At 68.7% G+C, this 55971-nt stretch carries 57 protein-coding genes and 1 pseudogene (1 of these 58 only partly in view); 43 read left to right on the forward strand and 15 right to left on the reverse strand.

What is annotated here, in order from left to right; all coding sequences use genetic code 11:
* From AB4Y80_RS11370 to AB4Y80_RS11380, 3 genes and pseudogenes are all read right to left on the reverse strand, one after another.
* Positions 1-240 (reverse strand): annotated as a pseudogene (locus AB4Y80_RS11370) (hypothetical protein); the annotation flags it as partial.
* A gap of 6 nt (positions 241-246) precedes the next feature.
* Positions 247-1257 (reverse strand): glycosyltransferase, encoded by a 1011-nt coding sequence (locus AB4Y80_RS11375; protein WP_442214253.1) that lies wholly within the window; start codon positions 1255-1257, stop codon positions 247-249.
* Between the two features lie 2 nt (positions 1258-1259).
* Positions 1260-2159 (reverse strand): glycosyltransferase family 2 protein, encoded by a 900-nt coding sequence (locus AB4Y80_RS11380; RefSeq protein WP_442214255.1) that lies wholly within the window; start codon positions 2157-2159, stop codon positions 1260-1262.
* A 275-nt stretch (positions 2160-2434) separates the two neighbouring features.
* On the opposite strand from AB4Y80_RS11380, the gene AB4Y80_RS11385 reads away from it, so the two are divergent.
* The 15 genes from AB4Y80_RS11385 to AB4Y80_RS11455 all read left to right on the forward strand — a co-directional run bounded on the left by AB4Y80_RS11385 (position 2435) and on the right by AB4Y80_RS11455 (position 17958).
* Positions 2435-4225, forward strand: a complete 1791-nt coding sequence (locus tag AB4Y80_RS11385; RefSeq protein ID WP_442214256.1) for a polysaccharide biosynthesis protein — start codon at positions 2435-2437, stop codon at positions 4223-4225.
* Entirely contained in the window at positions 4225-5271 is a 1047-nt protein-coding gene (locus AB4Y80_RS11390) for an MraY family glycosyltransferase (protein WP_442214257.1), read from the forward strand. Before AB4Y80_RS11385 ends, AB4Y80_RS11390 begins: the two co-directional genes overlap by 1 nt.
* A 167-nt stretch (positions 5272-5438) precedes the next feature.
* Complete coding sequence (locus tag AB4Y80_RS11395) at positions 5439-5909, forward strand: hypothetical protein (protein WP_442214259.1); 471 nt, start codon at positions 5439-5441, stop codon at positions 5907-5909.
* Positions 5906-6214 carry a hypothetical protein gene (locus tag AB4Y80_RS11400; RefSeq protein WP_442214260.1) on the forward strand — a complete coding sequence of 103 codons (309 nt, stop codon included), beginning with the start codon at positions 5906-5908 and terminating at the stop codon, positions 6212-6214. Before AB4Y80_RS11395 ends, AB4Y80_RS11400 begins: the two co-directional genes overlap by 4 nt.
* A gap of 97 nt (positions 6215-6311) precedes the next feature.
* Positions 6312-7106 carry a F0F1 ATP synthase subunit A gene (atpB, locus tag AB4Y80_RS11405; protein WP_442214261.1) on the forward strand — a complete coding sequence of 265 codons (795 nt, stop codon included), beginning with the start codon at positions 6312-6314 and terminating at the stop codon, positions 7104-7106.
* 73 nt (positions 7107-7179) lie between these two features.
* Positions 7180-7398 (forward strand): ATP synthase F0 subunit C, encoded by a 219-nt coding sequence (gene atpE, locus AB4Y80_RS11410; protein WP_054011807.1) that lies wholly within the window; start codon positions 7180-7182, stop codon positions 7396-7398.
* 47 nt (positions 7399-7445) lie between these two features.
* Positions 7446-8003 (forward strand): F0F1 ATP synthase subunit B, encoded by a 558-nt coding sequence (locus AB4Y80_RS11415; protein ID WP_442214262.1) that lies wholly within the window; start codon positions 7446-7448, stop codon positions 8001-8003.
* Positions 8003-8845, forward strand: a complete 843-nt coding sequence (locus tag AB4Y80_RS11420; protein ID WP_442214263.1) for a F0F1 ATP synthase subunit delta — start codon at positions 8003-8005, stop codon at positions 8843-8845. Before AB4Y80_RS11415 ends, AB4Y80_RS11420 begins: the two co-directional genes overlap by 1 nt.
* Before the next feature lie 114 nt (positions 8846-8959).
* The gene (atpA, locus tag AB4Y80_RS11425) at positions 8960-10597 is read left to right on the forward strand and encodes a F0F1 ATP synthase subunit alpha (protein ID WP_442214321.1); all 1638 of its coding nucleotides are present in this window, start codon (positions 8960-8962) and stop codon (positions 10595-10597) included.
* Between the two features lie 98 nt (positions 10598-10695).
* Positions 10696-11589, forward strand: coding sequence for a F0F1 ATP synthase subunit gamma (locus tag AB4Y80_RS11430; RefSeq protein ID WP_442214264.1), 894 nt, complete (start codon positions 10696-10698; stop codon positions 11587-11589).
* A gap of 87 nt (positions 11590-11676) precedes the next feature.
* Entirely contained in the window at positions 11677-13131 is a 1455-nt protein-coding gene (gene atpD / locus AB4Y80_RS11435; protein WP_442214265.1) for a F0F1 ATP synthase subunit beta, read from the forward strand.
* A gap of 2 nt (positions 13132-13133) precedes the next feature.
* On the forward strand, positions 13134-13424 hold the full coding sequence (locus tag AB4Y80_RS11440; protein WP_442214266.1) for a F0F1 ATP synthase subunit epsilon: 291 nt from the start codon (positions 13134-13136) through the stop codon (positions 13422-13424).
* Between the two features lie 11 nt (positions 13425-13435).
* A complete protein-coding gene (locus AB4Y80_RS11445; protein WP_442214322.1) occupies positions 13436-13867 on the forward strand; it encodes a DUF2550 domain-containing protein in 432 nt (143 codons plus the stop codon).
* Positions 13868-13957: 90 nt separating this feature from the next.
* Positions 13958-15337: an alpha/beta hydrolase gene (locus AB4Y80_RS11450; RefSeq protein WP_442214267.1), complete on the forward strand. Its 1380-nt coding sequence runs from the start codon at positions 13958-13960 to the stop codon at positions 15335-15337.
* Positions 15337-17958, forward strand: a complete 2622-nt coding sequence (locus tag AB4Y80_RS11455) for a bifunctional lysylphosphatidylglycerol flippase/synthetase MprF (protein WP_442214268.1) — start codon at positions 15337-15339, stop codon at positions 17956-17958. The genes AB4Y80_RS11450 and AB4Y80_RS11455 overlap by 1 nt, the downstream gene beginning before the upstream one ends.
* 96 nt (positions 17959-18054) lie before the next feature.
* Here the strand turns inward: AB4Y80_RS11455 and AB4Y80_RS11460 are convergent, their stop codons facing one another.
* From AB4Y80_RS11460 to nucS, 3 genes are all read right to left on the reverse strand, one after another.
* On the reverse strand, positions 18055-18258 hold the full coding sequence (locus tag AB4Y80_RS11460) for a cold-shock protein (RefSeq protein WP_442214270.1): 204 nt from the start codon (positions 18256-18258) through the stop codon (positions 18055-18057).
* Positions 18259-18350: 92 nt separating this feature from the next.
* Positions 18351-19601, reverse strand: a complete 1251-nt coding sequence (locus AB4Y80_RS11465; RefSeq protein ID WP_442214271.1) for an N-acetylglucosamine-6-phosphate deacetylase — start codon at positions 19599-19601, stop codon at positions 18351-18353.
* A gap of 60 nt (positions 19602-19661) precedes the next feature.
* Entirely contained in the window at positions 19662-20357 is a 696-nt protein-coding gene (gene nucS, locus AB4Y80_RS11470) for an endonuclease NucS (protein WP_442214273.1), read from the reverse strand.
* 108 nt (positions 20358-20465) lie between these two features.
* Here nucS and AB4Y80_RS11475 point away from each other — a divergent pair, with 108 nt between their 5' ends.
* The gene (locus tag AB4Y80_RS11475; protein ID WP_442214275.1) at positions 20466-20801 is read left to right on the forward strand and encodes an ATP/GTP-binding protein; all 336 of its coding nucleotides are present in this window, start codon (positions 20466-20468) and stop codon (positions 20799-20801) included.
* Positions 20802-20811: 10 nt separating this feature from the next.
* The gene (locus AB4Y80_RS11480; RefSeq protein ID WP_442214276.1) at positions 20812-21597 is read left to right on the forward strand and encodes an alpha/beta hydrolase; all 786 of its coding nucleotides are present in this window, start codon (positions 20812-20814) and stop codon (positions 21595-21597) included.
* Positions 21598-21712: 115 nt separating this feature from the next.
* Here AB4Y80_RS11480 and AB4Y80_RS11485 read toward each other — a convergent pair whose 3' ends face one another.
* Complete coding sequence (locus tag AB4Y80_RS11485; RefSeq protein ID WP_442214323.1) at positions 21713-22867, reverse strand: AI-2E family transporter; 1155 nt, start codon at positions 22865-22867, stop codon at positions 21713-21715.
* Between the two features lie 444 nt (positions 22868-23311).
* Here AB4Y80_RS11485 and AB4Y80_RS11490 point away from each other — a divergent pair, with 444 nt between their 5' ends.
* The 7 genes from AB4Y80_RS11490 to AB4Y80_RS11520 all read left to right on the forward strand — a co-directional run bounded on the left by AB4Y80_RS11490 (position 23312) and on the right by AB4Y80_RS11520 (position 32139).
* A complete protein-coding gene (locus tag AB4Y80_RS11490; RefSeq protein WP_442214277.1) occupies positions 23312-25501 on the forward strand; it encodes a hypothetical protein in 2190 nt (729 codons plus the stop codon).
* A gap of 60 nt (positions 25502-25561) precedes the next feature.
* Positions 25562-26497 (forward strand): co-chaperone YbbN, encoded by a 936-nt coding sequence (locus AB4Y80_RS11495; RefSeq protein WP_442214278.1) that lies wholly within the window; start codon positions 25562-25564, stop codon positions 26495-26497.
* 73 nt (positions 26498-26570) lie between these two features.
* On the forward strand, positions 26571-27362 hold the full coding sequence (locus tag AB4Y80_RS11500) for an ABC transporter ATP-binding protein (RefSeq protein WP_442214279.1): 792 nt from the start codon (positions 26571-26573) through the stop codon (positions 27360-27362).
* A complete protein-coding gene (locus tag AB4Y80_RS11505; protein ID WP_442214280.1) occupies positions 27344-28930 on the forward strand; it encodes a transporter in 1587 nt (528 codons plus the stop codon). Before AB4Y80_RS11500 ends, AB4Y80_RS11505 begins: the two co-directional genes overlap by 19 nt.
* Positions 28931-29003: 73 nt before the next feature.
* A complete protein-coding gene (nagB, locus tag AB4Y80_RS11510) occupies positions 29004-29786 on the forward strand; it encodes a glucosamine-6-phosphate deaminase (protein WP_442214281.1) in 783 nt (260 codons plus the stop codon).
* 149 nt (positions 29787-29935) lie between these two features.
* Complete coding sequence (locus AB4Y80_RS11515) at positions 29936-30265, forward strand: DUF3039 domain-containing protein (RefSeq protein ID WP_442214282.1); 330 nt, start codon at positions 29936-29938, stop codon at positions 30263-30265.
* A gap of 104 nt (positions 30266-30369) precedes the next feature.
* Entirely contained in the window at positions 30370-32139 is a 1770-nt protein-coding gene (locus tag AB4Y80_RS11520; RefSeq protein ID WP_442214284.1) for a DEAD/DEAH box helicase, read from the forward strand.
* Positions 32140-32251: 112 nt separating this feature from the next.
* Here AB4Y80_RS11520 and AB4Y80_RS11525 read toward each other — a convergent pair whose 3' ends face one another.
* Both AB4Y80_RS11525 and AB4Y80_RS11530 read right to left on the reverse strand, forming a co-directional pair.
* Entirely contained in the window at positions 32252-32866 is a 615-nt protein-coding gene (locus AB4Y80_RS11525; protein ID WP_442214285.1) for an isochorismatase family protein, read from the reverse strand.
* Positions 32867-32877: 11 nt separating this feature from the next.
* Positions 32878-34221, reverse strand: a complete 1344-nt coding sequence (locus tag AB4Y80_RS11530; RefSeq protein WP_442214286.1) for a nicotinate phosphoribosyltransferase — start codon at positions 34219-34221, stop codon at positions 32878-32880.
* A 37-nt stretch (positions 34222-34258) separates the two neighbouring features.
* Here AB4Y80_RS11530 and clpS point away from each other — a divergent pair, with 37 nt between their 5' ends.
* The 8 genes from clpS to rdgB all read left to right on the forward strand — a co-directional run bounded on the left by clpS (position 34259) and on the right by rdgB (position 40074).
* Positions 34259-34564: an ATP-dependent Clp protease adapter ClpS gene (clpS, locus tag AB4Y80_RS11535; protein ID WP_442214287.1), complete on the forward strand. Its 306-nt coding sequence runs from the start codon at positions 34259-34261 to the stop codon at positions 34562-34564.
* Positions 34557-35123 carry a DUF2017 domain-containing protein gene (locus AB4Y80_RS11540; protein ID WP_442214288.1) on the forward strand — a complete coding sequence of 189 codons (567 nt, stop codon included), beginning with the start codon at positions 34557-34559 and terminating at the stop codon, positions 35121-35123. The genes clpS and AB4Y80_RS11540 overlap by 8 nt, the downstream gene beginning before the upstream one ends.
* A 168-nt stretch (positions 35124-35291) precedes the next feature.
* Complete coding sequence (gene murI, locus AB4Y80_RS11545; RefSeq protein ID WP_442214324.1) at positions 35292-36260, forward strand: glutamate racemase; 969 nt, start codon at positions 35292-35294, stop codon at positions 36258-36260.
* The gene (locus tag AB4Y80_RS11550) at positions 36257-37054 is read left to right on the forward strand and encodes an MBL fold metallo-hydrolase (RefSeq protein WP_442214289.1); all 798 of its coding nucleotides are present in this window, start codon (positions 36257-36259) and stop codon (positions 37052-37054) included. The genes murI and AB4Y80_RS11550 overlap by 4 nt, the downstream gene beginning before the upstream one ends.
* A gap of 145 nt (positions 37055-37199) precedes the next feature.
* Positions 37200-37832 carry a hypothetical protein gene (locus tag AB4Y80_RS11555; protein ID WP_442214290.1) on the forward strand — a complete coding sequence of 211 codons (633 nt, stop codon included), beginning with the start codon at positions 37200-37202 and terminating at the stop codon, positions 37830-37832.
* Positions 37833-38028: 196 nt separating this feature from the next.
* A complete protein-coding gene (locus AB4Y80_RS11560) occupies positions 38029-38562 on the forward strand; it encodes a hypothetical protein (RefSeq protein ID WP_442214291.1) in 534 nt (177 codons plus the stop codon).
* A gap of 142 nt (positions 38563-38704) precedes the next feature.
* The gene (gene rph, locus AB4Y80_RS11565; protein WP_442214292.1) at positions 38705-39451 is read left to right on the forward strand and encodes a ribonuclease PH; all 747 of its coding nucleotides are present in this window, start codon (positions 38705-38707) and stop codon (positions 39449-39451) included.
* A complete protein-coding gene (gene rdgB / locus AB4Y80_RS11570) occupies positions 39451-40074 on the forward strand; it encodes an RdgB/HAM1 family non-canonical purine NTP pyrophosphatase (RefSeq protein ID WP_442214293.1) in 624 nt (207 codons plus the stop codon). The genes rph and rdgB overlap by 1 nt, the downstream gene beginning before the upstream one ends.
* A gap of 16 nt (positions 40075-40090) precedes the next feature.
* Here rdgB and AB4Y80_RS11575 read toward each other — a convergent pair whose 3' ends face one another.
* Both AB4Y80_RS11575 and AB4Y80_RS11580 read right to left on the reverse strand, forming a co-directional pair.
* On the reverse strand, positions 40091-40762 hold the full coding sequence (locus tag AB4Y80_RS11575) for a hypothetical protein (RefSeq protein WP_442214294.1): 672 nt from the start codon (positions 40760-40762) through the stop codon (positions 40091-40093).
* 63 nt (positions 40763-40825) lie between these two features.
* A complete protein-coding gene (locus tag AB4Y80_RS11580; RefSeq protein WP_442214325.1) occupies positions 40826-41521 on the reverse strand; it encodes a VTT domain-containing protein in 696 nt (231 codons plus the stop codon).
* Positions 41522-41645: 124 nt separating this feature from the next.
* Here AB4Y80_RS11580 and AB4Y80_RS11585 point away from each other — a divergent pair, with 124 nt between their 5' ends.
* The 3 genes from AB4Y80_RS11585 to AB4Y80_RS11595 all read left to right on the forward strand — a co-directional run bounded on the left by AB4Y80_RS11585 (position 41646) and on the right by AB4Y80_RS11595 (position 43757).
* Complete coding sequence (locus AB4Y80_RS11585) at positions 41646-42638, forward strand: exonuclease domain-containing protein (RefSeq protein WP_442214295.1); 993 nt, start codon at positions 41646-41648, stop codon at positions 42636-42638.
* Between the two features lie 49 nt (positions 42639-42687).
* Entirely contained in the window at positions 42688-43095 is a 408-nt protein-coding gene (locus tag AB4Y80_RS11590) for an MmcQ/YjbR family DNA-binding protein (RefSeq protein WP_442214296.1), read from the forward strand.
* Between the two features lie 116 nt (positions 43096-43211).
* Complete coding sequence (locus tag AB4Y80_RS11595) at positions 43212-43757, forward strand: DUF4395 domain-containing protein (RefSeq protein WP_442214297.1); 546 nt, start codon at positions 43212-43214, stop codon at positions 43755-43757.
* Between the two features lie 70 nt (positions 43758-43827).
* On the opposite strand, the gene AB4Y80_RS11600 is transcribed toward AB4Y80_RS11595, so the two are convergent.
* The gene (locus AB4Y80_RS11600; RefSeq protein WP_442214298.1) at positions 43828-44940 is read right to left on the reverse strand and encodes an ADP-ribosylglycohydrolase family protein; all 1113 of its coding nucleotides are present in this window, start codon (positions 44938-44940) and stop codon (positions 43828-43830) included.
* An 83-nt stretch (positions 44941-45023) separates the two neighbouring features.
* On the opposite strand from AB4Y80_RS11600, the gene AB4Y80_RS11605 reads away from it, so the two are divergent.
* From AB4Y80_RS11605 to AB4Y80_RS11640, 8 genes are all read left to right on the forward strand, one after another.
* Positions 45024-45380, forward strand: coding sequence for a YidH family protein (locus tag AB4Y80_RS11605; protein ID WP_442214299.1), 357 nt, complete (start codon positions 45024-45026; stop codon positions 45378-45380).
* 6 nt (positions 45381-45386) lie between these two features.
* A complete protein-coding gene (locus AB4Y80_RS11610) occupies positions 45387-45782 on the forward strand; it encodes a DUF202 domain-containing protein (RefSeq protein ID WP_442214301.1) in 396 nt (131 codons plus the stop codon).
* A 53-nt stretch (positions 45783-45835) separates the two neighbouring features.
* Positions 45836-46744 (forward strand): aquaporin, encoded by a 909-nt coding sequence (locus tag AB4Y80_RS11615; protein WP_442214302.1) that lies wholly within the window; start codon positions 45836-45838, stop codon positions 46742-46744.
* A gap of 82 nt (positions 46745-46826) precedes the next feature.
* Positions 46827-47984 carry an exonuclease SbcCD subunit D gene (locus tag AB4Y80_RS11620; RefSeq protein ID WP_442214304.1) on the forward strand — a complete coding sequence of 386 codons (1158 nt, stop codon included), beginning with the start codon at positions 46827-46829 and terminating at the stop codon, positions 47982-47984.
* A complete protein-coding gene (locus tag AB4Y80_RS11625; protein ID WP_442214305.1) occupies positions 47981-51187 on the forward strand; it encodes an AAA family ATPase in 3207 nt (1068 codons plus the stop codon). Before AB4Y80_RS11620 ends, AB4Y80_RS11625 begins: the two co-directional genes overlap by 4 nt.
* A 73-nt stretch (positions 51188-51260) precedes the next feature.
* On the forward strand, positions 51261-52550 hold the full coding sequence (locus AB4Y80_RS11630) for an MFS transporter (RefSeq protein WP_442214306.1): 1290 nt from the start codon (positions 51261-51263) through the stop codon (positions 52548-52550).
* Between the two features lie 96 nt (positions 52551-52646).
* A complete protein-coding gene (locus AB4Y80_RS11635) occupies positions 52647-52919 on the forward strand; it encodes a hypothetical protein (protein ID WP_442214307.1) in 273 nt (90 codons plus the stop codon).
* Between the two features lie 45 nt (positions 52920-52964).
* Positions 52965-54080 (forward strand): hypothetical protein, encoded by a 1116-nt coding sequence (locus tag AB4Y80_RS11640; protein ID WP_442214309.1) that lies wholly within the window; start codon positions 52965-52967, stop codon positions 54078-54080.
* A 10-nt stretch (positions 54081-54090) separates the two neighbouring features.
* Here the strand turns inward: AB4Y80_RS11640 and AB4Y80_RS11645 are convergent, their stop codons facing one another.
* The 3 genes from AB4Y80_RS11645 to AB4Y80_RS11655 form a co-directional block, all read right to left on the reverse strand.
* The gene (locus AB4Y80_RS11645; RefSeq protein WP_442214310.1) at positions 54091-54768 is read right to left on the reverse strand and encodes a phosphoribosyltransferase; all 678 of its coding nucleotides are present in this window, start codon (positions 54766-54768) and stop codon (positions 54091-54093) included.
* Positions 54769-54830: 62 nt separating this feature from the next.
* Positions 54831-55643, reverse strand: a complete 813-nt coding sequence (locus tag AB4Y80_RS11650; protein WP_442214326.1) for an alpha/beta fold hydrolase — start codon at positions 55641-55643, stop codon at positions 54831-54833.
* A 158-nt stretch (positions 55644-55801) separates the two neighbouring features.
* Positions 55802-55971: the 3' portion of an amino acid permease gene (locus AB4Y80_RS11655; RefSeq protein ID WP_442214311.1), read on the reverse strand. 1228 nt of this gene lie beyond the right edge of the window; only the last 170 of its 1398 coding nucleotides appear in the window; its start codon lies off the right edge, out of view — the gene reads right to left on this strand; it ends in the stop codon at positions 55802-55804.

Raw genomic sequence — 55971 nt, forward strand, 5'->3', positions numbered from 1 at the left:
GTCGGCGCCGGCGGGCGCAACGGTGCCCGCCGGCCCGGCCGGGTTGTGGCCCGCCGCGGCCAGGGCGTCGGCCTGGGCGGCTACGCCCGGCGCGTCCGTGGCGAAGGAGACCAGCCGGGGTGCCGCGACCCCGACGGCGGGCAGCCCGCGGGCAGCAAGTTCGCCCATGATCGCCGTGCCCACGAAGCCGGACGCGCCAATGACCACCCAGGCCTGCCTGGGAGGGGTACCTCTGTGCACGCTTGCCTACTTCTGCTCGGGGTGGTGGGACGGCGGGGTGCCGGGGGTCAGCGGCGGCATGGGTTCCCACGCCGGGTCGGCCAGGATGGTCCGGGACTCCCGCCATCCTTTCCACAGCTCCGCGGTGCCGTGCACCGTTTTTTCAACGGCGGCCAGCCGGAAGAATTCCTTCGCGGCGGTCAGCAGCGTGCCCAGCGCGAAGCCCACCGGATTGAATGCGCCGTGGGCGCGCAGGTAGTGGGCCACGAGCCCGCGGTTGCGCATCACATAGAACCGGCTCAGGTCCGAGGAGTCGTTGAGGTGGCGGAACTTCAGGTCCAGGCTGCGCTGGCGGCGCACCTTGTGCAGCACAAATTCATTGACGTACATCACGGGCCGGGTCAAGGAGACCTGCCAGCCGTAGACGGCGTCGTCCCAGGTGATGAAGAAGCGCGGGTCCGGCAGCCCCACCGCCACGACCGCGTCGGCGTGCACCAGCATGCCCTCAAAGCAGCCCACATTGGTGGGAAATTCGTTGGTGTGCTTAAAGACGTCCCCGACCACCGGCAGGGGGAAGCCCAGAAACGTGCTGAAGCGGTGCTGCCAAAAGAACGGTTCCCCGTCGGCGTCGTAGCGGCGCCCCACCAGGGCGTCATATTTTTCCATCCACGGGCCAAAGGCGCCGATGGCCCCCGGAACCGCGGTGACGTCGTCGTCCATCAGCCACATCCAGGCGGCGCCCTCCTGCAGGGCCCGGGCGACGCCGGCGGAAAAGCCGCCCGCCCCGCCCACGTTGCGCTCCAACCGGTGGTGGATCACCGGCAGCGGCACCGGGAGTGCGGCACAGGCGTCCCGGGCGGCCGCGATGACGGACGCGGTGGCGTCGGTGCTGGCGTTGTCCACCACGACGACGCCGCGCGGGGCCGGACGCAGGGCCCGGATCGATTCCAGCAGCGCCTCCAGGTAGCCGGCCCGGTTGTAAGTGGTGATGACCACATAGACGTTGTCGCGGCGGCTGGGGTGCTCCGTACCTGCCACGCCTAAAACCCCTGGTCCTTGGGCGGGCCGAATTTTGCCCCCCGCACGCCCGCCAGGTAGGCGGACGCCCACTGGGCCAGGCCCTTGAGGTCGCCCTGGCGCAGGAAGAACACCGGGTAGCCGACGGCGTCGGCCACGAGCGAGCGCAAGCGCCGGTGCTTGCGCATCAGGAAGCCCCGATTGCGGTAGTAGAAGAAGCGCTTGAACGCGGTTTCCGGCACGAGGATGTGCAGGCGCGAGCCCAGCACCTCCTGGACCTCGCCCCAGCCGGCCGGGTGGGTCAGCGCGACGGAGGTGACCGTGCCGAACCTTATCTTGGCGGCGCGCAGGCGCATCATGAAGTCGGTCTCGTCCCCACGGATGAACAGGCGCAGATCCGGCAGGCCCACCTTGAAGAACACGTCCGTGCGGATCAGCGCCCCGTTGAAGAACTGGCCGATGTCCTCGATGAAGCCCAGCGGTTCCACCGCCGACCGCTCGTGGGTGATCCGGCCGTGGAGGCGAAACGGGAAGGAGAGCCTGTCCGGGTGGCCGGGGGCGACGATGATTGGCACCACCGCGTCCAGCCCTCGGCTGGACGCGGCGGCCAGCAGCGTGGCCAGGGTGTGGGGGTCCTCGGGATGGGCGTCGTCGTCCATGATCCACACCCACTCGGCCCCGGAGGCCATGGCGCTGAGGATCGCCAGCGAAAAACCGCCGGCGCCGCCCAGATTGGCCAGCGAGCGGATATAGGTGACGTTCGCCGGGGACTCGGCGGCGATCCGTTCAACGGAGGTGGTGCCGGCATCCACCAGGGCGATGGAGTGCGGCGTATGGGTCTGCTGTGCCAGGGCCCCCAGCAAGGTGCGTACGTCGTCCGGCCGGTCAAAAGTGAGCGCGGCGACGGCTACGGTTTCTGGCAAGTTGGATCCTCTCGGCCGGCATCAGCGTGCCCGGAACGGCTAAACAGCGGGTAATCGCCCGAAGCGATTACTATCTTTAGTAGCTTCCACTTTAGTACAGCCCCCATCCAACGGCTGGTTGAGAAGATGAGCGCACACCGCGCGCCACAGCCAAACGGGTAGAAAACGGAATACGAATCACGTTGAATATAGCGAGCAACTCTGCACCTGGGACATCCGCACCATTGCCAAAGGAGGGGGACGGCAAGCCTACGCTGTGGTTGTGGTCACAGGCGTTGCTGGATTCGCTCGCCTGGGCCGTTGCGCTGTTGCTGGCAGTGTTGTTGCGGTACGAGTTGGATGTGCGCCTCATCAACGTCTGGGGCATGGTGCTGCTGGTCGCCGTGGCGGTGGCAACACAGTTGATTGCCGGCTGGTCCCTGGCCCTGTACCGCGGCCGCTACACCTTCGGCAGCATCCACGAGGCCCGCGTGCTGGTGGCCACCACGTTGATCGTCGCCGCGGTCACGAGTGTTTTCCTGTTCATCGTGGTCAACGAGGTCCACGTGGCCCGGTCCGTGAGCGCCATCGCCTTCCCGTTTGCGGCCCTGCTCATGGCGGCCGTCCGCTATGCCAAGCGCCTCTACGTTGAGGGCAAGCCGACGTTCGGCGAGGAGGCCCAGCGCACCCTGATCTACGGCGCCGGCTTCCTGGGCAATTCCCTGGTCACCCGCATGGTGCAGGACCCGGATTCCCCCTACGTGCCGGTGGGCCTGATCGACGACGATTCCGGCAAGAAGCACCTGAGGCTCAGTTCCGTGGGTGTCCTGGGCCGCGGCGATGAACTCCCCGAACTCATCAAGCGCACCAAGTCGACCGTGATCGTGCTGGCCATGGCCCACGTCGAGGCGAAAAAGGTCCGGGAGATCTCCGACAAGGTGGCCGGGCTGGGCGTGAAGGTGCTGGTGCTGCCGCCGCTGCAGGAAATGCTCACGGCCAACACCAACCATGACAACAAGGGCGGCCTGACCGACTTCCGGGAAATTGACGTGGCCGACTTGATCGGCCGCCGCCCGGTGGACATCAAGGTCGACCAGATTGCCGGCTACGTGACCGGCAAGCGCGTCCTGGTCACCGGCGCGGGCGGCTCCATCGGTTCGGAGCTGTGCCGCCAGCTGCACTCCTTCGACCCCGCCGAACTGATCATGCTGGACCGGGACGAGTCCGGCCTCCAGCACACCCAGTTTTCCATCCACGGCCACGGGCTGCTCAATGACAACACCACCGTCCTGGCCGACATCCGCGACGCCCGCACTCTGCGGGAGATCTTTGCCCGCCGCCGCCCCGAGGTGGTGTTCCACGCCGCCGCGCTCAAGCATGCCCCGCTGCTGCAGATGTACCCGACCGAGGGATGGCAGACCAACGTCCTGGGGTCCCTGAACGTCCTGGCCGCCGCCCGCAGCGTGGACGTGGAAACGTTTGTCAACGTTTCCACCGACAAGGCCGCCAGCCCCACCACCGCGCTGGGGCATTCCAAGCGCGCCGCCGAGAAACTCACGGCCTGGATGGCGAACGAGACCGGCCGGCGCTACGTCTCCGTCCGGTTCGGCAACGTGATCGGCAGCCGCGGTTCCATGCTGCCGCTGTTCACCGACCAGATCAACAACGGCGGGCCCGTCACGGTCACACACGAGGACGTCACCCGCTTCTTCATGACCATCCCGGAAGCCTGCCAGCTGGTCATCCAGGCCGGCGCCATCGGTCACGGCGGGGACGTGCTGATCCTGGACATGGGGGAGCCGGTGCGGATCATGGACGTGGCCCGGCGCATGATCGCCATGTCCGGGCGCGAGATCGACATCAAGATCACCGGGCTGCGGCCCTCGGAAAAGCTCCATGAGCAGTTGGTGGGCGACGACGAGGTCAAGGACCCGGACCAGCACCCGAAGATTTCGCACACCCATGCCCGGCCGCTGGCCCCGTCGGAGCTGAACCAGGACCTGTGGCTGCGGCGCTGCGCCGAGGAGTCCGGCCCGGAGCTGCCCTCCATCGACGAGTCCGACGGCGACGTCGCGGCGGGTGCCTGATGGCCGTCCTGCCGGTCGTGTGCGTGGGCGCGGTCGCCTTCGCCCTGGCCCTGCTGCTGCCCCTGCTGGTGCGCCCGCTGCTGAGCCGCGCCGGGGTGCTGGACATTCCCAGCGCGCGGTCCTCGCACCAGAATCCCACCATTCGCGGCATGGGGATTACGACGGCGGTCGCGTTGCCGGCCGCTTTGCTGGCGGCCGTTTTTCTTCCGCTGGGGGAGGGGGCCGGCGGCCAGGCCCGCGCCACCCTGCTGGTGATCGTGCTGGTGGCCGTCTGTGCCGCCGCGATCGGCTGGATCGAGGACATCCGCGGCCTGGCCATCAAGGTCCGCGCCGCGCTCCAGCTCGGTGTTGGGGCCGCGGCCACGGGCGCGGTTGCCGTGATCGATCCGGGCCGCCAGCAGCTGTGGTGGATCCCGGCCGGGGCCATCGCGGTGGCCGCGTACATCAACGTCACCAACTTCATGGACGGCATTGACGGGATCTCGGGCATGCACGGGCTGCTGGTGGGTGCCTTCTACGCATACGCCGGCCTGCTCACCGGCCACCCGTGGCTCGTCTATGCCGGGGTCGCCATCGCCCTGGCCTACGCCGGGTTCCTGCCCTGGAACCTGAGCCGGCGCAAGGTTTTCCTCGGCGACGTGGGCAGCTACCTGCTCGGCGCGGCCATCGCCGTGACGGCCATGGCGGCCTTCCTGGCCCAGGTCCCGGCCGAATACATCTTCTCGCCCGTCCTGATCTACCTGGTGGACACCTTCGTGACCTTCCTGCGCAGGCTGCTGGCGGGGGAGCGCTGGTACGCCGCGCACCGCCAGCACGTCTACCAGCGGCTGACCATCGTCGGCCTGAGCCACCTGCAGGCAACCGGTGTGGTCAGCGCCGCCACGGTGGTGGTCAGCGTCCTGGGCATCGTGGCCGCCCAGGGCGCCAGCGTGGTGCAGGTCGCCGCCACCATCGCCTGCGTGCTGGTGATCCTTCTCTACCTGCGCACCCCAACCCTCTTCCAGCGGCACTTCCGCCGCAAGGCGGCCGCGGCGGAAACGGTGTAACGACGCCGGGGGTCGGCGAGCTGTTCTATCTCATGTAGAATTGACTTGGCGATCTGCGCCTGACCAATCGAACGGCCGAGCCCTCTTGTTGCGGGACTTCTTGCACTGCGCCCGCAACAGTTGCAGCAGCTTGGCCGTTGAAGAAGCCCTCCCACGATGGAGTACCGATGAAGGACAAGAGTGCCGGCTCCGGCGCCGTACGGTGGCCCCTTGAGGCCTCCGGTCCCTCGGCCACCCCGTGGCTGAACATCCTGAAGAAATGCCTCGCGGTGAGCGCCGCGGCCGTGGTGGTCCTGGCCGTGGCGGCCTTGATCTTTGCCGGCTGGCCCGGCGTGGGCAGCGTGGCGTTTGGCGCCGTGGTGGTGGTTGCCTTCTTTGGGCTCAGCCTCCTGGTCGGCCACCTGTACGGGCGGAAGAACCCGTCGGGCGCGCTGGGCGTCTTCATGGTGACCTACCTGGTGAAGGTGGTCGGCTTTGCCGTCATCCTTTTCACCCTCGGCACCCCCACCTGGCTCAGCGGCCCATGGTTCGCCGCGACCGGCGTCGTGGTGGTCCTGCTGTGGCAGGCCACCGAGGTGGTCACCTTCAGCCGGCAGCGGCTCCAGCTCTACAACGACCCCAAAGAACCGGACGCATGACCGGCAAGAATTCCCGAGGCTACTCCGCCGCTTCCGGCAACCCCGATCGCGGCGAAGACAACGGTGGATACAATTCCGGGATGATCGTCTTCAGCTACATTGTTGGCGGAATCGCGGTCTGGAGTTTGATAGGCTGGGGACTGGATAATTTGCTCGGAACCCATTGGATTGTGCTGGCCGGGGCATTCGCTGGCCTGGCCGGTGGTTTCTATTTGTCCTTTGCCCGCCGTTTCAGGACGGCACGGAGCAAGGGAGCCACCGGGAAGTCATCGGGGACGCACGGAGACGGAACCGAGCAACAGTGACACCAAAATTTTTCAATAACTTTGGGGGACCCAAGGCCTCGTCAGGCCCAGTGCCCCGCATCTTGCCCAACTATGAACCCTGCAGAGAGGAAACGCGTTGATCGCGCTTACGCTCCCCGCCCAAGATGGTGGAAGCTTTACCCCGCCCAGCGTCGAAACTCATCTCACGCCGTTCTTCAGCATCGGTGGCTTTGAATTCACCAAACAGACGCTGTTGGTGGTCCTTTCGGTCGTGATCATCGCCTGGTTCTTCCTGGCCGCCGCCCGCAAGGGCAAGCTGGTTCCGGGACGGCTGCAGTACGCCGGCGAGCTGGGCTACAACTTTGTGCGCAATTCCGTGGGTCAGGACGTCATCGGCGCCAAGGACTACAAGAAGTATGTGCCGCTGCTGTTCTCGCTCTTCTTCTTCATCCTGCTGAACAACCTCTTCGGCGCCATCCCGCTGATCCAGCTCCCGAGCTTCTCGCACGTCTCCGGCCCCTATTTCCTGGCCCTGCTGGTGTACGTGATCTGGATCGGCATGGGTGTGCGGGTCAACGGCCTGCGCTACTTCAAGCTGGCTGTGGTCCCCTCCGGCGTCCCGTGGTATATCCTGCCGCTGGTGGTGCCGATCGAGCTGATCTCCAACTTTGTGGTTCGCCCGATGACCCACAGCCTGCGACTCTTCGCCACCATGCTGGCAGGTCACCTCATTGTGATGATCGCCGGCTCCGGCATCGAGTTCCTGCTCGCGCAGGAAAGCATCCTGTTGAAGGGAACCTCTCTTCTGGTACTGGGCGGCGCCATTGCCATGTACATGCTGGAAGCGTTGATCATGGTCCTGCAGGCCTACGTCTTTGTCCTGCTGACCGCGATCTACATTGAAGGTGCCATCCACGCGGATACGCACTAACACCATAAGAATTCCCCGCGGGGGATAACTTGAACCAAACAACCTGCCTACGGGCATCTTGAAAGGAAACACAATGACGGGTGAAATCAACGGCTCACTGAACCTTATCGGTTACGGTTTGTCCGCAATCGGTGGTGCTATTGGCGTGGGCCTGGTTTTCGCTGCCTACATCAATGGTGTGGCACGTCAGCCTGAAGCACAGCGCGTGCTCCAGCCCCTCGCCTTCCTGGGCCTGGCACTGACCGAAGCCCTGGCCATCCTCGGCCTCGTGTTTGCGTTCGTTCTCAAGTAAAGAGAACGCACAACTTTCACACACGAGTAGAAAAGGACGGGTGAAATATGAATAGCCTCATGATTTTAGCCTCCAATGCAGCGGAAGCGGCTCCGAACCCCCTGGCCATCAACTGGTCGGAAATCGTGGTTGTCGCCGTCAGCTTCGCCATCCTCATGTACATCGTGGTCAAGTTCGTTGTCCCGATGTTTGAGAAGACGTACGCGGACCGCACCGCAGCCATTGAAGGCGGCATTGCCAAGGCCGAAAAGGCCCAGGCCGAGGCCTCCGCTGCCCTTGACGAGTACAAGGCGCAGCTGACCGACGCTCGTACCGAGGCGAACCGCATCCGCGAGGAAGCCCGCTCCGAAGGTGCCCAGATTCTGGCGAACCTGAAGGAAAAGGCCGCCGCGGAGTCCGCCCGGATCACGGAGCAGGCACAGGTGGCCATCGCCGCCGAGCGCCAGGCCGCCGTCGTCTCGCTGCGGGCGGAGGTCGGTTCGCTGGCCACCACCCTGGCCGGACGCATCGTCGGGGAGGCCCTGGATGACGACGCCCGCGCCAAGCGCGTGGTGGACCGTTTCCTGGCCGAGCTGGAACAGCAAAGCGAAGGTGCAGTTAACTAATGGCAAGCGTATCGAGCGAATCGCTGGCGACCGCGCTGGCGCAGTTGGAAGCGCAGCTTCCCACCGCATCACTCGGGTTGGCTGAAGAACTTTTCGCCATCCTGGCGATTGTGGACGGTTCGGCCGGCCTGCGCCGGGCGCTGACCGACCCCTCCCGCGCGAGCGAGGAAAAGTCGGCACTGGCGCTCTCGCTGGTCAAGGACAAGGTTTCCGCCCCGGCGGCCGCCATCGTTGGCCGCCTGGCGGAAGCACGCTGGGGCAATGCACGCGACATCGGCGATGCACTCGAGACCTTGGCAGCAACGGTGGTTCTTGCCGTTGCAGAAAACCGGAGCGCATCTGCGAATTCCGGCAACTCCGTTTCCGGCGTCAGCGCCCTGGAGGAGTTGGAGGGCGATTTGTTCTCCTTCAACCAGGTCGTTGGATCCAGCCACGAGGTGCAGCATGCCCTCGTGGAGCCGCAGGCAAGCGAGTCCGCCAAGACGGACCTGGCCCACAAATTGGTTCCCGGCGCGTGCGCCGAGGCCAAGGTGCTGATCCGCCAGGGCGTTGTCCATCCGCGCGGTCACAAGACGACCAAGCTCATCGAACGGTTCATCAACTTGGCCGCGGCACGCCAGCAGCGCTGGATTGCCAACGTCACGGTGAGCCGCCCGCTGGATGACGCGCAGCTGGGGCGCTTGCAGCGCGGACTCAATGCCCTGTACGGGCGTGAGCTGAAAATGAATGTCAGCGTTGAGCCCACACTAATCGGTGGCGTTCGTGTCCGGGTGGGTGACGAAGTAGTGGATGCTTCCGTTATCACGCGCCTGGGCGAATTGCGCCGGCAGCTGGCTGGATAGCCGCAAAGCACAAAGAAGAATCTGGCCGCCCGCCCATCGGGGTGGGAACGGCCGAAAGCTTAGGTCATCGTGAAGAAAAGCGATGATCGCGAAATAGGAGAGCAGGGACTGCAGATGGCCGAATTGACCATCAACGCCGACGACGTCCGTAATGCRTTGAACGACTTCGCGGCGTCCTACGAACCGGGCAACGCCGAGCGTGTCGAAGTTGGCCGGGTTAGCACCGCCGGCGATGGTATTGCCCGTGTGGAGGGTCTTCCCTCCGTCATGGCCAACGAGCTGCTTCGCTTTGAAGACGGCACGCTGGGCCTGGCCCAGAACCTGGACGTTCGCGAGATCGGTGTCATCATCCTTGGTGACTTCACCGGGATCGAAGAAGGCCAGGAAGTTCACCGCACCGGTGAGATCCTGTCCGTGCCCGTGGGCGACGCCTTCCTGGGCCGCGTGGTTGACCCCTTGGGCGCACCCATTGACGACCTGGGCGAGATCGCGGCCGAGACCACCCGGGCCCTGGAACTCCAGGCCCCCGGGGTGACCGAGCGCAAGAGCGTTCACGAGCCCATGCAGACCGGCCTGAAGGCCATCGACGCCATGATCCCGATCGGCCGCGGCCAGCGCCAGCTGATCATCGGTGACCGCCAGACCGGCAAGACGGCCCTTGCCGTCGACACGATCATCAACCAAAAGGCGAACTGGGCCTCCGGGGACACCAACAAGCAGGTTCGCTGCGTGTACGTGGCCATCGGGCAGAAGGCCTCGACCATTGCGGCCGTCCGCCAGACCCTCAAGGACCACGGCGCCCTGGAGTACACCACGATCGTGGCGTCCCCGGCATCGGACCCCGCCGGCTTCAAGTACCTGGCACCGTACGCCGGCTCGGCCATCGGCCAGCACTGGATGTATCAGGGCAAGCACGTCCTGGTGGTCTTTGATGACCTCTCCAAGCAGGCCGAAGCGTACCGCGCCGTCTCCTTGCTGCTGCGGCGCCCGCCGGGACGCGAAGCCTACCCGGGCGACGTGTTCTACCTGCACTCGCGCCTGCTGGAGCGTTGTGCCAAGCTCTCCGATGAGCTCGGCGCCGGCTCGATGACCGGCCTGCCGATCATCGAGACGAAGGCCAACGACGTCTCCGCCTACATCCCGACCAACGTGATCTCCATCACCGACGGCCAGATCTTCTTGCAGTCGGACCTCTTCAACGCCAACCAGCGCCCCGCCGTCGACGTCGGTGTATCCGTCTCGCGCGTCGGTGGTGCCGCCCAGGTGAAGTCGATGAAGAAGGTCTCCGGTACGTTGAAGCTGGAATTGGCCCAGTACCGCGACATGCAGGCGTTCGCCATGTTTGCCTCGGACCTGGATGCCGCCTCCAAGCAGCAGCTGACCCGCGGCGCCCGCCTGATGGAACTGCTCAAGCAGGGCCAGTACGCGCCATTCCCGATCGAAGACCAGGTTGTCTCCATCTGGGCCGGCACCAACGGCTTCCTCGATGACGTCCCGGTTGAGGACATCGGCCGGTTCGAGAAGGAGTTCCTGGAGCACCTGCGCCACGGCTCCTCCATCCTGACCACCCTTGCCGAGACCAACGTCATGGCCGATGACACCGTGGCCGCGCTGAAGACGGCGATCACCGAATTCAAGGCCGGCTTCTTTGGTGTGGGCGACAGCAAGCTGGTGGGCGCCGGACACGAGGAGCATGACGCTCTGGACGAGTCCGCCGTCGACCAGGAGAAGATCGTCAAGCAAAAGCGCTAGCGGCCGTGGCCCGGCGGGCCTGCGCCAACCGCGCAGGCCCGCCGGTTCCCGCCAAAGCTTGGCACTCTTGTGTAGCGAAATTCTAGGAAAGGAAAAGTATGGGAGCCCAGATCCGGGTCTACCGCCAGAAGATCTCATCGACCACGTCGATGCGCAAGATCTTCAAGGCGATGGAACTGATCGCCACCTCGCGCATCGGCAAGGCGCGTACCCGTGTGGCCGCGTCCCTGCCGTACGCGAACGCCATTACCCGCGCCGTCTCCGCTGTGGCGTCGCAGAGTGAAATCGATCATCCCCTGGTGACGGAGCCGGAGCAGATCCGCCGCGCCGCCGTCGTCATCGTTGCTTCTGACCGAGGCCTTGCGGGTTCCTATTCCGCCAGTGTTCTCAAGCAGGCCGAACAGCTCAGCGAGCTGTTGGCCGGCGAGGGCAAGGAAGTGTCCTACTTCCTGGTGGGACGCAAGGCACAGGCCTACTTCGAGTTCCGTGACCGGCCCTATGCGCGTGTTTGGACTGGTGGCTCCGATGCCCCCTTGTTCAGCACCGCCCAGGAAATCGGTGCGGCGGTCCTGGAGGCCTTTGCCACGGAGTACGAGAAGGGCGGCGTGGACGAGATCCACATCGTCTCGACTCGCTTCCAGTCGATGGTTGTGCAGGTACCGCAAGTTGTGCGCCTGCTGCCCCTTGAGGTGGTGGAAGAGGCCGCAGCCAGTGCGGCCGATCTTCTGCCGTTGTACGAGTTCGAGCCGGAAACCGAGCAGGTCCTTGACGCCCTGCTCCCGCGCTACATCGAGTCACGTATTTTCAGTGCTTTGCTGCAGGCGGCCGCAAGTGAACTTGCCGCCCGCCAGCGGGCCATGAAGTCGGCCGGCGACAACGCCACCGATCTCATCAAGAAGTACACGCGACTGCGCAACACGGCCCGCCAGGCCGAAATCACCCAGGAACTGTCCGAGATTGTGGCCGGTGCCGACGCGCTCAACGCGTCCTAACCCGGCGGCAACCTTGCGGGCCCGGCCCGCCAGAAACTGACCCAGCTAGACTTAACACCACGCCATCTACTGATTGAAGTGAGAGAGATGACTGCCACTACTACAGAGCAGGTAGCCGCCAAGGCCGGTGCCGTCGGACGTATTGCCCGCGTCATTGGTCCTGTCGTTGACGTCGAATTCCCCGCGGACTCCATCCCCGGCATCTACAATGCGCTCACCGCCGAGCTGACCCTGGCCGGCGTGACGCGCACCATTACGTTCGAGACCGCACTCCACCTGGGTGACAACCTCGTGCGCGCCATCTCCTTGCAGGCCACCGACGGACTTGTCCGCGGCACGTCTGTCACGGACACCGGCGCCCCGATCTCCGTGCCCGTGGGCGACGGCGTGAAGGGCCATATCTTCAACGTCCTGGGCAAGCCCCTGGACATTGAAGAGTCCGAGCTGACCACCACGGAGCGCTGGCCGATCCACCGCAAGGCTCCCGCCTTTGCCAGCCTCGAGGGTTCCACCGAGATGCTCGAAACCGGCATCAAGGTGATCGACCTGCTGACCCCCTACATCAAGGGTGGAAAGATCGGCCTGTTCGGCGGTGCCGGTGTCGGCAAGACCGTGCTGATCCAGGAAATGATCACCCGTGTGGCCCGCAACTTTGGTGGCACCTCGGTGTTCGCCGGTGTTGGCGAGCGCACCCGTGAGGGCAATGACCTCTGGGTTGAAATGGAAGAGGCCGGCGTGCTCAAGGACACCGCGTTGGTGTTCGGCCAGATGGACGAGCCGCCGGGAACGCGCCTTCGCGTGGCCCTGTCGGCGCTGACGATGGCCGAGTACTTCCGCGACGTGCAGAACCAGGACGTGTTGCTCTTCATCGACAACATCTTCCGCTTCACGCAGGCCGGTTCCGAGGTTTCCACGCTGCTGGGCCGCATGCCCTCCGCCGTGGGCTACCAGCCCAACCTGGCCGACGAGATGGGCCTGCTGCAGGAGCGCATCACCTCCACCAAGGGCCACTCGATCACGTCCATGCAGGCCATTTACGTCCCTGCCGACGACTACACCGACCCGGCCCCGGCCACGACGTTCGCCCACCTGGACGCCACCACCGAGCTCTCGCGTGAGATCGCTTCCCGTGGCCTGTACCCGGCCGTGGATCCGCTGACGTCCACCTCGCGCATCCTCGACCCGCAGTACATCGGCCAGGCGCACTACGACACCGCGGTGCGCGTGAAGCAGATCCTGCAGAAGAACAAGGAACTCCAGGACATCATCGCGATCCTTGGTGTTGACGAGCTCTCCGAAGAGGACAAGATCGTGGTGGCACGGGCCCGCCGCATCCAGCAGTTCCTCTCGCAGAACACGTACACGGCCAAGCAGTTCACCGGTGTCGAGGGCTCCACCGTGTCCATCAAGGACACGATCGAGGGCTTCACCGCGATCTGCGACGGCGATGTCGATCACATTGCCGAGCAGGCGTTCTTCAACGTCGGTGACATGACCGACGTCGAACGCCAGTGGGCCAAGATCCAGGAATCGACCAAGTAACGATGGCCGAACTCCAGGTTGAAATCGTGGCGGCGGACCACTTTGTGTGGTCCGGCGCGGCGAAGATGGTCAAGGCGCGCACGTCCGACGGTGAGATCGGCATTCTCCCCGGCCACTCGCCGCTGCTGGCCATCTTGGCCGCGGGCGAACTGGCCGTCGAGCCCGTTGACGGGAGCCGCATCGAGGTCACCGTGGACGGCGGCTTCTTCTCGGTTGACAGCAACCGGGTCGTGATCGTGGCCGACAACGCGCATCTCCAAGATGGCGCGCCGGCCAACGCAGGGACCCGCTAGCACGGCAAGTGATGAACGTTCCTGGTGCCCCGTTGCTTTTCATGGCAGGAGCGTTCCTGCTGGTCATCATCGCACTGTGCCTGGTGGGGGTGCGCCGCATGCAATTGCGGCGCGCCCTGGGCACCATTGACGCCTCCATCAGCTCGGCGGGAAACCGCTGGCGGATGGGGGTTTGTCGTTACCAGGAGTCGGAACTTGAATGGTTCCGGCTCCTTTCGTTAAGCCCCCGCCCGCACCTGAGGATGGTGCGCAGCGCCATCGTGCTGGTGGGCCGGCGCACGCCCACGGAGGCCGAACGCACCAGGGTTCCGCCCGACGTCGTGATCGTCACCTTGGACTACCGGGGCGAGGAGGTCCGCCTGGCCATGAAATTCGGCGCCTACGCCGGCCTCTCCTCGTGGCTGGAGGCCGGACCGGTTGTCGGCATCGGCACCTGGCGCTAGATTCCAGCGCACTCCCAGCAACTTCCACTAGCATCACAAGCGTTGCCCGTCGAGTGAAGCGGGACTTTTGGACAAGGGCAAGTGATGTAAGTGTTGAAGTGGTTCTATGCCGAGAGCCTCGACTCCGGCCCACTTCCGGCGACCGCCCTGGGCCTTGGGGCCCTTGCCCTGGCCTTCCTGCTCATCCGCCGCTCCCGTCGCTGGTGGTTGTACGCCCTGGTCACGGGGATCGCGTCCGCCGGGGCCGCCATGGCCGCCGGCTGGGCCGTCATCCACGTCTGGTACTGGTGGCCGGAGGACCTGCCAGCCACGGTGCTGGTGTGCGCGGGCGCTGCCCTGTGGGGCCTGGTGCTGGGACTGACGACGGCGGTCCTCGGCCCGGGTGGACCCGCCCGCCCGGGCGCGGGGTTGCGGCACCTGTCCCGGGGAACCGAGCGGCGGCCCGCAGGGGCAGTGCCGTGGGCGCGGCGCGTCACCGCCGTGGGGGCGGCCGTAACGATCGTGGCCGTCAGCGCCCTGGCGATCAATATCTACTTTGGCGAGTACCCCACGGTGGGCAGCCTGCTGCGGGGGGAACCGGCGCTGGCGCGGGGCATCCCCCACTACCTGCAGAAAAAGGATGCCGACCGCTTCCGGGTGCTGCCCGTGAAGGACGGCTGGGTGGCGCCGAAGGGGATGCAGTCCGCCGGCGAGTTTCGCAGCGTGCACATCCCCGGCATAGTTTCCGGCTTCCGGGCTCGCGACGCCGTCGTGTATTTGCCACCGGCGTACTTCACCGCCCATCGCCCCGTGCTTCCCGTAGTGGTGCTGGTCTCCGGCCAGCCCGGCTCGCCGGAGAACTGGCTGCAATCCGGACACGTGGACCAGGCCCTGGCCGGCTATGCGCACGCCCACGCCGGTCTGGCCCCCGTGGTGCTGATGCCGGATCCGAACGGCAGCCAGGAGGCCAACACCATGTGCATGAACTCGGCCCTGGGCCGGGCGGATACCTATATGGCGGTCGACGTGCCACGCTGGATCACCGCGACGCTCAATGTTGACACCAACCATGACCACTGGGCCGTGGCCGGCTTCTCCTACGGGGCGACCTGCGCCATGCAGATGGTGACGCGCCATCCCGACGTGTACAGATCTTTTGCGGCGATCGCCCCGGAGCGGGAGCCGGCGCTGACCGCCAGCCGTGCCGTGACAATCCAGCGCGCCTTTCACGGCAACGCGGCGGCATTCAACGCCCAGGTGCCCCTGACGCTGATGGAGCATCGGAGCTACCCCCTGGTCCAGGGCTGGTTTGCCACCGGCGACCAGGATGCGGTGTTCACCGGGAATGCGATGGTGCTCGAGGCTGCCGGTCGCAGGGCCGGGATGACCCTGTTCCGCTCCACCTTTCCGGGCGGACATTCATGGATCATGGTGACCGAGGCGCTGCCTTCCGCGTTCAGCTTCCTCGGCGCACGGCTGGGGCTGCAGTGATGGCGGGCATTGCCCGGTGGGTGCGGCGCCTCCCGTTCACCGTGGCGATGCTGGCCGTCACCATCGCGGTCCAGGCCGGCACGGGATCGATCCTGCATCCGCCCTCACGCGCCCTGGCGGGTGCGGCCGGCTTCCAAAGTGCGGACCTGTTCACCGGCCGGTGGTGGTCCCCGTTCAGCACCCTGGTCCTCACCGCGAACCCGGCGGCCCTGCTGGCCGGCGCCGCCGTGCTGCTGGGCGTCCTGGGCCTGGCCGAGACCACGCTGGGGACGTGGCGCACGGCCGCGGCCCTCCTCGGCAGCCAGCTGGCCGCCGTCGTCATTTTTACCGGCGTGGTGGAGGTCGGTGCGGCATCGAATCTGGAGTGGCTGGCCGGCATGCGCCAGGCCACCCTGATGGGACCGTACGCGGCGTCCGTGGGTGCGCTCATGGCGGCAAGCCGGCTGATCAGCGTGTTGTGGCGGCGCCGGGTGCGCTCGGTGACCATCGCCACGGCGCTGATGCTCGCCCTGTACGTGGGACACGCGCAAAACCTGTTCACGCTGGTCGGCGCCCTGGCGGGGCTGGTCCTGGGCATCGCTTTCCTGCCGGCGCGCCAGGTCGCACACATCACCCGCTCCACGAGCCGTGAGACGCGCACCAACCTGGCCATTGTGGTGGCCGTGTTTGCCGTGGGTCCCTTGTTTGCGGCCGTGGCCCACGAACCGGTGGGGCCGCTGGCGGCGCTGCGGAACCTGATCGTCAACCCGGTCCCCACCATCAACCAGCTCCAGGCCACGTGCGAGCCGCTGCAGCACGGCTGCCAGGGGCTGGGTCCGTGGGGTCCGGGCGGGCACCTGCTGGCCCTGGCGCCGATGCTGTTGCTCCTTGCCTGCGCCGAGGGCCTGCGGCGCGGAAACCGGCTGGCGCTGTGGATGGCCGTCTACCTGCACGTGATCATCGGCGTCATGTCCGGCGTGTACCTGCAGCTGTTCGCCGGGTTTGGGCTGCCCCTGCGCCGGGGGCACCGCGAACTGAGCATCAACGCCTCGGTGTGGGAACTCCTGCCCGTGGTGCTGGTTCCCTTCCTCATCGCCGGCATCCTGGTTGTGAGCCGGCGGCACTTCCACATCGACGCGAATCCCGTCCTGCGCCGGCGGACCTTCGTGCTGCTGCCGCTGTTGCTGGGCGGATTTGTGGCGCTGTATGCCGCGGCCTGGTTTGGTGAGGGCAATGAAGTGGGCCGGTACGGGATCCTCGGGCTCATCGCCAGCCTGCCGCGGATCCTGCTGCCATACCCGTTTCCCTTCAGCTATGGGGCCTCCGTCTACCCTCACGGCTTCTTTTCCACGCTGCTGTTCGGCATGGGCGGTGCCGTGTTTTGGCTGGTCAGCGTGGTCAGCGTGCTGGCGTTGTTCCTGAGCCGGCGGGTGGCCGCGGGCACCGACCGCGCCGACCGGGCGGCGGCCGCCGCGCTGGTGCGCCGGGGCGGGGACTCGCTGTCGTGGATGGCGCTGTGGCCGGGCAACCACTACTGGTTCAACGCGGCCGGGACCGTGGGGATCGGCTACCAGCTCCACTACGGCGTGGCCGTCACCGTCGGCGGCCCGTTCGGCGACCCGGGGGACTATGCCGCGGCCGTGGACGGGTTCGTCGAGCATTGCGCCGAACAGTCCCTGACGCCGTGCTTTTATTCGCTCACCGCCGATCGCGCCGACCTCCTGACGAGCCGCGGTTTCCACAGGGCCGCCGTGGCCACGGAAACCTTGCTGGACATCACGGCCATGGAATTCAAGGGCCGGGACTGGCAGAACGTGCGCACGGCCCTGAACAAGGCCGCCAAGCTGAACATTTCCGCCCGGTGGCATCGGTATTCGGAGCTCGGCACCGGGTTGCGGACCCAAATCCATGAGATTTCCGAGGACTGGGTGTCCGGGCGGGCGCTGCCGGAGATGGGGTTCACCCTGGGCGGGGTGGCCGAGCTCAAGGACGACAACGTCCAGATCTGCCTGGCCGTGGATGACACGGGCAGGGTCCACGGCGTGACCAGCTGGCTGCCCGTCTTCTCCGACGGCGCGGTGGTCAGCTGGACGCTGGACTTCATGCGGCGCGGCGACGACGCCTTCAAGGGCGTGATGGAATTCCTCATTGCGGAGGCGGTGCTGCACTTCCGCGGTGAGGTGGCGCAAATTTCGCTCTCCGGCTCGCCGCTGGCCATTGCGGCCGCGCCCGACGACGCGTCCACGGTGTGTGACCAGGCACAGCTGGTCGGCACGGGACACGGTGCCGGCGCGGAAGACGACACGCCGGCGGCGTTTGACGACGCGCAGCGTGGCGGCGGGGGACAGGGTGCCGGCGTGGCTGCGGCTCATGGTGAGGCGCCCGTGCATCCGCTGGCGGCGCTGCAGGGCACCTCCATGGATCGCCTCCTGGCCCTGCTGGGCCGGACGCTGGAACCGGTGTACGGTTTCCAGTCGCTGGCCAACTTCAAGAAGCGCTTCCAGCCACGGCACCGGACGCTGTACATGATGTACCAGGACCCGTTTTCGCTGCCGTCCATCGGCCGCGCCGTGGGCGAGGCCTACATGCCCAACGTCTCCGTGCGGCAGATGGCGCGGCTGCTGCGCGGCGCCGGCCGCTAGGCGGCCCGATCAGGTCAGGACGGGCCCCGGAAAAGGTCCGGAACGCACGGATGCCCCGGCCGGTGGCCGGGGCATCCGTGAGGTGGTGAATACGTTTTACAGCGCCGTCACACCCGTGGCCTGGGGGCCCTTGGCGCCCTGGCCGATCTCAAATTCAACTCGCTGGTTTTCCTCCAGTGACTTAAACCCGTTCCCCTGGATTTCCGAGTAGTGCACAAAAACGTCACCCTGCGAATTATCCGGTGTGATGAAGCCGAAGCCTTTTTCAGCGTTGAACCACTTGACGGTTCCCTGTGCCATTGTTTCTCCTCAGTGATGGTATTACATCCGTCATCATGGCATGAGTCACAAGAGTGGTCAACGAACACGACACATATTTACAAAGTCGATGACTAATTGAGCCAAACGCCGGCACGCAACACATGTGCCAGCCCCAGCTCCGGGTCCACCACCAGGGCGTCGGCGCGCAGCCCGCGGCGCAGCGCCCCGATCTCATCGGTCAGCCCCAGGACGCCGGCCGGGACGGCCGTGGCGGCATGCACCGCGTCGGTGAGCTTCACGCCGGCCGCAACGGTGCGGCGCACCACCTCCAGCAGCGTTGCCGTGCCGCCGGCAATGGAGCCGGTGGCGTCCAGCGTGGCCACGCCGTCGGCCACCGTGACGGGGGACGGGCCCAGCATGTACCGGCCGTCCGCGAGCCCCGCGGCGGCCATCGAGTCGGTGACCAGCACCACGTTGTCCGCCCCAACGAGCGCAAAAACCGTCCTGACCGTTTCCGGGTCCAAATGGGTGCCGTCCGCGACCAGCTCGACGGCGGCGCGGCCGGCCTTGGCGGCCCGCAGGCAGGCGGCCACGGGGCCGGGGGAGCGGTGGTGCATTGGTGGCATGCCGTTGAAAAGGTGCGTGACGGTGGGGCGTCCGGAGACGCCGTCGAATCCGGCGGAGTTCAGCCCTTCCCGGGCCTGGGCCAGGGATTCGGCCGCGACGGCCGTGTCGCAGTCCGTGTGCCCCACGGACGGGGTGATGCCGTGGGCCGTCAGCAGGTCCACCAGGTCCGCGGAGCCCGGAAGTTCCGGCGCGTAGGTCATGGTGACGATGCTCCCCTGGCCGGCGTCGATGAGCCGGGCCGTGAGGTCCAGGTCCGGGTCGAGCAGGTAATCGGGGTTTTGTGCCCCGCACCGGGCGTGGGAGAGGAACGGGCCCTCCAGGTGGATGCCGGCCAGCAGGCCCTCGGCCGTCATTTTGGCATAGAGGCCGATGCCCGCGATGAGGTCCTCGGCGGGGGCGGTGACCATACTGGCCAGCAGCGTGGTGGTGCCGGCGCGGTGCAGAAAATCAACGGCCGCCCGGGCGGAGGACTCCTCGCCGCTGGGAAAGTCGCCGCCGTTGCCGCCGTGGTTGTGGACGTCCACCAGGCCGGGCAGGATCATGTGCCCGGCGGGCACCCTCACGATGTCGGCCAGGTCTACCTCGGCCGGGCCGAAGTCCGGTTCGTCAAAGTGGTCGGCACGGCCGGCATACACGATGCGGTCGCCGGCCACGGCAACCAGGCCGGCCTCGATGACGCCGCGGTCGGTGATGACGGATCCAAAGATCAGTTTCTTGGCGGACGTCGCAGAGACGGGGCTGTTGGCTTCACTCATGGATCCAGTCTAGCCAGCGCCATCCGCCCCGGGGCAGGGCGGCCGCAACAGGGCGGGAGCCTAGAAGAGCCGGGAGGCGCTGTCATCGACGCCGCGCATGGTGTCGTAGTCCAGAGTCAGGCAGTCGATGCCGCGGTCCTTGGCCAGGACGCGGGCCTGGGGCTTAATTTGCTGGGCCGCGAAGACCCCGCGCACGGGCGCCAGCAGCGGATCCCGGTTCAGCAGCTCCAGGTAGCGGGTCAGCTGTTCCACGCCGTCGATGTCCCCGCGGCGCTTGAGCTCGATCGCCACGGTGGCGCCGTCGGCGTCCCGGGCCAGGATGTCCACCGGGCCGATCGCCGTGAAGTACTCGCGCCGAATCAGCGTGAAGCCGGCGCCGAGGGTCTCAATTTGCGCGGCGAGCAGGCGCTGCAGATCGGCCTCCACGCCGTCCTTGATCAGCCCCGGATCGACCCCCAGGTCGTGGCTGCTTTCATGGAGCTGCTCGTAGATGTTCACGATCAGCCGGTCGTCGGCCTTGGTGGACTGCACGATCCACTGCTCCATGACGCCGTCCTCAAGGTCGACGTCGGCCGGGCCCACGGTGCGCAGCGTGGCCGGGGGACTCATCCAGTTCAGCGGCTTGTAGGAGCCGCCGTCGGAGTGGACCAGCACGGAACCGTCGGCCTTGACCAGGAGCAGCCGGACGGCCAGGGGGAGATGGGCTTTGAGGCGCCCGACGTAGTCGACGGAGCACTTGGCTATCACTAAACGCACACCCACCACCTTAGCGGGTCGCCGGCCGCGGGCCGCGCCGGCGGCGGATGCCGGTGGGTGCCGCGCCGGTGGCGGGTGCCGCCCCCTGCCGTGCGGCACAATGGTGAGATGCCCCGTTCAAACCATCCGCGCCGTCGTCGCACCTCACTTCCCGGCGGACATCGCGACGCGGACGGCGAGGGGGCCCTGGACCTTGACCGGGCCCGGCTGGGCATCCCGGAGCGCGAATCGGCGCCCGACGGCGAATGGGCGGTGCGCACCATCACGGCCCGGAACGCGCAAAAGGTCTACACCTGCCCCGGCTGCAACCACCCCGTGCAACCCGGCGTGGCGCACCTGGTGGTCTGGCGCCAGGACGCCATGTTCGGCGCCGAGGCCGGGCTGCGTGACCGCCGCCACTGGCACAGCAACTGCTGGCGCGGGCGCAGCTACCGTTACCGATAAGCTGGGATACATGGTTTTTGACCCAGCATCCTTGGACTTCCTCGATCCCGGAACGCCCGTGGCCGTCCGCGCCTCGACCATCCTGCCGGCCGTTCGAGAAAATATTGAACTGACCACCGCGGACGGTCTCACCCTGGTGGGGGAACTGGCCCTGCCCGCCGACGGCGTCGTGCGCGGCACGCTCATCACGCTGCACCCGTTGCCAACGCACGGCGGGTTCATGGACTCGCACCTGTACAAGAAGGCGTCATACCGGCTGCCCGCGCTGGCCGGGATCGCGGTGCTGCGCTTCAACACGCGCGGCACCTCCTCGCCGCGGGGAACCAGCGACGGCGGCTTTGAGGACGGCATCGGCGAGCGGCTCGACGTCGAGGCGGCCGTGCAATTTGCCGTGGACCGCGGGCTGCCCAACCGGTGGCTGGTGGGGTGGTCCTTCGGCACCGAATTGGTGCTCAAATACGGGGCCGTTCCCCCCGTGGCCGCGCAGGTGGAAGGCGCCGTGCTGCTTTCGCCGCCGCTGCACCGGGCCGGCGACGCCGATCTGGCGGCGTGGGCCGCCGGCGGGAAGCCGCTGACGGTACTGGTGCCCGAGCTTGACGACTATCTGCAGCCGCCGGCGGCGAGGGAACGCTTTGCGCGGGTGCCCCAGGCCAGGGTGGTCGCCGTGGACGGCGCCAAGCACCTCTGGGTGGGGGAGAAGTTCGCGGGCCGCGCCCTCAATGAGCTGGTGTCCACGGTGTTGGGCGGCACGGCGCCGCTGCCGACCGAGTGGACGGGTCCGGTGGCCACCGCCTGACGGCGGATGCGCGCGCCGGTGCGCCGGGACGCCGATGCGGACCTGCGCTGCCGGTCTGCCACCAGCGGATGTCCACAGCGGCGTCCCCGCCCGGATGATGGCCGGGGACGGCGGACTAGTGCTCGTCCTGGTGGTTGATGAAGACCTCCCGGACCAGCAGCATGACGGCCGCGGCGGTGGGGATCGCGATCAGGGCGCCGAGCACCCCCAGCAGGCTGCCGCCGGCAATGACGGAGATCACCGCGACCGCCCCCGGCACCGCCACGGCCTTTTGCATGATGCGCGGGGAGACGAAGTACGCCTCGAATTGCAGGTAGGCAACGTAGCAGATGGCGAAGATGACGGCCGTCTGCCAGCCGGCGGTCAGGCTGACCGCGGTCACAATCACGGCCGCCACCATGCCGCCCACCAACGGGATGAACGCCATCAGCGCCACCACAAACGCCAGCAGGACGCTGAAGGGCACGTTCAGGATGGTCATGACGATGAACGCGTAGGTGGCGTTGAGCACTGCCACGCACACCTGACCGATGACGTAGTTGCCGACGCCGGCGGTGATCTCCTCGCTGAGATCCTCCACCCGGGCGCGGCGGGAGCGGGGGGCCAGGCGGTAGCCCCACTTCTTCATGGTCGGCAGCGAGGCCAGGAAGTACAGACTCAACACCAGCACGATCAGCGTGCCGAAGAGGCCGTTGGCGATGGTGCTGCCCACGCCCACCACACCGCCGAAGATGCCGCCCACGGCCTGGGAGTCCTGGAAGAACTTCTCCACCTGCGTATTGAGCGTGTCGATGACGTGATACTGGACGTCCAGCTGGCGGAAGAAATCCGAATTGAGGAAATCGGTGATCCAGCCCGGGGCCTTGGTGATCAGCTGCGTGGTCTGGTCAACGATGGTGGGGATCAGCGTGGCAAAGAACATGGCCACCAGCCCCAGCAGGGACGCCAGCACCAACACGATGCCCAGCGGCCGCGGCACCCTGCGTTGTTCCAGCCAGCGCACCACGGGGTCCAGGCCCAGCGAGATGAACAGGGCGGTCACAATCCACAGGAGCAGCTGGGAAGTGTTTGCCATGATGTAGTTCAGGAACAAGGCGATGCCCACGCCCACCGTGCCCATGAACCCCAGGTAGATCGGATGCCGGAACATGGCACCGGGCGCGGGCTGCTCCACGGCCGCCGCCTGGCCCAATTCCGCGGATTCCGGGGGGATCGTGAAGCGGACGCGGGGCTGGGCGCCGGGCAGCGGCTGCTTGACCCTGTTGAGCAGCCAGGTGCGCCACCCGCGCCCGCCGGAGACCGGGACCGGCTTGGCGGGTTCGTGTCCTGCCACCAGCGGATCGGCCCGGACGACGTCGGCCGCGTGTTCGGGCGGGATGGGCTCGCCGGCGGTGTCCGGCTGGGGTGCCTCGGGTTCGGTCGGAGAGCTCACGGGGTGCTGCCTTCTTATCCGGAGCGGTGCGGCCCCTGCAGGTGATGGTGAGATGAGATTATCAGCGGCGGGCGCCGGTGCGCCTGATTAAGCCGGTGTCCCCGCGCCTGTGGGGCCAGGCCGCGGTGGCCGGACCCGGGCACGACGGGCGATTGAGAGCCCCCGGCGCCGGTGCGGTATCGCTGAGAGTGAGATTGACCTCGGAAACTGCCCCAAAGATAACGAAACGGTTACCCTTTAACAAAGGATCTTCATAGTTCTCCACCGATGTTAGGTATGTACTTGCGTTCAAAGATTGCCATTGGACTGGCCATTGTGGGCATATTGCTCCTTGGCCTTGGGATAGGCCAACGCACCATCTGGCTGCCGCCGGCCACCGTTACGGCCGCCGTCGGCACCTCGGTCAAGCCGGCCCCCGTGACCGTCATAGGCCCCGAGGTGCTCAAGGCAAAGGACGGCCAATTCACCATGACCATCAAGTCCGCCGGACCGATCCAACTCGCGGTGGCACGCGAACGGGACATCAACGGCTGGATCGGCGACGCCGCGCACACCACCATTTCCGGGGTAAACGCCGACTTCACCGAGTTGACGGCCGAAAGCACCGCCGGCGTGGAGAAGGTGCCCAACCCGGCGGGCTCCGACATGTGGGTCAGCGAAGAGAAGGGCACCGGCGAGCTCCAATACTCCTGGGAGTCCCCGGGCCACGGCGACTGGGCCCTGCTGGTCTCCGCCGACGGCACCGCCCCGGCCCCGACAGACATCACCCTGACCGCCGACAACACGGCCGGGACGCCGTGGGCCGTGCCGCTGATGATCTTCGGCTCCGCCCTGCTCGCCATCGCGGCGCTGCTGCTGTTCGTGACCCCGCGCAAGCCCACAGCGTCCGCCGCCGGCCGCCGATCGGCCGGGCGCGCCCCGTCCGACCCCGCCGCGGGCACCCGTGAGGTTGAACGCCTCGTGGCCGCCCGCGCCAGGGCCCGTTCCGGCGCCACCATCGCCGACATGGGCCGGTCCCGGCACGGCGGAGCCGCCGGCCGGCCGGCCGCGACACCGGTCGTTGACATCTCGGGCGCTTCCGCGGCCGGGCTGCCGCGCGGAGTCTTTGGCCCGCCCGCCGGGCTGACCGCGAACCAGACACCGGCCGTGCCCGCCTCCCCGCCCTCTGTCCGGGCGGACGCCGCATCCACTGCCAAGCCCGCCTCCCGCTCCGACGACGACTCCGAGCCCCGCGGCGGTTCCGGCGGCACCGGCACCGGCGGCACGGGTTCCGGCGGCACCGGTGGCTCCGGCACCGGCACCGGCATGGGCGGCGCCCCCGGCACCGGCACGGGCGGCGCCCCCGCCCAAGACGGCGTCCCCGCCCAAGACGGCACCGCGGAATTCGCGGCAGCCCCGCCCGGCCCGGTCCGCCGCGGCCGGCTGGCCGTCCGGTCCGCGCGCGTCCGCTGGGGCGCTGCGCTCGCCGCCGTCGTGGTCGCCGGCAGCATCACCCCGGCCGTCGCCGCCGACCCGACCACCCCGGCGCCCGCGCCCGCCGCCTCCTCACCGGCGGCGACCGGCGCGGCACCCACGAGTGCCRCACCCCAGGCTCCGGGCATCCCGGTGCTGCTGGACAGCCAGGTGGAGCGCATCGCCGCCGCGGTTGCCACGGTCGTCTCCACGGGGGACAACGCGAAGAATGCCAAGGAACTGCAGTCCCGGGTCTCCGGCCTGGCCCTGCAGGTCCGGACCGCGAACTACACCATCCGCTCCAAGGTCGCCAAGGCGGCGGCGCCCCAACCCGTGAACAGCACCAAGCTGCTGGCCAAGGTGGTGACCACCACGGCCACCTGGCCGCGCTCGGCCGTGCTGGTGACCAAGGGGGAGAACAACCCCCTGCCGCAGCTGCTGACCCTGGTGCAAAGCAGTGCGCGTGAGAACTACAAGCTGGTCCAGGCCACGCCGCTGCTGCCGGGCCAGACGTTCCCCACCATTGACAAGGAAGGAACGCCGGAGGTTCCCCTGGACGCCGCCAACGGTCTGAAGATGAGCCCGAAGGACGCCGTTGCGGCGCTCAGCGACAGGTTGACCAAGAGCAACAGCAAGTGGAAAGCCTCGTTCAAGGACAACGTCTACCTCACGGACTCGCAAAAGTACCAGGCGGAGACGCTGGCGAAGTCCAAGGATGCCACCATCGTCTTCAGCCACAAGGCGGACGACAAGTCGACCATCGCCGTTCGCACCGCCGACGGCGGGGCCATGGTGGTGGTGGGCTATGCCTTCAGCGTTGATTCCACGCCCAAGAAAAGCGCGACCATCAACGTCTCCGATCCGGCCGCCGTCGCCCTGGCCGGCGGCAAGGACTCCACCAAGGGCGTGGTGGTGACCTACGGTGAACCCATCGTGATGGTCATTCCCCCGGCCTCCTCCAAGGACCTGATCAACATCGTCTCGGCCAGCCGGGACCTGGTCGGAGCCAAATTTAAGTAACAGGTTTCGCCCGCGGCGTGATCTTTCAAGCGCGCGGGCCGGCACAGTTAGAGTGGGTCCATGAGTCAAAACAGTTCCATGCCTGCCAATCCCGGGATCAACCTCCGCGGCGCCGTCGACCTCTCGGCCCTAAAGAACCGCTCCGCCGCCGGTGATGGCGCGGCGGGTGGCGGCTCCCCGTATGCGGTGGACGTCAACGAGCAAAGTTTCCAGGAGTTCGTGGGCCTGTCCCAGAGGGTGCCCGTGGTGGTGTCGCTGGGCTCCGGACGCTCCAACCAGTCGGCCGTGCTCAACCGCGTGCTGGAACGGCTCATGAACGACTTCGGCGGCAAGATCGCCCTGGGCCGGGTGGATGCGGACACCAACGCCCAAATTGCGCAGGCGTTTGGGGTGACCGTGATCCCCACCGTGATCGCCCTCGTCAAGGGCCAGCCCGTGCCCTTGTTCGAAGGGGACATGCCGGAGGATCAGATCAGGACCTTCCTGGACGAGCTGCTGAAGGTGGCGGCCAGCAACGGCGTCACCGGCAGCCTCGGTGGCGCGCCCGGTGCGGAGCCGGCCGAGCCCGCCCCGCTGCCGCCGCTGCACCAAGCCGCCTTTGACGCCATCGAGGCGGGCGACCTCGCCGCTGCCCAGGCCGCCTATGAGAAGGCGCTGGCGGAAATGCCGGCCGACGCCGACGCCAAGGTCGGGCTGGCCCAGGTGCACCTGATGCGACGGGTCGCCGACCTGGACGCGGACCAGGCCGAGGCCCTGCGGACCCGGGCAGCGTCCGAACCGGACGACGCCGAAGCCCAGTTGGCCGTGGCCGACCTCGACGTCACCGGCGGCCATGTGGAGGACGCCTTCGCCCGGCTCGTGACGTACATCTCCTTGCACTTTGGCCCCGAACGCGAGATCGCGCGAGTCCGGTTGCTGGAGCTGTACGACGTCGTCGGGACCGCCGATCCGCGCGTCGCCAAGTCCCGCCAGGCCCTGGCCCGCGCCCTGTTCTAGGCCGCCCGCCCCGGCCGGGAAGTCATCCTTTGGGATGGGGTGGCTGCGCGGAGCGGATTGTTAGGGTGGCCCTATGACCGTTCAAGACCATGCAGAAGGCACCGGGCCCCGCCCGCCGGCCTTGGCCATCCGGGGACTGGCGAAAAGGTTCGGCCCGAAGATCGCCGTCAATTCCATCAACCTCGACGTCCCCGCGGGTTCCCTTTATGGCCTGGTGGGACCCAACGGCGCGGGAAAAACCACCTCCCTGTCCATGGCCACCGGACTGCTGCGCCCCGACGCCGGAGCGGTGTGGGTGCACGGGGTGGATGTGTGGGCGAACCAGCTGCAGGCGAAGCGGCTGATGGGCCTGCTGCCCGACGGCGTGCGACTGTTCGACCGGCTGACCGGGGAACAGCTGGTCAGCTACGCCGGGTTGTTGCGCGGGATGGACAGGGACACCGTGGCCGAGCGCGTCGCGGACCTGCTTGCCGCCCTGGATTTGGGCAAGGACGCCGGAACACTGGTGGTGGACTACTCCGCGGGGATGACGAAGAAGATCGCCCTGGCCGCCGCGCTGATCCACGCGCCGAGGCTGCTGGTCCTGGATGAGCCCTTCGAATCCGTGGATCCGGTCTCCGCGGCGAACATCCGTGACATCCTTACCGACTATGTGCACTCCGGCGGGACGGTCATCGTCTCCAGCCACGTCATGGACCTGGTGCAGCGCATGTGCTCCCACGTCGCCGTCATCGCCGGCGGCAACGTCCTGGCGGCCGGCACTGTCGAGGAGGTCCGCGGCCACCAAAGCCTGGAAGATAAGTTTGTGGACCTGGTCGGCGGTCGAAACCACGCAGCGGGGTTGCAATGGTTGCGCACCTCCTGAGCCTGAAGCTGACGCTGCTGCGCAATTCGCTGCGACGCAGCCCCATGCAGCTGGTGGGCTTGATCATCGGGGCCCTGTACGGCCTGGGCCTGCTGGTGCTGGTGCTGGCCGGGTTCGTGCTGCTCGGCGCCAACGGCTCCCGGGAATGGATCGGCACGGTGGTCACCCTGGCCGGGGCCGCCCTGATCCTGGGCTGGTTGGTCATCCCGGTGATTGCCTCCGGCGTGGACATGACGCTGGACCCTGCCCGTTTTGTCACGTACTCCATCCCCGGCAAGACCCTCCTGCTCGGCTTGGCCCTCTCCAGCTTCATCGGCATCCCCGGCGTCCTGACGCTGGTGGCCTCGGTGGGCACGGCGTTGGCGTGGTGGCGGCATCCGGCGGCCGGTGCCGCGGCCCTGCTGTGCGGCATCGTGGCGGCCCTGACGTGCATTGTCGCGTCCCGGGCCATCACCACCGCCAGCACCAGCCTGGCCTCGTCCCGGAAATTCAAGGACCTCAGCGGTGTGGTGGTCCTGGTGCCGCTGGTGTTCCTGGGCCCCATCGTCGGGAGCGTGTCCGACGGCGTGCGCGACCTCCGGGAGTACCTCCCCGCCCTGGCGGGCACTGTGTCGTGGACCCCGTTGGGCGCCGTGTGGGCCGTCCCGGCCGACGTCGCCGCCGGCGCGTACGGTGCCGGCGCGCTCAAGCTGCTCATTGCACTGGCCACGCTCGCCGCCCTGACCTGGCTCTGGCAGGCCACCCTGGCCAAGGCCCTGGTGACGCCGGCCTTTGCCGGCAGCGCCCGGCGCAAGGGCGGCCAGCTGGGCTTTTTCCGGTACTTCCCGGCCACCCCGACCGGCGCCGTTGCGGCCCGCTGCCTCACCTATTGGTTCCGGGATCCCCGCTACACCGCCGGACTGGTCATTGCCCCGCTCATCCCGCTGGTGATCGTCTTTGCCGGAACCCAGGCCGTCGGCATGGATGCCATGGGCGCCGTGCTTGGCTACGGCGCGGCGCTGGCCGTGTTCCTGGTGGTCTGGTCGATTTCCGCCGACATCTCCTATGACAACACCGCCTTCGCGCTGCACCTGGCCACGGTGCTGCCGGGCCGGGCGGATCGAACCGGCCGGGCGCTGGCCGCCGGGGTCCTGGCCGTCCCCCTGGGGCTGGTGTACGCCGTCGCCGGGGCGGCCGTGGGCAATGACTGGGCCGCCCTGCCCGGCACGGTGGGCCTGGTTCTGGGCATGGCGGGCAGCGGGCTGGGCCTGGCCAGCGTGTTCTCGGCCCGGTTCACCCTCAACGTGCCGCTGCCGGGGGAGAGCCCGCTGAAGGGCAAGCCGGGCAACAACCTGGCCGCCACGCTCACCCAGATGGCAGGGTTCGGCGGCTTGGCCGTGTTGGTGGTCCCGGAACTTGTCCTGGTCATCATCGGCGCCACCACCGGCCGGCCGCTGTACGGCTGGCTCGCACTGGCCGTCGGCGTGGTGCTCGGCGGCGTGTTCCTGGTCACGGGCATCAGGATCGGCGCCAGGGTATATGAGCGGCGGGCGCCGGAATTGTTGCAGGCCGTTTCGGCTGACCGCTGAGAATCGCTAAGGTTGGGGGACACTGAGTAGTCTTCGGCACCGGCATGCGCCTGCCCTGAAAGGAACGTGTTTCATGGAGGTCATCATCCTCCCCAGCAGCAAGGAAATCGGCGTACTGGCCGCCGACGCCATCGAGGAATTGGTGCGCCGCAAGCCCGGCGCCGTCCTGGGCCTGGCCACCGGCTCCTCCCCCCTGCCGATCTATGACGAGCTGGCCCGGCGCCACGACGAGGACGGCTTGAGCTTCACCCAGGCCCACGGCTTTGCCCTGGACGAGTACGTCGGCCTGCCGTTGGGGCACCACGAGTCCTACCGTGAGGTGATCCGCCGCGAGTTCACCAACCGGATGGACATCGCCGCGGCCAATGTGCACGGCCCGGACGGCACGGCCGCGGACATCCTGGCCGCCTGCGACGCCTACGAGGAGGCCATCAAGGCCGCCGGCGGCGTGGACCTGCAGATCCTGGGCGTGGGCACCAACGGCCACATCGGCTTCAATGAGCCCGGGTCCTCGCTGGCGTCCCGCACCCGGATCAAGACCCTGCAGGAGCAAACCCGCACGGACAATGCGCGCTTCTTTGACAGCCTTGAGGACGTCCCGCACCACGTCGTCACGCAGGGACTGGGCACCATCATGGACGCCCGCCACGTGGTCCTGGTCGCGTCCGGGGCCGGCAAGGCGCAGGCGGTCCGTGACTTCATCGAGGGCCCCGTGACGGCGAGCTGCCCGGCGTCGGTGCTGCAGTTCCACCCGCACGCCACCATCCTCGTTGATGAGGCGGCGGCCGCCGAGCTGACCATGGCGGCGCAGTACCGCCAGACGTACAGCAGCAAGCCGGCCTGGCAGGGACTCTAGCCACCCACCGGACGACGGCGGGGGCGAGCCGATCCCTGAGCCGCCCCCCGCCGTCGTGCCTCCTTAGGTGAAGTTCGACCGCCCCTTTCGCCCCCTGACAGGGGCGGGGCGGGGTCCGTGCCGGATGTGGTTGACGCTAGAATGGTTCCATGAGCTTGCCACCAGACCCCTTCGAAAACGCGCCCATGCGCAGCCCCGGCGGCCCAGGCGGCCCCGGCAGCCAGGGCGGATCGACCGCCGTCATTGAACGCGAGGAGCTGCGCCAGGAAGTTGAGCCCGGCGACAGCGAACGGTTCTCGCACTATGTGCGCAAGGAAAAAATCATGGAGTCCGCCCTGACCGGCGAACCCGTCGTCGCGCTGTGCGGCAAGGTGTGGACCCCCGGGCGGGACCCGCAAAAATTCCCCGTCTGCCCGGACTGCAAAGCCATTTATGAGGGCCTGAACCCGGGCAAGGGACCGAAGAATCCCAAGAAGTAGCAACAGTTTTGGGGGCAGCGCACCTGCCCTTTCTTGGCGTGCCCGGCGTGCCCACACGCCGGGCACGCCCGCGAAAGAAGTGATTTGATGGGGGATGGCCGTCCGTGACGGAGACATTGTTTGGTGGCCCGTCGCTGCCTCCGGCCTACCCTGAGCGGGCCGCGTGGGGGACGGCGCAAAAGCTGCGGGCCTGGCAGTCCGAGGCCATGGCGCGGTACTTCTCGGCCAACCCGCGCGACTTTTTGGCCGTGGCCACGCCCGGGGCCGGCAAGACCACCTTTGCCCTGCACATCGCCAAGACGCTCCTGGCCCGGGGCACCATCAACCGCATCACCGTCGTCACGCCCACGGACCACCTCAAGCGGCAGTGGGCGGACGCCGCGGCGCGGGTCGGCATCTCCATCGACCCGAATTTCAAGAACGCGGACGGCCGGCACGGCAAGGGATTCATCGGCGTGGCCGTCACCTACGCTCAGGTGGCCAGCAAGCCGATGCTGCACCGGGCCAAGACGGAAGCGGCCCGGACGCTGGTGATCCTGGATGAAATCCACCACGGCGGGGACGCCCTGTCCTGGGGCGACGGCATCCGTGAGGCGTTTGACCCGGCCGCGCGGCGGCTGGCCCTGACCGGGACGCCCTTCCGCTCGGATACGGCCGCCATCCCGTTCGTGGAATACGTGGAGGACCGCGAGGGCATCCGGCGCTCCCGGGCCGACTACACGTACGGCTACGGCGAGGCCCTCAAGGACCACGTGGTGCGCCCGGTGATGTTCATGGCCTACTCCGGGCAGATGCGCTGGCGCACCAGCGCCGGTGAGGAAATGGCCGCCACCCTGGGCGCCCCGGTCACCAAGGACATCACCTCGCAGGCCTGGCGGACGGCGCTGAACCCCGCCGGGGAATGGATCCCGGCCGTTCTGGCGGCGGCGGACAAGCGCCTCGCGGAGGTGCGCCGTGCCGTGCCCGACGCCGGCGGGCTGGTCATCGCCACCGACCACGACGACGCGCGGGCGTACGCCGGGCAGCTGAAGAAGATCACCGGGCAGTCGCCCACCGTCATTCTCTCCGACGACGCCAAGGCCTCCAGCAAGATTGAGGCGTTCTCCGCCGGGGACAAGCGCTGGATGGTGGCGGTGCGCATGGTCTCCGAAGGCGTGGACGTGCCGCGCCTGGCCGTGGGCGTCTACGCAACCTCCACCGCCACGCCGCTGTTCTTCGCCCAGGCCGTGGGACGCTTTGTGCGCGCCCGCAAGCGCGGCGAGACCGCGTCGGTGTTCCTGCCCTCCGTGCCCAACCTGATGGCGCTGGCCAACCAGCTGGAGGTGGAGCGGGACCATGCCCTGGACCGGCCGGACAAGGATCCGGACGGTTTCCAAAACGACGACGAGATGGACCAGGCCAACCGGGAGGAGAAGGCGTCCGACACCTTGGAGAAGTACAAGTTCGAGGCGCTGGAGTCCCAGGCAACCTTCGACCGGGTCCTCTTCGACGGGGGCGAATTCGGCACGGGCGGGGAAATCGGCAGCGACGACGAGCAGGACTTCCTGGGCATCCCGGGCTTGCTCGACGCCGAACAGGTGGGGGTGCTGCTGCGGCAACGCCAAAGCGACCAGCAGTCGCGCCGCCGCCGGAAAACCGCGGCCACGGCCGAACCGGATGCCCCGGCCGTGGTGGACCACCGCCTGCTCATGGACCTGCGCCACGAGCTGGCCAAGAACGTCTCCGCCTGGAGCGCCCGCTCCGGCATGCCCCACGGCATGGTGCACAGCGAGCTGCGGCGCATCTGCGGCGGCCCGGCCGTGGCGCAGGCGGATGAGTCACAGCTGCAGCACCGGCTCAAGAAGCTCCAGGACTGGTTCCTCGGGCGCAAGTAGCCCCCAGCGAGACGAACTGACCCGCAATAGATGTCGAAAAAGGGGCGAAATCGCCCCTTTTTCGACATCTATTGCGGGCCACTTGGCGGCGGGTATGGCGGGACCCTTGACCCTACTTGACCTCGACGCCGGCGTCCGCGAGTTCCTCCAGGGCCTCGTCGCTGGATTGGTCGTCCACGCCGGCGACGTAGTCGCGCAGCACGGTGGTGTTGTAGCCGGCGTTGATCGCATCCAGGGCGGTGGCGCGGACACAGTGATCGGTGGCGATGCCCACCACGACGACGTCCTCGACGTCGTTCTCGCGCAGCCAGTCGTCCAGGCTGACCGGGGCGTCGTCCGGTTCGGCGTCGTCGTAGGCCTCCCGCTCACCCACCACCACCTCGTCCTCCGGGGCCAGGAGCCCGTCGAAGCCGGAGTAGGCGGCGTCGAACTTGCCCTTGCGGAAGTACGCGTCGATGTCCTCGGTGTCCAGGTTCCGGTGCAGGGCGGCGCCCTTCGAGCCGGCCACGCAGTGCACCGGCCAGCTGGTGAGGAAGTCCGGCGTGTCGGAGAAGTGGCTGCCCGGATCAACGTGCCAGTCCTGCGTGGCCACGATGAAGTCGAAATCGACGGTCGCGGCGATCAGTTCGCTGATCTCCGCGGCAAGGTCGGCGCCGCCGGAGACGGCCAGCGAACCGCCTTCACAAAAATCGTTTTGCACGTCCACAATGATGAGGGCCTTTGCCATGGGGTTGTCCTTTACTTCGTTACTACTGAGGGCTGTTCAAATTCGGTGGGGATGACCGGGTCCCCGCGCTGGAGCCGGCGGGCGGTGCCGGGCATCTCCGCCATCGACGCCTCGTGGCGGGCGGCGGCCCGCACCACACCCTCCGCGCCGGTCCACCCCGGCGCCAGCACGCCGTCGGCGACGAACTGCTCGATCAACGGGCGGTCATTGCCGTCGTTCTCCGGCGGTACTCCGACCCCCACGATCTCCGCCGTCGCGATCCCGTGCTCATTGAGGCGGCGCAGGGCGTACTTCTTCCCGCCCAGGCTGGTCTTGTTCTTGGCGGTCTTGGCCACGGAGACGAACTCGCCGGTTTCGCCCTGGCGGGCCACCAGCTTGTAGACCATGGAGGCGGTGGGGGCGCCGGAGCCGGTGACCAGCGAGGTGCCCACACCGTAGGAATCCACCGGGGCGGCGGCCAGGGCGGCGATCGCGAACTCGTCCAGGTCGCTGGTGACGGTGATGCGCGTATGCGTGTTGCCCAGGGAGTCAAGGAGTGCCCGGACGTCGTGGGCCTGCGCCACGAGGTCCCCGGAGTCCAGCCGGATTCCGCCCAGGGAGGCGCCGGCGATCTCGACGGCCTTGCGCACGGCCGCCTCGACGTCGTACGTGTCCACCAGCAGCGTCGTGTCGGCGCCGAGGGACTGTACCTGGGCCCGGAACGCGTCCTCTTCGGAATCGTGCAACAGGGTGAAGGAATGCGCGGCCGTGCCTTGGGTCAGCACGCCGTACCGCAGGCCGCACTCCAGGTTGGAGGTGCTGTGGAAGCCGGCGATGATGGCGGCCCGGGAGGCGGCGACGGCGGATTCCTCATGCGTGCGCCGCGAGCCCATCTCAATGCAGGGACGGGTCCCGGCGGCGCCAATCATCCGGGAGGCCGCGGAGGCGATCGCGGAGTCGTGGTTGAGGACCGAGAGCACGTAGGTTTCCAGGATGCATGCCTGCGCAAACGTCGACTCGATGGTCAGGATGGGGGAGTTGGGGAAATATAGTTCGCCCTCTGCGTAGCCGTAAACGTTGCCGGTGAACCGGAAATCGGCCAGCCAGGCCAGGGTTTCGTCATTGACCACCCGGTTGCGGGCCAAGAAGTCCAGCTCCTGGGGGCCGAAGCGAAAATTCTCCAGCCCCTCCAGGAACCGGCCGGTGCCGCCCACCACCCCGTAGCGGCGGCCGTCCGGGAGCCGCCGGGCGAACGCCTCGAACACGCTGCGCCGGTGCGCCGCGCCCGAATGCAGGGCCGCCTGGAGCATGGTCAGTTCGTAGTGATCCGTAAACAGGGACGCGCGCGGGTGGCCCCAACTCGATGCAGTAGTCACGGAATTCACTTTAGTGGGGCGACACTAGAATGGACACATGAGTGTCAGCACAGCCCCGGAAACGGAACAGGCGCAATCAACGAAGGTATTTGCCGCTCCGGACATCCCCTGGGAGCTGATCATCTGGAATGATCCGGTGAACCTGATGAGTTACGTCAGCTACGTTTTCCAAAGCTACTTTGGCTACTCGGAGGCGAAGGCGTCCGCGCTGATGATGCAGGTCCACACGGAGGGCAAGTCCGCCGTCGCCCAGGGGGCCAAGGAAAAAATGGAGGCACACGCGGTGGCGATGCACGGATTCGGGTTGTGGGCCACGGTGCAAAAGGGCGGCAAGCGTGGCTAAGGCGTTCACGGCCGGCCGCCGCGGCATCACCGGCTTCCTGGAGCCGGCCGAGCGCGACCTGCTGCGCAAGCTCTTTGCCGACATCATCACCTTGCTCGAACGTGAGCGGCCCGCGCACGAGGACCCGCTGGCCGCGCTGATCGGCCTGGACCCGGACGCCACCGTGCCCACGGACCCGGCCCTGCGCCGGCTGCTCCCGGACGCCGTCAAGGACGACGCCGAGGCCTCCCTTGAGTTTCGCCGCCTCACCGAACGCTCGCTCCGGGAGGCAAAGATCGGCGCCCTGCGGGCCGCGACGATGGACCTGGACGCCGAGAAGCTGGTGCTCGACGCCGCGGCCGCCACGGTGTGGTCGATGGCCCTCAACGACGTGCGCCTGGTGCTGGCCGAGCGGCTGGAAATCCGTGACGAAGCGGATGCCGAGCGAGTCCACCTGGTCCAGGACTGGGCCGATGCCGAGGATGTGGAAAGCTACCTCTCCCTGGTGTACAACTTCGTCTCCTGGCTGCAGGAGGGCCTGGTCCAGGCCATGCTGGCGGGCCTGAATCGGCGGAAATAAAGGCCGCGGCGGGGCTGCGCCGCGCCGCTGTGACGCAACAGACTCGGCGAAATGCACTCCCGCCCGGGCCAAACCATCTATCCTGAAACGATCATGAGCACAACACCCGGGGGTTTTTCACGCACAGGCGGCCCGGCCGGTCCGGACGCCGCCAGGACGCCGCACCCGATGGCCGATCGGGCCATCGGCATCTTTGATTCCGGCGTCGGCGGCCTGACCGTGGCGCGGGCCGTCATCGACCAGCTGCCCAATGAATCCATCCTGTACGTGGGGGACACCGCCAACGGCCCGTACGGGCCCCTGCCCATCGCCGAGGTCCGGGCCAACGCGCTGGGCGTGATGGACGAACTCGTGGACGCCGGTGTGAAGCTGCTGGTCATCGCCTGCAATTCGGCATCCGCGGCGGTGCTGCGCGACGCCCGCGAACGCTACACCGCCCGCTACGGGATCCCCGTCATCGAGGTCATCCAGCCGGCCGTGCGCCGGGCCGTCGCCGCCACCCGGACCGGCAAGGTGGGCGTCATCGGCACCGTGGCCACCGTCGGCTCCCGCGCCTACGACGACACCTTCGCGGCCGCCCCCGCGCTGACCATCACCTCCGCCGCCTGCCCCGACTTCGTCCGGTTTGTCGAATCCGGCATCACGGCCGGCCCCGAACTGCTGTCCACGGCGGAGGCGTACCTGGCCCCGCTGAAGGCCGCCAACGTCGACACCCTGGTGCTGGGGTGCACGCACTACCCCCTGCTGACGGGCGTGATCTCCTATGTGATGGGAGATTCCGTGACGCTGGTCTCCAGCGCCGAGGAAACCGCCAAGGACGTCTACAAGGCCCTCGTCGGCCACAATCTGGAGCGCGTTGCCACGGACCCGCCCGCGCACAATTTCCTCTCCACCGGCGATGCCGGGCAGTTTGGCGTGCTGGCCCGGCGCTTCCTGGGGCCGGAGGTGCGCGGCGTGGAGCAGGTCAGCCACGTCTCGGCGCACTATCCCACCGGCTCCATGGCCCGCATCACCCCTGCCATGATTGCCGCGGCCCAGGCCTCCGCCGGGGCCGCCCGGCGCATCTCCAATTTTGTCCTGCGCGACTCGGTCGTCACAGCCGCCGTTCCGGGCAACGCGGCGCGGGAGCGCCCATGAAGTTGACGATCGTCGGGTGCAGCGGGTCCTTCCCCGGGCCGGCGTCGCCCGCCTCGTGCTACCTGCTGACGGCGCACGACGGCGTCCGGCCGTGGCGCGTGCTGATCGACCTGGGCAGCGGCGCGCTGGGGGCCGTGCAGAAGTACATGGACCTGGAGGACATTGATGCGATCTTCCTCAGCCACCTGCACCCGGACCACTGCATGGACCTGTGCGGCCTGCACGTTGCCGTTCGCTGGACCCCCAACGGCTGGAAGCGGGGGCGCATCCCGGTGTGGGGGCCGGCGGCGACGGCGGACCGGCTCGCCACCGCGTACGGCCTGGAGCTGGATCCCGGGATGCACGACGAATTTGATTTTCAAAAGTGGAGTGAGCGTACGCCCGTCACGGTGGGACCGTTCACCGTCACGCCCCATGCGGTCAACCACCCCATTCCCGAGGCGTACGCCCTGCGCGTGGAGGCCACCGAATACGACGGTACCGGCGTGGATCGGACGGTCACACTGGCCTACTCCGGTGACACGGACTCCTGCCAGGGGCTCGAGGACGCCGCCCGCGACGCCCATTTCTTCCTGTGCGAGGCGGCCTTCGAGGAGGGCCGTGACGACCACATCCGGGACGTGCACCTGACCGGCAAGCGCGCAGCCGAGGCCGCCACCCGGGCCAACGTCGGGCGCCTCCTGCTGACCCACCTGCCGGTGTGGACGGACCCCAACACGGTGGTGGCCGAGGCCCGCGCCGCCTATTCCGGCGAGGTTGCCGTGGCCGTTGCCGGGGTGCACTACATCATCTGATGCGCCGGGTGCGCCGGGTGCGCCCGCCGCCGGCGATCACCTTTGGGCCACAATGTGACCACATTGTGGCCCTGTTGGAGTCCCCTGCCACGCGGTTCGCGGGCATACTGGAGGAATCCAGGCGGTGACGTGAAAGCGGTGTTTGATGAAAATTAGACCAATAGTTGTCGCCACGGCGATGGCCTTGGCCGTCGCCGGATGCGCCCCGGCCGCGCCGGGCCCCCGCGATCCCGGGCCGTCCGCCTTCGTCGTGCCGTCCGCGTCCGCGGGGCCGTCCGCGGCCCCCGCCATCAGGATTTACCAAATACCCCATGTGGCCGGCGGCGGCCCGTCCCTGGCGTTGTCGGAGCTGGGGAACACGCTCAACGAGTTTGCCGCGCGGCATCCCACCGTCTTCTCCGGCACCTGGTTCGCGCCGGAACAGGAGCTTTTTGTGGTGGGCGTTGCGTTGCCAAAGGACCCGGCCGCCGCCGAACTCGAGGCGCTGCGCGGCCGTCTCGATCCCGGGCTGGTCTCCACCCGGACGGTGCCGGCCAGGTTCTCCTGGGCCCAGCTCGAGGCCATGAAGCAACAGATCGTGGACGATTTTCTCCTCCACGCCACGGCGGGCGTCAACGGCGTGGGACTGGACGTCGTCAATAATGCCGTCGTGGTGACGATCCTGCGCAGCGGGAAGGATCCGGCCCTGACGGACAACGTCGCCGTCCTGGCCATCGCCGCGAAGTACGCCGACGCCGTCGAATTCGAAGAAACGTCAAGCCCGGCCACGGCCGGCTGAGCCGCCGGGTCCGCTACCCCTCAGGACGCTCCCCAGGGCGGGGTTGCGGGCGGCAAAGATCGTCCCAAATGATCACCCGCGGCGGGTCGGCGTCGGATAGGGTCAACATACCAATGCATAAATATTTGGGTGGCTGCCGGGTGCCTGCCTGTACCGGCGGATCCGCCCGTGTCATTCCCCAGCGAAGGAAACGACCATGAGCAACATGCCGATGCCAAGTTACAACGCCGGCGAACCGGAGTACGCCGGCACCGCCGCGCCCGTGCCGCCCAAGCAGATCGGCTGGGCCTTCCAGCTGCTCATTGCCGCGGCCGTCCTTCAGGTGCTTGCGACCATCTTCGGCGTCATCTACATTTCCTCGGAGAAGTTCCGGGCCATGGCCGCCGAGACCCTGGCCAAGCAAAACCTGCCCAGCACCGGTGCGGACCTGGTGGATGTGTCCGTGACCGTTGCCCTCAGCGTGGCGATCGTCAGTGCCGTGCTGGCCGTGATCGTGTATGTCCTCATCGCGCTGTTCATCAGGAGGGGCATGGGCTGGGCCCGGATCACCGGCGCCGTCCTGGCCGTCATCTCCTTCTACCAGCTTGCCAACCTCATGATGCCCGGGGGCCTCTTCACCATCGTCCAGGTCCTGGCCGGCGTCGCCGCGATCGTCCTTTGCTTCATCGCCCCCGGCGCCCAATACTTCACCGAGATGAAGAACTACCGCCTGGCGAACAAGCGCCGCTGACCCCCTGCCGCCCCCGCAATTGACCCGCAATAGATGTCGGAAAATCGCGTTTTCGACGTGATTTTCGACATCTATTGCGGGTCAGCTGCGTGAGGGACCGGAGCGGACGGCTGGGGGGCGCCTCGGCCGCTAGGCTTATGCCATGACAACTGGCGAGACTGTAATCCTGCGTGCCGACGGCCGCACCCCCGACCAACTGCGCGACATCAGCATCACCCGCGGCTGGTCCAAGCAGGCGGAGGGCTCGGCGCTGATCGAGTTCGGCAATACGCGGGTGCTGTGCACGGCGTCCCTGACCGCCGGCGTCCCGCGCTGGCTCAAGGGCGAGGGCACCGGCTGGGTCACGGCCGAGTACGCCATGCTCCCGCGGGCCACGAACACCCGCAACGACCGTGAGTCCGTCAAGGGCAAGATCGGGGGCCGCACCCATGAGATCTCCCGCCTGATTGGCCGCTCGCTGCGCTCGATCATCGACACCAAGGCCCTGGGCGAGAACACGATCGTCCTGGACTGCGACGTGTTGCAGGCCGACGGCGGCACCCGCACCGCGGCCATCACCGGCGCCTACGTGGCCCTGGCCGACGCCATCCGCTACGCCAAGGAGCACAAGCTGATCGCCAAGAGTGCCGAGCCGCTCATCGACACGGTCTCCGCCATCTCGGTGGGCATCATCGACGGCGTCCCCATGCTGGATCTGCCGTATGTGGAGGACGTCCGCGCCGAGACCGACATGAACGTGGTAGTTACCGGCTCCGGCAAGTTCGTCGAGGTCCAGGGCACCGCCGAGGGGGCGCCGTTTGACCGCGACGAACTCAACGAGCTGCTGGACCTGGCCCTGATCGGCACCTCGGAACTGGCGCAGATCCAGCGCGAAACCCTCGGCCGGTAGTGGGGGCCCCGAGGCTGGTGCTGGCCACCCACAACCAGGGCAAGCTGCGGGAGCTGCGGGAGCTGCTGCGCGGCCAGGTCCCGGGCCTGGACGTGGACACGGACGTGGTCGGCGCCGGCGCCCTCCACGCACCCGACGTCGCCGAAACCGGGGTCACCTTTGCCGAGAATTCGCGGCTGAAGGCCGCCGAGGTGGCCCGGTTTACGGGCGTACTGGCGATCGCCGACGACTCCGGACTGGCCGTGGACGTGCTGGGCGGGGCGCCGGGAATCTTCTCCGCCCGCTGGGCCGGCCGGCACGGCGACGACGCTGCGAATCTGGACCTGCTGCTGGCCCAGCTGGCGGACATCGGCCCCGCCCACCGCGGCGCCCGCTTTGTGTGCGCGGCCGCGCTCGCCAGTCCCGACGGCAGCCTTGACGTGGTGGAGGAGGGGACCCTGGACGGCACCCTGCTCACCGCCCCCCGCGGCAGCGGCGGCTTCGGCTACGACCCCATCCTGCAGCCCGTGGGCATGGACAGGTCCTGCGCCGAGCTGACCGGGGCGGAAAAGAACGCGATCAGCCACCGCGGCACCGCGTTCCGGGCCCTTCTGCCACACATTGTCCGGGCGCTCGCGCGGTAGTTTCAGCCAAGACGCGTCAGTGACGCCCCGGCGCGTGGCGGGTTCTCACGCCCGGAATCCTTGCCGGCAACGCCAGCCGTACCATGACCAGCCCGGTGACCGCCGCCATGCTGATGGCCATGGCCGCGCCGGCCAATACACCGATGAGGGCAATCTGGGCCGGCGGCTGGCCGGGCTGCCACAGGGGGGTGGCGACGGCCAGGAAAACCAGCAACCCCACCAGCCAGGCGGCGGACGAGCCAAGGATCCATCGCCGGCTGCGAGGGAGATGCCGGCGCAGCTCCAGCCACTGCGCCGCCCCGATGGAGGCCAGCAGCGCGGCCCCGGCCAGGACCCCCACGGTGAGCTGCAGCCCGAGGGGCCAGGCGGTCCAGATCTGGCTGAATTCACTGGGGGCGAGGCCCAGGAGCCAGGCCGTTGCCGCGGCAGCGGACGTCAGGAGCATCCAGCGCCGGCGGGACAACGCCGGCAGCAGGCGTCGGAGGACATGGGCCTGGGACCAGCCCAGGAGGGCGCCCTCCACCAGGCCGGCGAAGATCAGGAGGGGAAGCATCAGGGCGGGTGCAACCCCGGACCCGATCCGTTGCAGCAGGACCGGGGCCAGAAACCCGATGCCCTCGCCCAGGCTCACCCAGCCCAGCCAGGCACGGTAAAACCCGGCCTTGGGGCTGGCAGGCAATGCAATCACGATTAGTCTTTCCCGTCCGGCCCGGTTCCACCCCGGGCGTCGGACCGGGGCGTTCAGGGCCGGCTACTTTTTCCCGGCCTTGCGGCGGCCCCAAAATGCCTTGGCGAATTCGACGAAGATCGGGATTACCGAAAGCAGGACGATCACGACGAAGATGATGTCCAGGTTTGACTGCACCCAAGGGAAGCGGTCGCCGAGGACGTAGCCGAGCAGCGTCACCCCGCCCGCCCACAGCACCGCGCCAATGGCGTTGAAGATGACAAAGTGGCGCACGTTCATCCGGGCCACGCCGACGATCACCGGCACAAAGGTGCGTACGATCGGGACAAACCGGGCTAGGATCAGAGCCTTGCCGCCGTGCTTTTCAAAGAACGTGTGGGCGTGGTCGACGTGCTCGCGCCGGAACAGCTTGGAGTCGGGCTTGTTGAAAATGGCCGGGCCGGCCTTGGCGCCGATCACGTAGCCCACCTGGTTGCCGACGAACGCACAGACGATCAGCAGCATGATCAGCACGCCGATGTTCACCGGGAGCTTGCCGGTGCTGGTGAGCAGGCCGGCGGTGAAAAGCAGGGAGTCCCCGGGCAGGAAGAATCCCACCAGCAGGCCCGTCTCGGCGAAGATGATGGAGCAGGCGATGACGACGACCCACAGGCCGAGGGCGGGGTTGTCGAGGATGTTAACGGGGTCGAGCCAGGGAGGCAAAAAGCCCATCGGGGCTGGGCCGTGGCCGGTCAGTGCGGGCAGGGCGAAGTCACTCAGAGCGGAAATTATCACCTTTCAAGGCTACGGCACGTTGTGGGGGATGCTCCCATCCTCGGGTGTGGGCCCGTGGCCGGACCCGGCCGCGGCGCGGGGTGTCGGCGCGGAGCGGTAGCCTTGAAAGGTGCCTGTGGACTTTACTGCCATCGATTTTGAAACCGCCAACGGATTTAGGGGATCGCCCTGTTCGGTTGGCCTGACGAAGGTCCGCAACGGAGTGGTGGTCGATGAGGGCTATTGGCTCATGCGCCCGCCCGCCGGCCATGACCACTTTGACTCCCGCAACATCACCATTCACGGCATCACCCCGGACGACGTCGCCGCGGCGCCCCGATTCGCCGAGGTGTTCCCCGAAGTTCGCGATTTCATCGGCTCGGATGCCCTCGTGGCGCACAACGCGGCCTTTGACATGGGCGTGATCCGCTCGGCGTCGGAAGTCTCCGGCCTGCCCGCGCCCGCCTTCGACTATGCGTGCACGGTGGTGCTCTCCCGGAAGAACTATTCGCTGCCGTCCTATTCGCTGCCGTTTGTGGCCGAGGCGGCCGGGGTGCCGCTGGTGAACCACCACGACGCCACCGAGGATGCCCGGGCCTGCGCCGGGATCATGGTGGACATTGCCGCCAAGCACGCGGCGTCCTCCGTTCGCGGCGTGTTCACGGCGATGCAGCTGGCCATGCCGCACACCGACGCGTACGACCCCGCCACGGATGAGATGTCCAAGGCCACCCGCTCGGCGCTGGAGAAGATGGCGGAGGTCGCCGCCGGCGTGTCCTCCGGGCGCCGGGCGCGGGCCAGCTGGTCCACCGAGGGCCCGAACCCGGAGCCGAACTCCCTGGCCGATTCCTCCCACCCGTTGTACGGCCAAACCATCGTTTTCACCGGCGACCTGGGCCTGTCCCGGCCCGAGGCCAAGCTGCGGGCGGCCCACTACGGCGCCCGGTCCGCCAGCAGTGTGACCCGCAAGACCACCGTCCTGGTGGTGGGCAGCGGCTTCGCGGCCACGGACCTGCGCACCGGCCGGCTGACGTCCAAGGCGCAGCGGGTCCTTGAATTGCAGCGCCGCGGCCAGGGCATCGAGGTGCTCTCCGAAGGCGAATTCATGCAAATGATCGGCTGAGGCACGGACCCGTAGCCACCACCGCCCGCCGGCTACTACGCTTCCTGACATGGCCCATCCGAAGATGTACGACGACGATGACCCGATCCTCTTGCGGCTGCGGGCCCTGTGCTTGGCGTTCCCGGAGGGCACGGAGCAGGAGTGGTTCGGCCGGCCCACGTTCCGGTGCGGGAAAATCTTCGCCTACTACGGCCAGGGACAGACGGGCCACCCCCGCCCCGCATCCGTCCAGGTGCTCCCGGAGGCCGACGAACGCGAGGCGCTGCTGGCGGATCCCCGCTGCTACATGCCCTCCCATATTGGCCCGTACGGCTGGGTGGGGCTGGACCTGGGCGTTGCTCCGCCCGACTGGCAGGAGATCGCGGAGCTGCTCGATAGTTCCTACCGCCGGATCGCGCCGGCGCGGTGCGTCGCCATGCTGGACAGGGACGGATCGCCGGCGGACCGGCCCCGCTAGGGCTCAGGCCGGCGGGAAGCGGCACTTCTGATTGCTGACGCGGCGCGTCCCGCCGGCCAGGTCACGCGGCGCAACAATGCTTCAGTTCGCGTCCCCGCCGGCCCTACTCTGGGGACATGCCCCAGTTCACCGACCGGATTCCCGCCGCTACGGGCTTTATCCCGGCGCCGCGCGAATCCCGCCTGCGCAGACTCTTCGCGTTTCCGAATCCCGTCAACGAATACGCGGCCCGCTTCACGGCCGGCATCGTGGTGCTGTTGGCGCTGGCTGCCGTCGTCACGGGTGCCGTGTGGCTGGTGGGTGTCATCGCCGTGGGCTTCGTGCTGCGCGTGGCGTTTGGTCCGCGCATCTCCCCGGCCGCACTGCTGGCCGTAAAGGTCTTGGCCCCGCGGCTGGGCGCCCCCAAACTGGTCCCCGGCCCGCCCAAGCGCTTTGCCCAGGGCATGGGCGCGGTGCTGTCCCTTGCGGCGTTCCTGCTGCTGGGCGCGGGTGCGTCGCTTGCGGGCTGGACGTTGGTCGTCTTCCTGGTTGTAGCGGCGTCGCTGGAATCGTTTCTGGGCCTGTGCCTGGGCTGCCTCATCTTTGGCGTCCTGGCACGCCGGGGCCTGATCACCGCCAGCGTGTGCGAGGAATGCGCCAACGTCACCGTCCCGTCGCGGTGAGTGCGTAGATAAGGCGGTTCCCGGTGGTGGGAACCGCCTTATCTATGCACTCGGGGCGACGTCGGCCGGACTAGCCGACGGTGAGCTTGATGAAATCCGCCCCCAGGTGGCGGATGAGTTCCGGAGCCTCGCCAAGTTGCAGCCACGCCTCGGGAGGCGCCGCCTCGCCGTAGTAGGCGCCCAGAATGTTTCCGGCGACGGACCCGGTGGCGGCGCTGGCCCCGTCGTGGTTGACGGCGAGGCGAAGGGCGGCCAGAAAATGCTCAACGGGGGAGACGGTGGGCGCCGCGGTGGCCAGCACGGCGTACACGGCGACGGCGAGCGCCTCCTCCGCGACCCGGCCGAGCCCGAGCGCGTCGGTGAGGCCGGCACCGGACAGGGGCTCGCCGTCGTGCGTGGACAGTGTGAGGGCCGCGTCCAGGCGGGACAGCAGGGACGCGTCGGCCCCTTTTTCGTTTGCGGCCCGGTCGCGGGCGGACTCCGCGGCCGCCCGCAGGCCCAGGCCGCCCGCACACAGGGCATGGATGAGCCAGCTGAACGCGGCGGCCGACTGGCCTGCGGACGGGTGGCCGTGGGTGAGGGCGGCGGCATCGGAGCTGAGCTTGTGGACGGTCTCGGCCGGGATGGTCGCCAGCAGCCCGAACGGGGCCGCGCGCGTGAGTGCCCCGGCGCCCTGCGACTGCGGGTTCAGTGGCCGGAAGGCGGTGCCCATCTCGCCCGTCACCAGTGCCGACACGCACGCTGCGTCCGGGCGGCGCTGGTGGTGCAGCACGCTTTGCCGGTCGATCCACCGCTTCTGCGGCACGGGGGCGCGAGCGGCCGCCGTGATGCCCTGGCTCGCCAGCCAGCGCAGATAGGCCAGCCACACGCACGCGTTCAGGTCCGCCCCGACGCCGTCGTTGGCCCATTCCAGGGCCTCGAGCAAACCGTCCAGCGTATACAGGCTCATCTGGGTGTTATCCGAGAAATGCACGGGACCGTCGGCCTGGGTCAGGTCCACCAGCCCGGCCCGCCCGTACTTTGCGGTGATCTCTGCCCGGGAGTCGCCCTCGACGAGGTAGCCGAGGGCATCGCCGAGCGCCCCGCCCATCAGGGCGCCCTGAATGCGCGAAGCGTGGGTGGGTGCACCCGAATCGGCGGCACCGCGCGGATCGAGGGCGCCGGAGCGTGTATCGGAAGGCATGCCTCCAACTTACCCGCCCGGCGCCGTGACAGGGGTGCAACGGCCACTAGACTCGTGGGAGAGCCCCCACTTGAAGGAGACCCATGCGCGAGCCGGCCTGGCGACGAACCGGAAAAACCCCCGACTACCGGTTTTCCCTCGCCAACGAGCGCACGTTCCTGGCGTGGGTGCGCACGGCGCTGGCCCTGCTTGCCGGGGCCATTGCCATCGACCAGCTGGCCCCGGAGATCGCACCGACCGGCGTTCGGATCCTGCTGTGCGTGGTGCTGGCCCTGATTGGCGCGTCCCTGGCAGTCGTCAGCTACCGGCGCTGGGCCCATCAGGAACAGGCCATGCGCAATGAGGCGGAACTGCCGCATTCGTGGCTCATGCTGGGCATGACAGCGGTGGTCTCCGCCGCCGCCGTGGTCTTTGCCGCCCTGATCCTGCTCCGGCCGTAGGCACCCGTGAGCCTCACCAGCCGGCCGGTCCGCGACCCCGGCCTTCAACCCGAACGCACGGCCTTGTCGTGGCGGCGGACCATCATGAGCGCCATCATCGCCGACGTCTTCATCTGGCGGGGCTGGCTGCAGGCCCTGGAGCGCCGGGACACCGACGCCCTGCTCGCAACCGGCCACTCGGCGCACGTCATCGGCCTCGGGATCGCCGCCATGGTCGCGTGCCTGACCACCGTGATCCTCGTCGCCTGCGCGGTGCGCCGCATTCGGGTGCTGCATGCCGGCGTCGTGCCGCTGGCCGCCGCGGCCGACATCGCCGCCTCCGCTCTGACGCTACGCACAGCCTCGGCCGCTATAGTGGCTCTGGCCGTCGCGGCGATCTGCGCCATCGCGCTGGGCTTCTGAGCCGGCCGCGACGTACCCGCCATCCGCCCGTCCCACCAAAGGATCCAGCAACCATGACATCTCCGGCCACGGCCCCCCATACGACCCCGGGCGCCGCCTATCCGCTGAACACCCGCATCGCCGTTGAGGCGCTGGGCAGTTTCTTCATCGTCTTTGCCGGACTGGGTACGGCACTGTTTAGCGGCACGGCGTCATCGGCGACCGTGGGATTCGCATACGGGATCGCCCTGATGGTGGCGCTGGTGTCGTTCGGGCACATCTCGGGCGGCTACTTCAACCCGGCGCTCTCCCTGGCCATGGCGGTGGCGGGCCGGCTCAAGTGGCTGGCCATGGTGCTCTACATGGTTGCCCAGGTCATCGGCGGGATCCTGGCCGCGGCGGTCTTCTACGTGCTGCTGAAGGTCATGCCGGCCGGGTCCACGCCCGAGATCCACACGCTCTTCGCCTCCCTCGCCAACGGCTTCGACAGCCATTCCCCGTCCAAGGTCCCCATGGTGGGCGTCCTGATCGTGGAAATCATCGCCATGGCCGTCCTGGTGGCCGTCATCCTCGGTGCCACCGCCGCGCGGAACAAGACCACGCTGGCCCCGCTGGGCATCGGCCTGGCGTTCGCGGTCGCCATCACCATCACCGTGCCGCTAAGCAACGGATCCCTGAACCCGGCCCGCGCCACGGCCGTCGTCTTCCTGGCCGACTCGTGGGCACTCGGGCAGTTGTGGCTGTTCTGGTTGGCCCCGCTCTTTGGTGCCGCCCTGGCCGCGGCGCTCTACCGCTCCTTCCAGCCGGCCCCCGCGCCTGTCGGCTCCCCGGCCGAAGAGGACCGGGCGGACGACGCCGGTGCCCCCGACGCCGCGACCGTCGTCGCCCCGTCCCCGACGGATGCGCAGGAGCAGCTGCCCAAGCCGGTCCCCGCCGCGCCGAGMGACGAGGCGCGGGACTTCTTCGACGGTCCGCGCAAATAGCGCTGCGCGGCGGCCGGGCCGTTGGCCGGCTCGTGGGAGGGGCCGGTGCGGAAGTGTCGGCGCCGTCCGATAGCTTGGAACCATGAAGCTGCTGCACACATCCGACTGGCACCTGGGCCGATCGTTCCACGGGGTTGGCACGCTTGACGCCCAGCGCCGGTTTGCCGATCAATTGCTGGCCACGGTCGCGGACAACGGGGTCGACGTGGTCCTGCTGGCCGGCGACGTATATGACCGCGCCCTGCCCGGGGTGGATGTGGTGAACCTTTTCGATGACATCCTGGCCCGGCTCGGCGCCGCCGGCGTGCCGATCGTCATCACCTCCGGCAACCACGATTCCGCCACCCGGCTCGGTTTTGGCGGGCGCGTCATGGAGCGGGCCGGCGTGCACCTGCGCACGCGCGTGGCCGATCTCGCCACGCCTGTGGTGTTTCCGGCCCGGGACGGCGGCGACGTTGCCGTTTACGGCATCCCCTATCTGGAACCGCGGCTCGTCGCGGACCAGCTCGGTGTCGAGGAGGCCTCGCACTTCACCGTCACGGAGGCCGCCGTCAAGGCGATCCAGGCGGATCTGGCGACGCGCCCGGACGGGACGGCCGGCGTCGTGCTCGCCCACACCTTTGCCAGCGGCGGCATCACCTCCGCCAGCGAACGCGACCTGGCGATCGGCGGGGTGGGCGCCGTGCCGCTGGATCTTTTTGACGGCTTCACGTACACGGCCCTGGGCCACCTGCACGGGCGCCAGCGGCTCAGCGAGTCGGTGCGGTACTCCGGCTCGCCGCTGCCGTACTCCTTCTCCGAGGCGGCGCACAGCAAGGGTGCGTGGCTCGTGGAGATCGGTCCGGACGGGCTGGCCGGCGTCGAAAAGGTCGACTGGCCGGCCGAGCGCGGGCTCTCCGTGCTGCGCGGCACGCTCGAGGACCTCCTGGCGGACCCCCGGCACCACGACGCGGAAACGCACTATTGCCAGATCACCCTCACCGACGGCGAGCGGCCCGCCAACGCCATGGAACGGCTGCGCACCCGCTTCCCGGACACGCTGGTGCTCATGTTTGAGCCGGAGGGCGCGGGCGCCGAGGGGCCGCGGACGTACAGCGAACGCGTGGCCGGGGCCGTCGACGAGCTCGATTTGTGCGCCGGCTTCCTCGAGCATGTGCGCCAGCGCGCGGCGGACGACGACGAACGGCACGTCCTGCGCGAGGCCCTGGCCGCCGTGCGGGCCCAGGAGGCGGCGCTGTGAGGATTCACCGGCTGGAAATCCAGGCGTTTGGCCCGTTTGCCGGCCGCGAGGTGGTGGACTTCGACGCCCTTGGCGCGCAGGGCCTCTTTCTGCTCAATGGCCCCACCGGGGCGGGCAAGACCAGCGTCCTGGACGCCATCGCCTACGCCCTGTACGGCCAGGTGCCCGGGGCCCGGGGCGGCGTGAAGCGGTTGCGCAGCCATCACGCGGCCGTGGGCGTGGCGCCGGAGGTCGTGTGCGAGTTCAGCGCCGGCGGGCGCCGGCTGGAGGTGCGGCGCAGCCCGGAATGGCTGCGCCCGGCCAAGCGCGGCACCGGAACCACCCGCGAGCCGGCCGGCACGCAGCTGCGCGAGCACGGCCCCGACGGCTGGACGGTCAAGTCCCAGCGCAACGACGAGGCCGCCGGCGAGATCCTGGGCCTGCTCGGCATGAACCTGGAACAGTTCACCAAGGTGGTGCTGCTGGCCCAGGGCGAATTTGCCGCGTTCCTGCGGGCCACGGCCGCCGACCGCCAGGAGCTGCTGGAAAAGCTCTTTGGCACGGAAATTTACCAAAACCTGCAGGACCGGCTGGCTGCCGACGCCCGGGCCGCCGCGGCGGCGGTGGCGGCCGGCCTGGCCGAGCTGGCCGGCCGCGAGCAGCTGGCGCGCAGCCAGGCCCGCGGGGTGCTGGCCGCCGCGGAAAGTGCGGACGACGGCGGTACCCGGGCGGCCGCGGAAAGCGCAGATCCGGGCGCGGAAAAGGCCCCGGCGGGGGACCGCGGGCCGGGCGCGGAAAGTGCCGGGCCGCCCGTCGATGCCCCGGTCGCCGATGCATGCCCCGGAGGCCTTGACTCCACGGGAACGGAGCTCTTCGACTGGCTGACGGATGCCGTGGCCCGTGCCGTCCGGCACGCCGAGGCGGACGCCGCCCTGGCTGCCCGGGAGGCCGGACTGGCTGCGGCAACGGTCCAGGCCGCCGCGGATCGCCGGGCCCGGCACGCCCTCCGTGACGCTGCCGTGGCCGAACAAGCACGCCTCGCCGCGCTCGCGGATGACGCCGGCCGGTGGCGTGACGCGTTGCGCCGCCATCACGAGGCCGAGGTCCTGGCCACCGCCGTGCGGGCGGCGGCCGCAACGGCGGCGGATCACCAGAACGCCGCGGCCGCCGTCGAACTGGCCGGGGCGGAGTTCGGCGCCGACGCCCTTGCCGTCGAGGCGGCCGGGGCCGCGGCCCGCCTGCCGGAACTCACGGATCTGCCGGAATTGCCGGACCTGCCTGGACTCCCGGAACTGCCTGTGCTCGAAGCCGCCGACAAGGCCCTGGCCGGGCAGGCCGCCGCCGTGGCCGCCGCCCTGCCCGGCGAGCACCGCCTGGCCCGTGCGGGTGCCGAACACGCTGCGGGCGAAAAGGCGCTGGCCGCCGCCGTCAAGGAGGTGGCGGCGCAGCAGGAGGCCGAATCCCGCGGCAAGGCCGGCCTGGCCGCCGCCAAGGAGGAGCTTGACTCCTTGCGCGAGCCGGCCGGCTCGCTCACCCAGGCCCGGCAGCGCCACCGCGAGGCCGTTGCCTTGGTGGCAACCATCAAGGACCATGCCGCCCAACGCGCCGTCGTGGACGGGCTAGCGGAGGCGGAGCTCGCGGCCCGCGAACATGCTGTTGCGGCCAAGGCCGCGTGGCTGGAGGCCATGGACTTTCGCCTGTCCTTGGCCGCGGGGGAACTGGCCGCCAAGCTCGAGGACGGCCTGCCCTGTCAGGTCTGCGGCAGCACGGTCCACCCGGCCCCGTCCGGGCTGGCGGGCTCCGGCGACGGGGCCGTCAAGGCCGAAAAGGCCGCCAAGTCGGCCACTGCGGCGGCGGACAAGCTCGCCCACGCGGCCCGGACGGCTCTCACCGAGGCCGGCCGGACCCTGGCCGTCCTGGCCGGGCGCGGCGGCGACGGCGATCCCGCGGAGGCCGGCGCCGGCGTCGTCCGGGCCGCGACGGAACTGGAAGACGCCGTCGCCGCCGAGGCGCGCCAAAAGGCGGTGACCGCGGAATACGACACATTCGAGACGACCATCGCCCAGGCCCGGGCTGCGCTGCTGGCGGCCACGGAACGCGTGGCGTCCCTGACCGCGGGCAACGCCGCCCTGGCGGCGGAGCAAGAGAAATTGGCCGCGAGCCTGGCGGCCACGCGGGCGGGGTTCACCACGCTGGCCCAGCGGGCGCAGGCCCTTGCCGGGGCGCAGCAGGCCACCGGCCGGCTGCTGGCCGCCCTGCGGCGCCGGGAAACTGCCGCGGCAGCCCGGACGGCCGCGGACCAGGCCTTGGCGGGGGCGCTCGCGGAGAGCGACTTTGCCGACGCCGCCCAGGTACGGGCGGCGCTCCTGACCCCGCAGGACGCCGCGGGGCTCAGGGACCGCACGGCCGCCCACGACAAGGCCGCGGTGCTCAATGCCAGCCGTCTGGAGGATCCCGATGTGGCGGCGGCCGCGCGGGAGGCCGAACAGGGGATCGAGGCTCCCACCGGGGCCGAGCTGGACGACGCCCGCGCGGCAGAACAGCGCCGGAGCGAGGACGCCCAGGCGGCGTCACTGCGCCTGGGGCTCGCCCGCAATGCAGCAGCCGAGGTCGACGCGACCTACCGGGCCTTCGTCTCGCAGGAGGCCCGGGTGGCCCCGCTGCGCGAACGGGCCCTGTTGCTGGCCGGGTTGGCGGACGCGGTGCGCGGCGGTGGCGACAACCACTACAAGATGACCCTCACCAGTTACGTGCTGGCGGCCCGGCTGGAGCAGGTGGCGGTCGCCGCCTCGCTTCGCCTCTCCGCCATGAGCGACGGCCGCTACACGCTCAGCCACAGCGATGCGAGGGCCGGTGGCAACAGGAAGTCCGGGCTGGGGCTGGAGGTCGTGGACGGCTGGACGCAGCAAAGCCGGGACACGGCCACGCTCTCCGGCGGCGAGTCGTTCATGGCGTCGCTGGCGCTGGCCCTGGGGCTGGCCGACGTCGTGCAGTACGAATCCGGCGGGCTGGACATCGAGACCTTGTTCGTGGACGAGGGCTTCGGGAGCCTGGATGAGGAATCGCTGGAACAAGTCATGGATGCGTTGGAAGGACTGCGCGACGGCGGGCGCGTGGTCGGGCTGGTCAGCCACGTGGCGGAGATGAAGACGCGCATCCCCGTCCACCTGCAGGTCCAAAAGGGCCGGCACGGCTCGACGCTGGCCATGGACCGGGCCGGGTAGACTTGGGACGTATTTGGGTTCGGTGCACCGGGAGGCGGGACGGCGCACGCCCTTTTGTGCTGACCGGATACCAATGACTTCATCCCTTTCCCCCGACCTGGCGGCCGTCCCCGGCGGGCCGGCCCCCCGGCCGGCGAGCCGCTACGGCATGCTGCCGCGGCTGGCCGGAAAAAGCTACATCCCGCTGGGCGTCTTTGCCCGCGTCCCCTTGGCCATGCTCACGATCGGCGTGCTGACGCTTGTCACGGCCGTCAGCGAATCCTACGCGATCGGGGGTTTTGCCGCCGGCGCCGTGGGGGTCGGGGCGGCGATCGGCGCCCCCCTGATCGGATACCTGGCCGATCGGCTCGGCCAAAAACGCGTCCTGCTGGTCGCCGCGGCCGTCAACGCGTTCTTCGTCGCCGGCGTCGTCGCCCTCAGCTACGGCGTGGGCGGGTTCACGACGCCGGCCACGCTCGCGGTCCTGGGCGTGGCGCTGCTGGCCGGCGCCACCTCCCCGCAGGTCGGCCCGCTGTCCCGCGTGCGCTGGATGGCGCTGATCAAGAGGATGCCCAAGGCGCAGCAGGGCCCGCTGGCCGATACCGCCCTGTCCATGGAAGGCACCGCGGACGAGGTCACATTCGTGCTGGGCCCGGCCCTGGTGGGGCTGCTGGCCTCGCTTGTGGCGCCGTGGCTTCCGCTGCTGCTGGCGGCCACCATGACCGCGGTGCTGGTGACGATGTTCGCCGTCCATCCCACCCACACCGCCGTGGCCCCGCGCAGCGCCGGGATGTCCGGTCAGGCCGGCTACGTCCCCCGGGAGTCCGTCAACTGGTTCCGGGTGGCCGTTCCGGTGGCGGGCATGCTGTGCATGGGCACCTTCTTCGGCTCCTCCCAGACGGCCCTGACCGCCTTCACCGGCGAGCACGGCTCCGTGGACCAGGCCGGCCTGATGTACGCGCTCATGGGCGCCAGCTCCGCGGTCACCGCGCTGTCCGTCGCCTACTGGCCGGCGGCGTTCACGCATTCGTGGCGCTGGGTGCTGACGGGGGCCCTCATGGCGGCCGGGAGCGTGGCGTACCTGCTGCCCGACTCCCTGGCGAGCATGGCGATCGTGCTGCTGCTGGTGGGACTGCCCGTGGGCCCCACCATGGTCACCATCTTCAGTGTGGGCAGCGTCATCGCCCCGCCGCAGTGGATGGGCACGGTCATGACGGCCCTGGCCAGCGGCATCGTGGCCGGGACGGCCCTCGGCTCCTCGATCGCCGGCAGCCTGGCCCAATCCTCCGGCTACCATGCGGCGTTCATCGTCCCCATGGCGGCCGCCGCGGTGCTCACCCTGTTGGGCCTGGTCGCGGCCTTGCTGTTGCGCCGGTCGAAGTAGCCGCGGCAACGCCGCCAATAACGCCGCCAATAACGCCGGCAATAACGCCGCGGTAACGCCGCCCGTGCGACCCTAGCCGTGGGAGGAAGCCACATCATGGACAACGGTTTGCCGCGGGGCTGGGAGCTCGCAGGGGTGCAGAGCCGTCACGAGGGCGAGCTGATGCGCTACCCCAATGTGGTCGGCGTTGCCACCGGGACGGCCGCGCGGCGCGGCGCCGACACCGACGAGCCGTGCATCGTTGTATATGTCAGCAAGAAGGTGCCGCTCAGCGAGCTGGCGGCACCGGATGTGCTGCCAACCTCCCTCGAGGGCGTTCGGGTCGACGTCGTTCAGACCGGTCCGATCCAGGCACAGGGCGCCGAGTGAACGGCGCCCGCACCCGGCATCAGCACGGTATTTGAGGAGGCAGTCATGTATCCGGAACCAGGATTGTGGGCGGAGGAGGAGCACGCCGCCGGGCATGCGCTGGCGGTCGCCTTCGAGGACCACTTCGCCAAGGGCAAGGGGGTGCCGGAAGGGCCGCCGGACATGGATCGGCTCGGTCCCATCGCGGAGGCCCAGGCCGCCAACGAGGTGGCCCTGCTGGCGCTGCCCAACGTCGTCGGCGTGGCCCCGAGCATCAAGGTCACGGCCGGCAAGCCCACGGGCGAGCCGGCCCTGACGGTGCTGGTGGAAACGAAGAAGTCCAAGCGGACCCTGGGGGCCGGCGCCGTCGTCCCGGATAATGTCGACGGCGTGCCCACCGACGTCATCGAGGTCGGCGTCATCCGGGCCCTGACATTCAACGCGCGCGTGCGGCCGGCGCTTCCCGGCTACAGCATCGGCCACCATGACATCACGGCGGGCACCTTTGGCTGCCTTGTCCGGGACCTGCGGCGCTGCTGCGCCTGCGGCTGCCCGGACGGCACCTGCCGCTGCGGCGGCCACGGGCACGGCCACCACGGCCACGGGCACGGCGGGCACGACTACCTGATTCTGAGCAACAACCACGTGCTGGCCAATTCCAATGCCGGCCACCCGGGGGATTCGATCCTGCAGCCCGGCGCGTTCGACGGCGGCGTCTTCCCCAGCGATGAGGTGGCCCGGCTGGAACGCTTTGAGCGGATCACCTTCGGCGCCGCCGGCTACAACCTCGTGGACGCGGCGGTGGCGCGGCCGACCGCCACCCGCAACGTGATTTCGGCCATCATCGCCGTGGCCATGCCCCGGGGCATTGCGGAGGCGCAGCTGGGAACGCCGGTCATCAAGGTCGGCCGGACCACCCAGGTCACCACGGGTCGCGTGCTGTCCACCAATGCCACCGTGGCCGTCAGCTATGGCGCCCCGGGCGTGGCCGTCTACCGTCACCAAATCATTACGACGGCGATGTCCGCCGGGGGTGACTCGGGAAGCCTGTTGATGGATCGGACCCTGAACGCCGTGGGGCTGTTGTTTGCCGGCTCCGCGACGGTGACGATCCACAACCACATTGCCGATGTTGAGACCGCGCTGGGGGTGCGCCCGGTCACCTCCAACCGGCTGGCGTGAGGCCGGCGGGTCAGGGATTCGCCAGCAGCTCAAGCACCTGCGCGTCGGCAATTTGGTCAAAGCGCAGGTAGGCCTCGCTGACGGCATGCAGGTCGGGCCACGGCTGCAGGCACACCATCTGGTCGGCAACGGCGGCGAGTTCCTCGCAGGTCCGTGCCGGCGCCGTCGGCACACAGACCAGCACGACGCCGGCGCCCGCCTCCCGCATGAGGCCGACGGCCGCGCGCATGGTGGCCCCGGTGGCCAGGCCGTCGTCGCACAACAGCACGGTGCGCCCCACGACGGGCGGCTGGGCCCCGCGCACGTAGAGGTCCTGGCGCCGGGCCAGTTCGGCGCGCTCGGCCTGGTCCACCTCGTCCAGTTCACCGATCGCGAAGCCGGCGCGGCGCAGGTGCTCCATGGTGGCGGCCAGGTGGACGGTGGTGGTGAAGCCGCCGTAGGTGGCCACCGCGCCGAAGGCCACCTCGGGGGCCCCGGGCACACCCAGTTTGCGCACCACCATCACGCCCAGCGGCAGGCCCAGCCCGCGGGCCACCGCGGCGCCAATCGGTACGCCGCCGCGCGCCAGCCCCAGCACCACGGCATTGTCCCAGCCGCGGAAGCGGTGCAGCTTGCGCGCGAGCCGGGCCCCGGCGTCGTCCCTGTCCAGGAACGGTTGCCAAGGCCTGGACTCTGCGCTGTGTCCCATGCCTTCACTATGGCACCGATCCGCGCCCGGGCCCACGCCCGCGGCGACCCATTTGCCGAACGCTACCTGAGGAACGCGATGGCGGCGTCCTTGAAGTCCCGCGAGGTCACGGCATTGTTGTGGGTGCGCCCGGGGATGATGTGCTGCTCGGCACGGCCGTGGAGTTCGGCGAGCACGCTCATGCTCTTGGCCCGCTCGTCCGCCTCGCCGGCCACCAGCAGGATCGGCATCCGGGGCACGGCGTCGGTGGGGTCGAACGGTTCCATCTTGATGGCTTGGATGAGCGACAGCAACGCGAAAATGTCATTGGAGGGGATGATCTGGGCCATGTCAAGCAGCCAGGCGGTGGATGCGTCGGCGATCGGCGTGCCGTCGTTGAGGAAATTTTGGGCGGCGGCCAGGTCAAATTCGGCCAGCGGATCCTTCGGGTTGGGCCCGCCAAGGACCATCTTGCGGACCAGCTCCGGCTGCGTCGCGCCGAACTCCCAGGCCAACCGGGAGCCCAACGAGTAGCCGATCAGGTCCACCCCGGAGCTCGGGTCGCCGTCGCGCAGCGGCCGCACGCCCTGGTCGATGAGGATCTGCAACAGGTCCGCGCGGATCTTTCCCGGCGTGTAGGAATCAAGGTCGTACGGGGCGCCGGACTCGCCGTGGCCGGGCAGGTCCACGGAGATCACGCGGCGGCCGGCCCGTCCCAGTGCCGCCACCCAGCCGCTCTTGACCCAATTGAGGTCAATCGAGGAGGCAAAGCCGTGGATGAGGAAGATCGGCGGCAGCTCGGCGGGGACGTCCGGGTCGAACACGGCAACATGCAGCCCGGCGTTGGTGCCCTCGATCGTGTGCGAGGGGCCGGGGGTTGAATGCCTGGCCGGCATGGGCATGAGCCGCTCCTTGTCCGCGGTGGCGCGTGCCGCCGTCGTACGTCAACAGTAGCGAAAAGGCGGCGCGATCGGCGAACGGTATGCGCACCGTTGAGCACACCGTCCACCTGAGACGGTAGTCACAATCGGGGCCGGGCGCAATTTGGTGCCGCTCAGGGCCGGGTGCGGGCGCGTTGGCGCCGTTGCGCCAGGGCGACGACGACGGCGATGCCGGCCACGAGCGCGAACGTCCCGAACAGCTGGCCCCGGCTGTCGGCGCCGATGAAGCCGACCGTGAAGATGGCCGCCAGCAGGAGCAGACCGATTCCGGTCAGGACCGGGA

This window comes from Specibacter sp. RAF43 (assembly GCF_052114065.1).
GTDB lineage: Bacteria > Actinomycetota > Actinomycetes > Actinomycetales > Micrococcaceae > Specibacter.

Excerpts from the sequence above, each read along its gene's own strand:
- AB4Y80_RS11455 (WP_442214268.1), top strand. The coding sequence starts at position 15,337 with ATGGCGGGCATTGCCCGGTGGGTGCGGCGCCTCCCGTTCACCGTGGCG.
- AB4Y80_RS11445 (WP_442214322.1), top strand. The coding sequence starts at position 13,436 with ATGAACGTTCCTGGTGCCCCGTTGCTTTTCATGGCAGGAGCGTTCCTG.
- atpD (WP_442214265.1), top strand. The coding sequence starts at position 11,677 with ATGACTGCCACTACTACAGAGCAGGTAGCCGCCAAGGCCGGTGCCGTC.
- AB4Y80_RS11390 (WP_442214257.1), top strand. The coding sequence starts at position 4,225 with ATGGCCGTCCTGCCGGTCGTGTGCGTGGGCGCGGTCGCCTTCGCCCTG.
- AB4Y80_RS11515 (WP_442214282.1), top strand. The coding sequence starts at position 29,936 with ATGAGCTTGCCACCAGACCCCTTCGAAAACGCGCCCATGCGCAGCCCC.
- AB4Y80_RS11590 (WP_442214296.1), top strand. The coding sequence starts at position 42,688 with ATGGCCCATCCGAAGATGTACGACGACGATGACCCGATCCTCTTGCGG.
- AB4Y80_RS11495 (WP_442214278.1), top strand. The coding sequence starts at position 25,562 with ATGAGTCAAAACAGTTCCATGCCTGCCAATCCCGGGATCAACCTCCGC.
- nagB (WP_442214281.1), top strand. The coding sequence starts at position 29,004 with ATGGAGGTCATCATCCTCCCCAGCAGCAAGGAAATCGGCGTACTGGCC.
- AB4Y80_RS11650 (WP_442214326.1), bottom strand. The coding sequence starts at position 55,643 with ATGCCGGCCAGGCATTCAACCCCCGGCCCCTCGCACACGATCGAGGGC.
- AB4Y80_RS11480 (WP_442214276.1), top strand. The coding sequence starts at position 20,812 with ATGGTTTTTGACCCAGCATCCTTGGACTTCCTCGATCCCGGAACGCCC.
- AB4Y80_RS11595 (WP_442214297.1), top strand. The coding sequence starts at position 43,212 with ATGCCCCAGTTCACCGACCGGATTCCCGCCGCTACGGGCTTTATCCCG.
- AB4Y80_RS11645 (WP_442214310.1), bottom strand. The coding sequence starts at position 54,768 with ATGGGACACAGCGCAGAGTCCAGGCCTTGGCAACCGTTCCTGGACAGG.
- AB4Y80_RS11395 (WP_442214259.1), top strand. The coding sequence starts at position 5,439 with ATGAAGGACAAGAGTGCCGGCTCCGGCGCCGTACGGTGGCCCCTTGAG.
- AB4Y80_RS11550 (WP_442214289.1), top strand. The coding sequence starts at position 36,257 with ATGAAGTTGACGATCGTCGGGTGCAGCGGGTCCTTCCCCGGGCCGGCG.
- AB4Y80_RS11400 (WP_442214260.1), top strand. The coding sequence starts at position 5,906 with ATGACCGGCAAGAATTCCCGAGGCTACTCCGCCGCTTCCGGCAACCCC.
- AB4Y80_RS11440 (WP_442214266.1), top strand. The coding sequence starts at position 13,134 with ATGGCCGAACTCCAGGTTGAAATCGTGGCGGCGGACCACTTTGTGTGG.
- AB4Y80_RS11630 (WP_442214306.1), top strand. The coding sequence starts at position 51,261 with ATGACTTCATCCCTTTCCCCCGACCTGGCGGCCGTCCCCGGCGGGCCG.
- AB4Y80_RS11420 (WP_442214263.1), top strand. The coding sequence starts at position 8,003 with ATGGCAAGCGTATCGAGCGAATCGCTGGCGACCGCGCTGGCGCAGTTG.
- AB4Y80_RS11525 (WP_442214285.1), bottom strand. The coding sequence starts at position 32,866 with ATGGCAAAGGCCCTCATCATTGTGGACGTGCAAAACGATTTTTGTGAA.
- AB4Y80_RS11640 (WP_442214309.1), top strand. The coding sequence starts at position 52,965 with ATGTATCCGGAACCAGGATTGTGGGCGGAGGAGGAGCACGCCGCCGGG.
- atpE (WP_054011807.1), top strand. The coding sequence starts at position 7,180 with ATGACGGGTGAAATCAACGGCTCACTGAACCTTATCGGTTACGGTTTG.
- murI (WP_442214324.1), top strand. The coding sequence starts at position 35,292 with ATGGCCGATCGGGCCATCGGCATCTTTGATTCCGGCGTCGGCGGCCTG.
- AB4Y80_RS11430 (WP_442214264.1), top strand. The coding sequence starts at position 10,696 with ATGGGAGCCCAGATCCGGGTCTACCGCCAGAAGATCTCATCGACCACG.
- rph (WP_442214292.1), top strand. The coding sequence starts at position 38,705 with ATGACAACTGGCGAGACTGTAATCCTGCGTGCCGACGGCCGCACCCCC.
- AB4Y80_RS11505 (WP_442214280.1), top strand. The coding sequence starts at position 27,344 with ATGGTTGCGCACCTCCTGAGCCTGAAGCTGACGCTGCTGCGCAATTCG.
- AB4Y80_RS11460 (WP_442214270.1), bottom strand. The coding sequence starts at position 18,258 with ATGGCACAGGGAACCGTCAAGTGGTTCAACGCTGAAAAAGGCTTCGGC.
- AB4Y80_RS11560 (WP_442214291.1), top strand. The coding sequence starts at position 38,029 with ATGAGCAACATGCCGATGCCAAGTTACAACGCCGGCGAACCGGAGTAC.
- AB4Y80_RS11635 (WP_442214307.1), top strand. The coding sequence starts at position 52,647 with ATGGACAACGGTTTGCCGCGGGGCTGGGAGCTCGCAGGGGTGCAGAGC.
- AB4Y80_RS11555 (WP_442214290.1), top strand. The coding sequence starts at position 37,200 with ATGAAAATTAGACCAATAGTTGTCGCCACGGCGATGGCCTTGGCCGTC.
- AB4Y80_RS11620 (WP_442214304.1), top strand. The coding sequence starts at position 46,827 with ATGAAGCTGCTGCACACATCCGACTGGCACCTGGGCCGATCGTTCCAC.
- AB4Y80_RS11415 (WP_442214262.1), top strand. The coding sequence starts at position 7,446 with ATGAATAGCCTCATGATTTTAGCCTCCAATGCAGCGGAAGCGGCTCCG.
- AB4Y80_RS11465 (WP_442214271.1), bottom strand. The coding sequence starts at position 19,601 with ATGAGTGAAGCCAACAGCCCCGTCTCTGCGACGTCCGCCAAGAAACTG.
- AB4Y80_RS11605 (WP_442214299.1), top strand. The coding sequence starts at position 45,024 with ATGCGCGAGCCGGCCTGGCGACGAACCGGAAAAACCCCCGACTACCGG.
- AB4Y80_RS11600 (WP_442214298.1), bottom strand. The coding sequence starts at position 44,940 with ATGCCTTCCGATACACGCTCCGGCGCCCTCGATCCGCGCGGTGCCGCC.
- AB4Y80_RS11475 (WP_442214275.1), top strand. The coding sequence starts at position 20,466 with ATGCCCCGTTCAAACCATCCGCGCCGTCGTCGCACCTCACTTCCCGGC.
- AB4Y80_RS11500 (WP_442214279.1), top strand. The coding sequence starts at position 26,571 with ATGACCGTTCAAGACCATGCAGAAGGCACCGGGCCCCGCCCGCCGGCC.
- clpS (WP_442214287.1), top strand. The coding sequence starts at position 34,259 with ATGAGTGTCAGCACAGCCCCGGAAACGGAACAGGCGCAATCAACGAAG.